Genomic DNA, 57,671 nt, shown 5'->3' with positions numbered 1-57,671 from the left:
GCAAAGACGACCCGATCCTCGCGAAGCGAATCAACGACGGCCTCGAAGCCATGCTGAAAGACGGCAGCTTCGACGCGCTGTTTCGCGCGTATTTCTCGCGCAGCATCGCCGACCTGCATCTCGACCAGCGCGTGCTGATCGACCTGAAGAATCCGTTTTTGCCGGCGTGGGTGCCGTTGGATCGCAAAGCGCTCTGGCTCGATCCATTCATCGGAAATAAGCGCAACTGAAGGATCGGCTGATAACGAATCAGGATTTCCTGACCCCGGAATCAGCAAACCGGCCGCCCAGAGTCCGTGCCGCCTGACGTTCAGCAGCCGGCAACGCGTTTAAAGTGGAGTGTCCCCTTGCCTTGCCGGATGACTGTCATGCCCGATTATTTTTTGCAGCGCAAAAAGACGGTCAATCGCATCGACGCGCTGTGCGCGGCTCTGTTCGAACTGTGGTGTGAGGAGAAGAAACGTGTACCGCTCGCGTATCTTTTGCACTGCTGGCCATTGACCGGGCACGATCCCGTGTCGGTCAAAAAGATCGCCGACGTGATGTCGGATCTGTCGCAGTTTCAGGCCAGTTTGCTCAGCCCCGGCGCGTCGCAGATGATCCGCGAGGTCATCGGCAACGTGCGCGACATCATCGGCGAGCCCGCCCCGCCGGGCGCGCTGGCGGCGAACGGCGCCGGCATCATGTGGACGCGAGTCCGCCTGGGTAGTCCGTCCGCCACGTTGGCGGCCTTCACAAAAGCCGATTTCCTCGACGGCCCCTTATAGACCGCGATTTGCCTGCAAGTGCAAAATACAAACACAAGAATCACAGCACCTGCGGGGAATCATGGTGGTCAATAGCTTGAGTTCTCTCCTGGCCTCGACCGGCCGACTCCGGCATAGCGTGGTGCTGCGGCTGCTCGCGATCGTGCTGCTGTTCAGTTGCGCGGTCACCCTGTTGCTGACCGCACTCCAGCTTTACCGCGACTACGGCCGCGGCGTCGAGGCGATCGAGACCCGTCTGGCCGATATCGATCGAAGCAATCGCGACAGTCTGGGCGAAGCGCTGTGGCAACTGAACCGCACCGAGCTTCAGTTGCAGCTGAACGGAATTTTGCGGCTCGCCGACATGCGCGCCGCCGAAGTGCGCGAGACCGGTTCGAGCGCCGCGCCGCTGGTGGTGAAGGCCGGCACGCCGGCAAGCGGCGCCGTGATAGCCCGCGAGTTTCCGATCTTCTATCGGATTCACGGCGTGCAGCAGAAAATCGGCAGCCTGTATGTGCAGGCGACGCTCGACAATCTGTATCGCGCGCTCACGCAAACCGCGCTGGTGATTCTGGTGAGCCAGGCGGCCTACACGTTTGTCGTCGCGCTGTTCACCATCTACATCATTTCGCGCCTCGTCACCCGGCATCTCGCGACGATCGCGCGGCAGGTCGGTCGATACGATTTCCGCTCGGCGCACCAGCCGTTCACGTTGCCGCGGCCGCCGCCGCGCTGGCCCGACGAACTCGACCGCGTGGTCGCCGCGTTCAACAACATGGGACCGCGGTTGCACGAGGCGTATCTGGTGGAGCGCGACGCCGCCGCGCAGCGCGAGGCGCGGCATCTGGCCGAAGCGGCCAATCGGGCCAAAAGCGCCTTTCTCGCGAACATGAGCCACGAACTGCGTACGCCGTTGAACGGCATCCTCGGCTATACGCAGATTTTGCTGCGCGACGGCAGCCAGAGCGAACGCCAACGCGGCGCGGTCGAGGCCATTCACCGGAGTGGCGAACATTTGCTGGCGCTGATCGACGACACGCTCGACTTCGCGCGCATCGAGGCCGGCAAGCTGCGCATTGAAATGACCGACGTGCCGTTGCCGAGAGTACTCGACACGATCCGCGAAATCATCGGCGTGAAGGCGGAACAGAAGCGCCTGCAGTTCACCTGCGAGATCGCCCCCGGTCTGGCCTGCGCGGTTCGCGCCGACGAACAGCGCTTGCGGCAGGTGCTGCTGAACCTGCTCGCGAACGCGCTCCGCTTCACGGACACGGGACAGATCAGCCTGAACGTGGAGCGGGCAACCTCCGGCGCGGTGCGTTTCTGCGTGCTCGATACCGGCATCGGCATTTCGGCGGCCAAGCTCAGCAGCATTTTCGAACCGTTCGAACAGGCGGGCAGCGCCGCCCGGCGTGCGGGCGGCGTCGGCCTTGGCCTTGCGATCAGCCAGCAACTGGTGCGCGCGATGGGCGGCGAAATCCGCGCCGAAAGCGAGCCCGGCCACGGCAGCACGTTCTGGTTCGATCTGGCGGCCTCCACGGTCAACTCCGTCGAGCCGCCCATCGCCGCACCCGGCACATCGGCGCGGCGTGTGATCGGCTACGCGGGCCCGCGCCGCTCCGTGCTCGTGATCGACGACGAACCCATCAATCGCGCGTTCGTGAGCGAGTTTCTGCAGCAGTTGGGATTCGACGTGCAGAAAGCCGCGGGCGGTCGCGAAGGCATTGCGATGGCCCGTCAGCAGACGCCGTCGCTCGTCATGACGGACATTTTGATGCCCGATATGGACGGCCTCGAAACGACGCGCCGCTTGCGGCGTCTGCCCGGCTGCCATGACATTCCCATCATCGCGATGTCGGCGAATCCGTCGTGGAGCGGCGAGAAACGCTGTCTCCATGCGGGCGCGAATGCGTTTCTACCCAAGCCGGTCGAGTTCGACCGGCTGCAAGCGCATCTTGCCGACCTGCTCGCGCTGGAATGGTGCTGCGCGCCGCCGACGGGCTCCGCGCCGGTCGAGCCGCCGCCTGAACCGTCGCCCGCGTTGCCGACCGCCGAGATGGAAAATCTGCACCGGCTGGCCCGTCTCGGCGACATGCGCGCGATCGCCGCGTGGGCCGACCGGATGACGGCGCTCGACGCGCGCAACCTGCCGTTCGCGGCGCAACTGCGCGGGCTGGTGAAGGACTATCAGTCGAAAGCGATTCTGCTGCTCGTCGAAGCGCATCTCGACCGGAGGCGCACGTCATGAACGCCAACGCCAGCCCGACGCAGCCGGCCACCATCCTGGTCGTGGACGACGCGCCGATCAACATCGGCGTGGTGGTGGACAGTCTCGAAGACGAGGGCTTTCGCGTGCTGATCGCGCTCGACGGCGAGGAAGCGCTCGAACGCGCGCATTTTTCGCAGCCCGATCTGATTCTGCTCGACGTGAAAATGCCGGGCATCGACGGCTTCGAAACCTGCCGCCGTCTCAAGCGTGAAGAACAAACCCGCGAGATTCCCGTGATCTTCATGACCTCGCTGGGCGAACCCGACGATCTCGTGGAGGGCTTCTCGGCCGGCGGCATCGACTACGTGACCAAGCCGTTCCAGCTCGCCGAAATGCTGGCGCGGATCCGCACCCACCTCGCGCTGCGTGCGCTGCACAAGCAGCTGCGGACGCAGAACACGCGACTCTCGAACGAAGTCGCGGCGCATCGCGAGGAACAGGCCGCGTTATCGCGCGTGCGCGACGAGCTTGAAATCCGGGTCGCGGACCGGACCAGCCAGTTGGCCCGCGCGAACGCCAACCTGCTGATCGAAATCGACGAACGCAAGCGGACCGAAACCAAGCTCGTGTCGAGCGAAGCGCGTTTTCGCACCATTGTCGAAACCAGCCCGGTGCCGCTGTGCATCACGTCCATGCACGACGGCCGCGTGCTGTACATGAACGCGCCGTTTCGCTGGCTGTTCGCACTCGACAAGGAATTGCGCGGCGTCACCTACATTGCCGACTTTTACGTCGACCCGACCGAACGCGACCGCACGATTGCCTTGATGCGCGCCGAAGGCGGCTTCACCAACGCCGAAATCCAGTTCAAGGATTCGACCGGCGCAAGCTTCTGGGCGGTCGCCACCGCCCGCATCGCGACCTTCGACGACGCGCCGGCAATCTACGTCGGCTTCAACGACGTCACCGCGCGCAAACTGGCGGAAGAAATGCTGCGCGCGAGCGAAGCGAGCCTCGCGAACGCGCAACGGCTCGCCAAACTCGGCGACTGGGAATGGAACGTCAGCGACGGCGTGACGCACTGGTCGTATGAGATGTACCGGATTCTCGGTCTCGATCCGAACGGCGTACGCCCGAACCTGCGCACGCTGCGCGCCGCGCTGCATCCCGACGACCGCGCCGCCGTGCGGCACGCGGTGCATGCGGTGATCGCGAGCCGGCAGCCGCAGTTTCTCGATTGCCGGCTGAGCAGCAGCGGCGGCGAGCCGCGGATCGTACAACTGCACGTGGAATGTTCGAGCGGCGGCCTCGGCCAACCGCTCACGCTGGTCGGTACGATGCAGGACATCACGGAACGCAAGCGTGTCGAACAGGAACTGCTCGAATCGCGCGAACGGTTGCGGGAATTGTCGGCGTATATGGAAGCGGTGCGCGAGGAAGAACGCAAACGCATCGCCATGGAAATTCACGACGAACTCGGCCAGTTGCTGACCGCGCTGAAAATGGATGTGTCGTTACTGCGCATGCGCCTCGTCAGCGATTCGGAAGCGGCGCGCAAAACCGACGACATGCGCGAGCTCGTCGAAAAGACCATCTGGATGGTGCGCAATGTCGCCAGCCACCTCCGACCCGCCGCGCTCAACTTCGGCGTCGTGTCGGCGCTCGAATGGCTGGTCGACGACTTCGTCCGGCGCAATCAACTGCCGTGCAAGCTGGCCATTCACGGCGGCGAACCGGTGCTGCCGGACGCCCATGCCACGGCCGTGTTCCGTATCGTGCAGGCCTCGCTGACCAATATCGCGCGCCATGCGCGGGCCTCGCGCGTCGACGTGACCCTCACCGGCCGCGACGACGCCTTGATCCTTCACATCCGCGACGACGGCTGCGGTTTCGACCCGGCCGCCGCGCGCCGCCGCTACTCCTACGGACTGCTGGGCATGAGCGAGCGCGCGCGGCTGATCGGCGCCACGTTGCAGATCGAGAGCGCGCCGGGCGCGGGCACGACCGTCTCGATTCATATCCCGCTCACGACCCGGAATCACCCATGATAAGAATTCTCATTGCAGACGACCACGCGATCGTGCGAGGCGGTTTGAAGCAGATTATCGCGACCACCGCCGACATGATCGTCGCGGACGAAGCGGCCGAGGGCTCAGAGGTACTCGACAAACTGCGCGCCGGCTGCCCCGATCTGCTGCTACTCGACATGACGATGCCGGGCATCAGCGGCATCGATCTGATCCGGCGCGTGCGGGCCGAATACGCCAGCCTGCCGGTGCTCGTGCTGAGCATCCACAACGAGGCGCAGGTCGTGTCGCGCGCGCTGCGGGCCGGCGCCACCGGCTATCTGACGAAAGACAGCGACCCCGAGGTGCTGTTGACCGCGATTCGCAAGCTCGCCGAAGGCGGCCGCTTTATCGATCCGAAACTGGTGGACTCGATGATATTCGGCACGCACACTGGCGAAACACCGCCGCATGCCATTCTGTCCGACCGCGAATTCCAGGTGCTGCAAGCACTGGCCGCCGGAAAAAGCATTAATGACATTGCCGAAACGTTCGCACTCAGCGCCAAAACCATCAGCACTCACAAGATGCGCCTGATGCAAAAGCTCGGCCTCAGCAATAATTCAGAGCTGATTCGCTACGCGATCCGGCATCACCTGAGTACGGAATGAGTGGACTCAGGAAATCCTTACATTTTTATCAGGATTTACTGACACTCAATTGCGGGTGCTCTGACCGACAAAATTTATGATCGGCTTTATGCTTGAATCACTAAGTTTTGGTTTAATATCTCGCCTACCACGGCGGTCCGGTTGGAAGCCTGCTTGTTACGAACTGTCGCAAACGCCTATCCGGCTTGAGATAGCGCAACAAATACTGCATTGCACTGCGTCAATCGCAAAATTGACCGACAAACGTCTCTCAGGTTCTGGCATGCAATCCTCGGACGCCAGAGTCTTTAGGCCGACACGCTGTGTCGGCCTTTTTTATTCCCGCGTCGCTTTTGCGGCCAATGCCAATCGCCATCGGGCGTCCGCGCATTTAAGAGATGTTCGCGCGATAGGCAAACTAAATGCCCAGCATAGCCTCACGTAATTTAACAATCTCGTGAAATTAAACCGCTATTCGCGCAGAAGGCGGCCATTGCCACGGGCGAAGGGCCGGTAGACCGGGTTGCCGCAATGGGGAAAGCGGGAATGGGTTATCCATAACGACTATTCAGTGTCTTTGTCACGAATAGCGAGCGGGATAAGCATCAGCGGCCGAAAGCCGCGTCAGCGCTGCCCGACCTTAGCGGATGCCGAACTTATGATCCAGCGAGAACACGCCCGCACCGCGTCCGATGATCACCAGCAGCAAGCCGGCCCACGACAGATGCGTCGGCCATGCGTCCGGATAGACGAAGACCTCGATCACCGTCGTCATGCCGAGCAGCGCGAACGCCGAGAAGCGCGAGAACAGACCCAGCACCAGCAGCAACGGAAACAGATGCTCCGAATACGCGGCAATATGCGCGGCGATTTCCGGCGGCACGAGCGGCAGTTTGTATTCGGTGCGAAACAGTTCGTACGTGCTCGGCGTCAACGTGAGGATGCCGCTTACTTTCGTGCGTCCCGACATGAAGAAAATCGCGGCAATCGCGAAACGCGCCACCAGCGACAACAGCGAGTCGTTGATCAACATTTGCAGCTTCGCGGCTAGCGCGTTCCAGCGTCCGCGCAACGTGGTGTGCGCGCCGGGCGCCGTGTTCTGGATCGCTTCCATATGAATCTCCGTGTCGGTTAACGTGTTCAGTGAGTGGCAACGTCGATGGCAGCGAATGCGCCCGCCGCGATCAGGTCGCCGAGAAGTTGCATGAAATCGAGTGAGGGTTGCGCGTCGAGCGCGTTTTGTGCGGCGACGTCGAGTGTTTGCGAGGCGGCGCATGCGTCGAGAAAGGCGCAGCCGCCCGCGCCGAGCGGTCGCCACAGCACGGCGCCTTCCGGGCGCGTCAGCAACGCGCCTTCGCCTGACCAGTCGAGATGTGACGGCAGGTCGATCGCTTCGCGATTGCAATGCCAGATCGTGTAGGCCGGCTGGTTGACGAACCATTGCCAACGCACGGCGGCGCGTAGCGGCAGCGTCAGCCGTCCGAGTGCTTCCGGTGTCAGGCAGGCCAGCGCGAGAACGTCGATGCCGGGGTTGTCCGCCGCCGCGTGCGTCTCGGTCCACAAGCGATCGAGTCGCGCGACGTTCGCCAGATAAGGCAGTTCGCGAGCCGGCTCGAAGCCGTCCAGAAACGCGGGGAAATCGTGACCGTAGTACAGCAGCCTTGCGTCCGAAGGCGCTTGTCGGCGCACATAGATCGCGGCGGCGGCGCGAAACCAGTCGCGGCCGACCAGCCGCTCCACGCTCGGAAAGTTCGCTTGCAACGCGTCGATGCAAGCCTTCACGACGTTGTTGCGATACACCGCGAAGCCCGGTTGCGCGAGCAACGAAGCGAGCACGGGCGGCGCCGCATCGGCGTCGTAAAGCGCGCCCGCGAAGGCATCCTGGAAGTGGCTGAGGGAGCGGTTCATACGATTGCCTCCGAGTTCGCCAATAACCGTTGAGCCATGGCGCGTTCCGTTAGCAAATCGTCGAACGGCGGAAGGTGATCGTCGCGCTCTATCAGCGTGGGCCTCGCACCGATCCGTTCGATCACGCGGCCATACAGCGACCAGACGTCGTCGGCGATCGGTGCGTCGTGCGAATCGATCAGCAGCGTGGTGGCGGCGTGAGCGTCGCGGCTATGGCCGGCAAGATGAATTTCCATCACCGCGTCGGCCGGCACCGCGTCGAGATACGACGCCGCGTCGAAGCCCAGGTTGTGCGCGCTGATAAAAACGTTGTTCACGTCGAGCAGCAAACCGCACCCAGTCGTGCGGCACAGGTCGCCGAGAAACGTCAGCTCGTCCATGTCATGACCGTCGAGCTGAAGATAATGCGTGGGGTTTTCAATCGCGATGCGCCGCGCGAGCGCATCCTGAGTCCGGGCGATGTTGTCCGCGATGCGCACGAGCGCTTCGCGAGTACGTGGAAACGGCAGCAGATCGGGGTGATACGCGCCGCGCCACGTGGACCAGGCGAGATGCTCCGACACCAGCGCCGGTTCGACGCGATCCGCCAGGGCCCTCAGTCTTTGCAGATGCACCGCGTCGGGCGCACTATCCGCCGCCAGCGACAACGACACACCATGCAGCGACAGCGCATGACGGCTGCGAATCGCGTCCAGCCATGCGAGGCGAGGGCCGCCGTCGACCATGTAGTTCTCGGGATGAACCTCGAACCACAGACCTTCCGCGTTGCAGTCGTGAGCCTGCGCGTAGTGGTCGGGCTTGAGGCCCAAACCGGCGCCCATGTGGGTTAGCGTCTTCATGATCGACGGGCGGCGCGGCGAATTACGATGCCATCGGCGAGAGCGAACCCGTGCCGTGCGGCGTCTTGATCGTCGTGCAGGTACCGACCGGCACGTTCTTCCACGAGTTGCCCTGATAGTCCGTCTTCGAGGTGCCCGCGCACGTCGTGCCCGCGCCGGCCTTGCAATCGTTGTGGCCGGCCATCGCCACGCCGTAGCACTTCTCCATCGCGCCGCCAGCGGCCGGTTGGGTTTGAGCGAAAGCACCGCTAGCGAGCGAAGCGAGGGCGAGAGCGGCGGCGGCGAGTTTAAGGTTGTTCATGATGGATTCCTCAAGAGACTTCGTTTCAGGGTTCAGGTTGGTTAGCAGCGCAGGCGGTTCAGGCAGTGGGCCGGATTTGCTTGCGTTTGCTGGAAGGTAATTCGACGACTTTCGACAACCGGTTACAGCAACGAAAAAAAATTTTGCGGCTTCTTGCGACCCGGCTGGAATCACGGTGCGGCGTCTTCATGGGACCCCAGCGTTCGGTCTGTGAGCTAATTCGCCGCGACACGTCGTGCGGTTACACGGCGTCGAAAAAATTTTTCGCGCCTACCGCACCGAATGCGGTTCGCGGTGGTTTGGGTCCGCGCGCGCGGCAGCGTAAAATCTGCGCAAAATAAATTTCACTCTTTGTGTAACCAGAGCGACCGATGGATCGAACTAACGATGACGCGACGTTGCAAATCAAGGAGAGGCACTTGCAGGCGCTGCTTCTCAAAGGCATGGATGGTGACGAAGCGGCGTATCGGCGGTTCCTGTCGGAGTTGAGCACGCACTTGCGCGGTTTTCTGAGGAGGCGTTTGCACAGCCAGCCGGGCGATATCGAAGATCTCGTGCAGGAAGTGCTGCTGGCCGTCCACAACGGGCGGCACACCTACCGGCCCGAGGAACCGCTGACCGCTTGGGTCCACGCGATCGCACGCTACAAGCTGACGGATTACTTTCGGGCGCGCTCGCGTTACGACGCGCTGAACGATCCGCTCGACGACGCCTCCGAATTGCTGGCCGCGCCCGATCTGGAGCCGGCGCAGGCCAGGCGCGATCTCGGCAAGCTGCTCGATCAATTGCCGGACCGCCAGCGGCTGCCGATCGTGCACGTCAAGCTGGAAGGGCTCTCCGTGTCGGAGACCGCGCAAATGACGGGCTTGTCGGAATCGGCGGTGAAGATCGGCGTACACCGTGGGCTCAAGGCGCTGGCGGCAAAGATTCGAGGAACGCGATGAAAACGGACGACTTGATTTCCCTGCTTGCAACGGGCGCCGCGCCGGTCGACCGGCACCTGCTCGCCAAGCGCTTCAGCCTCGCCGTGCTGGTCGGCGCGGTCGGCGCGACGCTGATGGTCGCGGTGCTGCTCGGCGTGCGCCGCGATCTGGCGGAAGTCGCGGCCACGCCGATCTTCTGGGCGAAAATCGCGTTGCCGCTGTGCCTGATGCTTGGCGCGCTGCAACTGTCCACGCGGCTCGCCCGGCCCGGCGCGGCGCTGAGCGCGAGCGGCCGTCTGCTGGTCGCCGTGCCGGTGGCCGTGGTCTGGCTGGCGGGGCTGTATGTGCTGATGTCCGCGCCGTCCGACCTGCGGCTCGCGCTCGTGCTCGGCAAAACATGGCGCGTCTGCCCGTTCAATATCACGATGCTGTCGGTGCCGGGCTTCATCGCCATTTTCTGGGCGCTGAAGGGACTCGCGCCGACCCGCCTCGCGCTGGCCGGCGCGGCGGGCGGGCTGCTGGCCGGCTCGACGGCCACGCTCGCCTATTGCCTGCATTGCCCTGAGATGGGGATCCCGTTCTGGGGCGTGTGGTACGTGCTAGGCATGCTGGTGCCGACTATCGTCGGTGCATTGCTGGGACCGCGCCTGTTGCGTTGGTGAGGCGCCCGATATGTCGTGGAGACCGTCATGTCATCGATTCAAGCCACGCAGTCCGATCTGCCCGCAAGCGCGGCGCGAGCACCGCTAACCGCGTTCGTGTTCGCGGGCGGCGGTAGTCTCGGCGCAATCGAGGTCGGCATGCTGCGGGAACTGCTGAATCGCGGCGAGCGTCCCGGTTGCGTCGTCGGCGCTTCGGCGGGTGCGATCAATGCCGCCTATTTCGCCGGTACGCCCAATGGCGAAGGCGTCGCGGAACTGGAAGCACTCTGGTGCCGCATCCGCCGGCAGGACATCATGCCGTTTTCGATGCTCGGGCTGCTCGACATTCTGTTGCGGCGCCGTCCGCATCTCGTGGAAGCCAAAGCACTGCGCGCGCTGCTGGAAAAAAACCTGCGCTACGCGCGCATCGAGCAGGCGGCCTTGCCGCTGCATATCGTCGCGACCGAGGTGCTGTCGGGCAACGAAGTCGTTCTCTCGTCCGGCCCGGTGGTGGAGGCGGTGCTTGCCAGCGCGGCGATTCCCGGCGTGTTTCCGCCGGTGCGGATCGACGGCGTGGATCTGGTCGATGGCGGCGTCGCCAACAACACGCCCATTTCAGTCGCGATCGGTCTCGGCGCCACACGCATCGTCGTGCTGCCGGCCGGCTTTGCGTGCGCACTGCACGCGCCGCCTTCCAGCGCGATCGGCCAGGCCATGCACGCGCTGACGCTGGTCATTGCGCGTCAGCTGGTTCGCGATCTGGAGTTTTACTCGACGCGCGCCGACATCTTCGTCGTACCGCCGCTCTGCCCGCTCGAAATCTCGCCCTACGATTACACGCAATGCGATCGTCTGATCGATCGGGCCGCCGGAAAAACGCGCGAGTGGCTGGATGGCGGCGGCCTGGAGCATGTGTTCATCCCCGGTGAATTGCGACAACACGCGCATTGAGTGCGCGGTGCGGCGAAACCGGCAATAGCGCGCTCCCGATGCGGCGCCGCTTAGAACCGCTGCACGAGGCCAAGCTGTACGCCTTTGACCGGCGCACCGGGATACGCAACCGGCAAGCCCGTCACGTTGACGCCACGCAGCGTGAAGCCGGCATCGTCGTGATTCGCGAGATAGGCGGCGGTGAAATAAAACAGCAGCGTGCGCGACAGGTTGTATTCGAACGATGCGCTGAACTGATCGGCGCTTGCGCCTTCGCCCGTGAAATCCCGCACGTGCGCATAGCCCAGCGAGGCGCGCGTGTCGGCGGAAAAGCTGTATTGCGCCGACAGCGAGCCGCCCGCGCCGTGATACCGCGGCGAGCCGCCGTCGCCGTTGAAGAACGACAGCCACACGCGGACCTTATCCATGGCATAACTCGCGCCGCCGAGATTGGCGCGCAGCGCAGCGGCACCGTGGGTCTGCTGACGCGCGAACAACAGCTTGAAGTTGTCGATCTGATAACGGGCCGTCACGTAGTAACCGTCGACGCCGTTACCGTCGTTCTCCGACGCATCGCGCAGGGCCATCATGACCGTCGCGTCAAAGCCGCCGACTTGCGGCGACAGATACGTGATCGCGTTATTCGTGTACGGCGTGATTTTCGACAGGTTGTTGAGCCCGGACCCGATCGTACCTGCGCCGAACGCGTCGAGATCGCCTTTGAACGGAATATAGATCGGCGAATACTGGCGGCCGAAACGCACTTCGCCCCAATGACCTCGCGAACCGATCCATGCCTGGCGGTTGAATATCACACCCGGCGTTTGCAAGGTGCCGTCCGTGGTGCTGAAACCGTTTTCCAGCGCGAACACCACATAGGTATCGGCGCCGATCGGCTCGGCGCCGCGCAATCCGATTCGCGAGCCGCGATAGGCGCCCGAGTCGAGACGGGCGGTCCATCCGGAGCCCGGGTTGGTGATTTCAACGCTGGTGTCGAGCACGCCGTATAGCGTGACGGTGCCGTCGTCCGCCGCCATGGCACGATGCAGGCCCAACACCAGGCCAACCACGCCGACGCTTGCGCGCACAACCACGTGACGAAACCACGCGATATGCCGCGTCACCGGACTGGGCTTACGTGGCGCTGTCTTGACTGGAGATGTCGAAATGCGATGCACATGAGATCCTCCCAAGGCTGACCGATTATATTCGGCTCATCCGTTGAAAGAGGCAGACATGTCCAGCGCTTTAATGCCGATTCATAGCGCGGTAGCGAGACCCCGCGCATCGCGGCGCGCGGCTCGTGGATTCAGGGGCGGCGATGCGGACGCATTCGTCGAACCGTCCCGCAACTGAAACGTGGAGATCGACACCTGCAGCAGTTTCGCCTGCTCGGTGAGCGTCTGCGCAACGGCCGCCGCCTGCTCGACCAGCGCCGCATTTTGCTGCGTCACGCTATCCATCTGCGTGACGGCGTCGCCGACCTGATCGATGCCCGCGCTCTGTTCGGCGGCCGCGGCGGCGATATCGCGCATGACGCCTGACACTTTCGCGATCGCCTCGCGCGCGTCGTGGATCGTCGCGCCGGTTTTACCGACGAGCGCCGCCCCGTTCTCGACCTTTTCCGCCGCACGGCTGATTAACGTGCGGATCTCTTTCGCGGCCGAGGCACTGCGCTGCGCCAGGGTTCGCACTTCGCCGGCCACCACCGCGAAACCGCGCCCTTCGTCGCCGGCCCGAGCGGCTTCGACCGCCGCGTTAAGCGCGAGAATATTCGTCTGAAATGCAATGCCTTCGATCACGGCGATGATTTCCACCATGCGCTGCGACTCCGCCGACATTTCCTGCATGGTCGACACCGCCTCGGCCGCCATCTCGCCGCCGCGATTGACGATCTGCTCCGCACTCGACGTGAGCCGGCTGGCGGTCTGCGCGTTCTCCGCCGTCTGCCTGACCATCGCCGTCATCTGTTCCATGCTCGCGGCGGTTTCCTGCAGCGAGGCCGCCTGACTCTCCGTGCGTGCCGACAGGTCCGCGTTGCCGCCCGCGATCTCGCGCGCGCCGATCGCTACTTTGTCGGCCGCGCCCTTGATCTGTTCGATCGTATGTGCGAGCGCGTCGCGCATACGCTGCATGGTGAGCAGCAGACTCGACTCGTCGCCGTGACGGGTCTGGATCGGCACGACGAGATCGCCGTTGCTGATCGCACCGGCCACTTCCGCCACGTAGACCGGATCGCCGCCAATGGCGCGCTGAATGCTGCGATTGGTGAGACTCGCCAGCGCGGACAGTAACAGCGCAACGGCCGCGAACACGCCGCCGACAAAGTACAGCGACTCCCTGAACGCGGCGTCGATATCGTCCACGTACGCACCGGTCGCGATGATCCAGTCCCACGGCGCGTAACGCACCACGTAGCCGATCTTGCCGACCGCGGCGGACGGCGGATCTTGCGGATGCGGGAACACGTAATCCACGAAGCCGCCTTGCGGCGACTGCGCGACCGTGGCGAACGTCACGTAGTGATGGCGGCCGTCGGCATCGGCGGTGGCGGCGAGATCTTTGCCGTTCAGCGCGGGCTTCATCGCATGCATGACCATGCGCGGCGTCGAATCGATCACGAGGAAGTAGCCGTCTTCGCCGTAGCGAACGCCCCGCAGGCGCTCGAGCGCCTGTTTGCGCGCGTCGGCCTCGCTGAGCGCGCCGCTTTGCGCCAGCGCCGCATATTCATTGACGATGCTGAGGCCTACGTGCGCCACGTTCACCAGATCGTGTTTGCGTTCCTCGATGCGCGTCTGCCGCGATAGCCACGCCGCCGACACGGACACGGCAAGGAGTGCGACCAGGCTGACGACGAGCGGCAGCCAGAGTTTCTGCGTGAAACTGAATCGATGCATGCCCACGCCTCAGATCGGTGTCGACGGATTGAACGAAGTCTTGTTCGAGTTATCGTTATTTTTAGGGCTGCGCTGAATGCGGCCACTCAATCCGTTTATCGGCAACTGTGACGGCGATATGACTAGAGACAAACCCTCTGTCAACATGCATCGACATCGCGACCGTGCGGGCTAGGTCGACCCGCTCCCCTGATAATCGCGCGGCACGAAGGCTTCGATGCGATTTCGTCCGGCGTCTTTCGCGCGATAGAGCGCCTGGTCCGCCGCTTCGACAATCTGATGCGCCGAGCCCACACCCGCCGATTCCGACACCGCCACGCCGATGCTGACCGTCGCGAAATCGCCCAGCGGTGTCTCGTTGCGGATCCGCAGCGCGTGGATGGCGCTCAGCATTTTCGCGGCCACGCGTCGCGCGCCGTCTTCGTCGGTGGCCGGCAGGATCGCGGCGAACTCTTCGCCGCCATAACGCGCCAGCAGATCGCCGCCGCGCGGCAGCGCCCCCTGCAACGCGGCCGCCACCGCCACGAGGCATTTGTCGCCGGCCGGATGACCGTAGCGGTCGTTGAGCTTCTTGAAGTGATCGATATCGATCAGCAGCACGCCGAGCGGACGCTGTGTACGCGCCGCACGATTCCATTCGAGCGTCAGCGTCTGATCGAAACAACGGCGGTTGGCCGTGTTGGTCAACGCATCCGTCAGTGCGATTTTTTCAAGGCGGTCGCGCGCGTCGCGCAATTCCTGCTGGGTTCGAACCAGCCGGCTCTGCAAGGTCGTGGTACGGATCGTGTACACCACCAATGCGGTAAAAATGCCCACCGTGCCGACGTAAAAGTGTTCACGCATCAGAACGATGCTCAACGCAAGCAGCGCCAACGTATAGAAGATCGGACTGACGTTTTCGATAATGACCGCGAGCGGCCTCTTCCATTCGGCCGTGTCGGTGTCGGCGGCGTTCCGCGGACGCGTCAGACACGTTGCGCTCAACAGCAGGAACGGAATGTCGACGATCACGTCCATTGTTGCGTGGCCGTCGGAAACCGAGGCCCAGTGGTTGTACAACCCTGCGACGATTGCATAGACCCATAAATAACCGCACAGAATTTCGTAGAACCGGCGGCCCGCGTTGCGCGGTTGAACCAGCAGGCGCAACGTCGCCGCGACGGCCAGCAGGCCGTTCTCGACGTTGTAAGTCAGCACCAGCACCGACGCCGAGATCGGCGCGAGGGCGTGACCTGAAAACGGCACGACGGAGAAAATCGTGATGTACGCAAGGTAAGCGGTCACGACCGCCTGAATGCCGTCCATCCACACGAAAAACGGAATCCGCTGGTGGTTCGACACCGACGCGATCGCAAGGAGGATCGGCACGGCGTACAGAAAATAGCTGAAGTCGGAGAACCACGCGATGCTCTCCGGAATCTGCTGGAAGATATCTTCCCAGGCGCTGAGCGCGATGCCGAGAATCCACAGAAACAGGCCGGCGCCGAGCAGAACCCACGGCATGCGCAACGCGCGGACCTCGGCGCGGGCGCGCCAGAAGCAGGCTCCCAATGCGAGCGAAGGCGCGACGATCAGAAAAGGATAGCTAACCAGGGCGGAGCGCGACGGCAACATCAGCAGGCACAGTGCGTGTGCGCCGATGAAGCACAAAGCAAACGGTGCGAAACGTATCGACGTTGGCAAGTAGCGCAAAACGTGACCCCCTAAACCGAGGATGCGCGATGAAACCCATCGTGCCCCTATGGCGATTCAGCTTCTCTAGTGTCTTTCGGCCCTGTGATTCATCTTAACTGATGCGATGCGGGCCGAACACCTGGGCGCGATCGAAGGCATGCCCGGCATCGCGCTGACCCCAACTCCGTTCAAGCGGCCGTTCGAGACTAGATCGGCAACGGCATCGGCGTGGCCGTGTGCGCCGGGTAGTCCGGCGGTTTGCGCCACTGGGTGGCCTGTTCGTAGGCATAGCCGAGCGCCAGCAAACGCGCCTCGCTCCACGCGGGTCCGACGAACGACAATCCGACCGGCAAACCGCGCACCTGGCCGGCCGGCACCGTGAGGTGCGGATAACCCGCCACGGCGGCCGGCGTCGAAAATCCGCCGCCGTCGCTGTCGCCGTTGATGAAATCGGTCAGCCACGCCGTGCCGCCGGTCGGCGCGACGATCGCATCCAGCCCGTGCCGACGCAGTACACGATCGAGCCCTTCGTCGCGCGATTGCCTGGCACAGGTGGCCAGCGCGGCGCGATACGCGTCGCTATCCAGATCGCCGAGCGCCTGCGCCTGGTCGAACAATTCCTGGCCGAAGTAAGCCATCTCGTCACGACCATGCGCGTTGTCGAAAGCAATCAGATCGGCCAGCGTATGAATCGGCGCGTGCGGCGCGAACGTGTCGAGCCACAGCGGCAGATCGTGTTTGAATTCGTGCAGCAGAACAGCCAGTTCCTCCTTGCCGTAATCGACCTTCGGCAGATCGATCGGGTCGACGATTTCCGCGCCGAGGCGCTTCAACTGCGCGATGGCCAACTCGATCCGCTGGTCGACTTCGTCATGTCCCGTGAAGAACTCCCGCGCCACGCCGAGGCGTGCGCCTTTGAGCGCGTCTTTGTGCAGGGCTCGCAGATAATCGTCCGGGGCCGGGGCCGGCAGCGTTCGCGGATCGCGCGGATCGCCGCCGCCTGCGATTGCCGAAAGCAGCAGCGCCGCGTCGCGAACCGTCGCCGTGATCGGACCGGGTGTGTCCTGACTGTGTGAGATCGGGATGATGCCGTCACGGCTCACGCGACCCACCGTCGGCTTGAGGCCCACCACGCCGCACATCGACGCGGGCGACACGATCGAGCCGTCGGTCTCCGTGCCGATCGCCAGGGTCGTCATGCCCGCCGCGACTGCCGCCGCCGACCCGGAACTCGAACCGCTGGTGGTGCGATCCAATCCGTAGGGATTGCGCGTCAGACCGCCGCGTCCGCTCCAGCCGCTGGTCGAACGGGTGGAGCGAATGTTCGCCCACTCGCTCAGATTCGTTTTACCGACAATCACCGCGCCCGCCTCGCGCAAGCGGCGCACAAGCTCGGCGTCGCGCGTCGCGCGAATGCCGTCGAGTGCGAGTGAGCCTGCGGTGGTCGACATGCGGTCGCCGGTCGCGATGTTGTCCTTGATGACGATCGGCATGCCATGCAGCGGACCGCGCGGCTTGCCCGCGCGGCGTTCGCGATCCAGCGCAGCGGCGATCCGCAGCGCGTCGGGATTCAGTTCGATGATGCTGCGCAGGCGCGGACCACGGCGGTCGAGCGCGTCGATGCGGCTGAGCGCGAGGCGCGTGGCCTGAGTGGCGTTGGCCGCGAGGTCGCCCGATACCGGCGCGAGTGGACTCATGTCTGCCGCATGCGTAGCGTGGGTCGAGAACAGCCCGGAGGCGAGGAAACCGAATGACTTGATGAATCCGCGTCGTTGCATGGAGAGATTGGAATTGGCGTTTGTTGTACGTTCCAGGGCGAATCACACCTGGGTAAGGTGGCTCGAAGCGCGGCTCGAAGCGTGGTTCGAAGCGCGGCTCGAAACTCGCGAGCGTATCCGGCCAAAATTCATTGCAAGTTCAACGTTGAAAGCGGGTCGCGTCAGCCGGATTTTTGCTCCCGGCCCGGCAAGTCTTGCAGCAGGTTCATGAACGCTCGCACCTTGGCGCTCAACAGACGCCGCGAATGATAGAGCGCCCAGACCTCGACGGGCGGGCCGTCATCGATTCCCCAGCAGACGAGCCGTCCTGACAGCACGTCGGGCTCCACCAGCAGACGCGGCAGAAGCGCCGTGCCCACGCCGCTCAGCACCGCGTCGCGCACCATCAATAACGACGACAGCCGCAGCACCGGCGTAGGCGCAAACGTTCGCACCTCGCCGCCATCCACCCGCACGCGCCAGCGCACAACCCGCGCCGCCGCGGCAAACATCACGGCGGGCACCGGTAACGCGTCGGCGTCGCTCGCGGAGGCGGATGCCGATGCCGATGCCGATGCCGATGCCGACGGAATCGACACCGTCGGCGCCGCGACCATCCACAGTTGATCGCCGAGAATGCGGCGCCCCACCAGTTGCTCGTCGCTCGGCGGATTAATGCGGATCACGAGGTCATAGCCGTCTTCCACCGGATCGACGACGCGGTCTTCCGCCACCACTTCAAGCTCGACCTGCGGATAGGCCAGCGCGAATCGCGTTGCGATCGGGCCGAGCACCACATGCGCGAACACTATCGGCGCACTGATACGCAAGCGCCCACGCGGCACCGGCGCGCGCGACGCAACGTTTTCACCCGCCTCCTGAATCTCCGTCATCAGCCCGCGCGTGCGCTCGTGCAACACCAGGCCTTCCTCGGTGAGCCGCAACCTGCGCGAGCCGCGTTCGATCAGGCGCACGCCGAGCTGTTCCTCCAGTTCCGCCACGCGCCGCGACAGCGTGGCCTTGGGGCGGTCGAGCGCCCGGCTGGCCGGTCCAAACCCACCGTGCAGCGCCACCGCGTTGAAATCGGCCAGCGAGGTCAAGTCCATGATCGTTCCAAATATGAGACGAGGTGTCTGTATTCTTGCACTTTCGGCGATCAGATGGAACGACTATTGTTCGTCTCACGGGCTGACGGCAGCCCATCCAACCCAAGGAGTACATCATGGCAATCCTCGTAACCGGTAGCACAGGCGTGATCGGCAAGCAGGTTCTCGCCCATCTGAACGGCAGCGGCATCGACATCCGCGCGCTGACCCGATCGCCGGAAAAAGCACAATTCCCCGCAGGCGTCAGTGCGATACAAGGCGACCTGTCCGACGTGGACGGCTTGCGCCGCGCGATGCAAGGCGTCAGCACGCTGTTCCTGCTGGCGCCGAATGCGCCGGACGAATTGACGCAAGCGCTGCAAGCGCTCAGCGTGGCGCGCGAAGCCGGCGTGAAGGGCGTGGTGTATCTGTCGGTGTTCAAGGGGGCGGAATATGTGGATGTGCCGCACTTCACCGGCAAGCACACGGTCGAGCGCATGATCGAACACCTCGATATACCGGCGACGGTGCTGCGTCCCGCCTACTTCATCCAGAACGACGTGCGTCAGAAAGAGCCGTTGCTCACGCACGGCGTGTACGGCATGCCGATCGGCGCGAAGGGGATTTCGATGGTCGACGTGCGCGACATCGGCGAAGCGGCTGCGTTGGAACTGTTGCGTCGTGAGCGGGCGGCGAACCGTCTGCCGCGCGAGACGTATGAACTCGTCGGCCCCGATGTGATCGACGCGGAAACCGTGACGTCGATCTGGGCCGATGCGTTGGGGCGTAGCGTGCGTTACGGCGGCGACGATCTCGATGTGCTCGAACAACGCATGAAGGCAGCCACACCGGCATGGCTTGCTTACGACATGCGCCTGATGATGAGCCGCTATCAGCAGGACGGCGCGGCCGCCTCGAAGACGGAGGTCGAACGGCTTGCGGCATTGCTGGGGCGTCAGCCGAGGTCGTATCGGGACTTTGCGGTCGAGACGGCGGCTGCATGGGCGAAGGGTTAAAGCGTCATGCAGCGGTTGGTGGTTGATACCTGATGCTTGCGTCGAGCGATCCGTTGAAGGCATAGGGTCGCTCGACGTTTTAAGTCTGGCTTCGGCTACCATCAGGGCTCGCCGCAAAGGCTCCTCCTCTTTATTCCCTATGCCATTTACCGAGCGCATTACGCTAATCACACCGCGTCTCATGCTGCGAGCACCGCGTCTCGACGACGCCGAAGCGCAATGCCGCCGCGCGGAGATCGGCTTCAGTCTCAAGCGCCGGCATTGGGGAAGCGGCTTCATGAGCGAGGCCGCAACAGCGGTGATCGAGCATGCGTTCGGCGCGCTGAATTTGCGGCGGCTCGAAGCGGATATCGATCCCCGCAATACCGCCTCGGCGCGTTTGCTCGAACGGCTCGGCTTTGTCCACGAAGGTCTGTTGCGCGAACGCTGGATCGTGGGCGATGAAGTGTCGGACAGCGCGCTTTATGGATTGCTGGAGGGCGATCGCCGCACCTGAACCGGACTATCGCTTGGGGGTTGCCGACCGCCATGCCGCGGCGCGCCGTATCGTCAGATGCGGCTTTTTTTGCCCCCGCCGTCGGCGGCGAATAGTTTCAGGTAAGGGATAACCCGTATAATCGTCATTCCAGAGGTCAGACATCTAGAGGACGTACGTCCTCCACCCTCTGCCGTGACGTGCGTTCCGCCGCGCCGCGTCGACCTGACAAGCTCCTTTCGCCCCCACCCGTGAATCCGACCGCCGCCGCCCTGCCCTTCCGAAACGCCTTATTCGCGATGCTCGGCATCGGCCTCGTCAACATGCTGGTCGCGCTCGACCAGACCGTCGTCAGCACCGCGCTACCGTCCATCGTCGCTGAACTGCATGGCTTCGAGTACTACGCGTGGATCGCGAGCGCTTATCTGCTGGCGTCGGTGGTCACGGTGCCGGTGTTCGGGCGGCTCGGCGACTACTTCGGCCGCAAGCGCTTCGTGATCGCCGCGGTCATCACCTTCACGGTGGCGTCCGTGCTGTGCGGCGTCGCGAACGACATGCTGTTTCTCGTGATCGCGCGCGGTCTGCAAGGCATTGGCGGCGGGATGATGGTCGGCACGGCCTTCGCGTCGATTCCCGATCTGTTCCCCGATCCGCGCGCAAGGGTTCGCTGGCAAGTCGTGATGGCGGCCGCGTACGGCATCGGCACCGCGGCGGGGCCGTCGCTCGGCGGCTGGATGAGCGAACACTGGGGCTGGCGCTCCACCTTCCTGATCAACCTGCCGGTGGGCGCGGCGGCGCTTTACTTCATCTGGGCGCATCTGCCCAGTTTTAAGCGCCCGCACGAAGGCGAAGTGAAGATCGACTGGCTCGGCGCGGCGCTGGTCGCCGCGGTGCTCGGCGGTCTGCAGGCCTTGATCGAAGCGGTGCCGAAACACGGCCTCACCGCCGGCAATCTGGTGCTGGCCGTCTGCGTGATCGTGGGCGCGATCGCCTTGCTGGTGTGCGAAAAACGCGCCACGCATCCGATCATTCCGCTCGATCTGTTCAAGGACCCGCAACTCGTCACGCTGTTCACACTCGGCATGCTGTCGGGCTTCGTGATGTTCTCGCTGATCTTCTTCGCGCCGTTGCTGCTGCAAGGCGGCTTCGGTTTGTCGCCGCAACAGGCCGGGCTGCTCGCCACGCCGATCGCCGCGTGTATCGCCCTCGGCAGCGTGCTGAACACGCGGATTGTGATTCACATGAAAAAGCCCACGCGAATTCTGTCGATCGGCTTTGCGCTGCTGCTGTTTGCGTCGATCGGGCTGGCGTTCGCCAATCCGGATACGCCGACCCTCTGGATCGAATTGCCGATGGCGGCGGTCGGTATCGGCCTCGGCTTCATCCTCAACAATCTGAACGTGTTCGGCCAGGAGATTGCCGGACGCGAACGCTTCGGCATTACGACCGCATTGCTGCAATCCACCCGCATGGTGGGCGGCATGCTCGGCACGAGTATCGTCGCGACCGTCGTGCAGCACCATTACCGCGACGTCGTCACGCGCACGCTCAGCGTGCTCGGCGAGCCGGCCGCGTCGCAATGGCAGCCGCGTTTCGTCGATCTGCGCATTCTGATCGACGACGCTTCGCGCCTGAAACTGATCGCGGATATGAAGCCCTCGGGGCTCAATACGCTCGCGCTGATCGACACCGCGCGCGATGCGCTCGTGCAGTCGATTCATATCGGCGTCTGGCTCACGGCCGTCGCGGCGCTGGCGGCCGCCTTGCTGGTGCAACGCATTTCGCACGTGGTATTCCGCAAGAGCTGATCCGCAGCCGGCACGAAGCGCGGCACGATTGCTGCTGGCGCGCCCGGTGCGTATTGCGTGCCGCCAAGGTTTAACAGTCGGGCCCCCGAAACGCACCTATAGTAGAAGCTCTTTCAAATCCTCGGAAGGAGCCCACGATGAAAGCACGCACGTATCGGGCCGCACGCGCAGGGATTCTGTTCGCCGCGCTGCTGCCACTTTCGGCGGCCAACGCGCAACTCGGCAACTTACTCCAGCAGGGCAACTCGGGCGGATCGTCCGGCGGCGGACTCGGCAGCCTCGGCGGACTGGGCGGCGCGCTGTCGGGACAATCCGTGACCTCCGGCAGCACCGGCAACGTCGCCGGCGTGCTGCAGTTCTGTATCAAGAACAACTATCTCAGCGGCGACGGCGCGTCGTCGGTGAAAGACTCGCTGATGAGCAAACTACCGGGCGGCTCGTCCACCTCGGACAGCGGCTATACCCAGGGCGCCAAAGGCATCCTCAGCAGCGGCAGCGGCCAGCAGGTGGATCTGAGCGGCGGCGGCCTGAAGGAACAGGTCACCAAACAGGTTTGCGACAAGATTCTCGCCCAGGGGAAATCCCTGCTTTGAGCCGGTCGCACCACAGCGTCCCGGGCTCGCGTTGCCCGCCTGGCGGCCGTTACAGGCGCCGGGCATAGCCTCGCAACTCAATTGTCAAATACCCTCAAGCGGTCGAATGGCGGTCAACGTAATCGGTACGGCTAACGTTTCTGGAGAACGCACGTAACCTTCGTGCTTATCCTGGGGAGCTACGAAATGAATAAGCCGTTCCTGATTCTCGCGCTGAGCGCCGCCTTCGCATCCTCTGCCGCGTTCGCGCAAGCCAGCGCGCCGATGGCGGCATCCGCCATGTCGTCGGGCGCCGTGAGCGCCACCTGTAAAGACGGAACCTCGTACTCCGGCGCCACGATGAAGGGCGCCTGCCGTGGTCACGGCGGCGTCGACAAGAAAGCGGCTTCCAAGATGAGCGCGCCGGCAGCGGCCACCTCCGCTTCGTCGACCGCGGCAGCACCGAAGCCGATGGCCGCGATGTCGTCCAGCGCACCGGCAGCAGGCGGCGGCCCCGGCAAGGTGTGGGTCAATACCAGCACCAAGGTGTATCACTGCTCCGGCGACAAGTACTACGGTAAGACGAAGCAAGGCTCTTACATGTCCGAAGCCGACGCCAAGGCGCAGGGCTATCACGCGGATCACGGCAAGGCTTGCCAGTAATCGCCGCCAGTTAGCAACGCGAGCACCACGAAAAAAACGCCGCCGGTTTTTGAACCGGCGGCGTTTTTCGTTGCATCGTCATTGAATCCGCCGACGCACGCAAAAGCCGCCCCGACGACGACGGCGGCCTTTCTCGATCAGCGCACGAGGCACGGGCGCTTGTTGTCGAACTTCCAGTTCGGAATCAGATACTGCATCGCGACGCCGTCGTCGCGCGCGCCGAGACCATGCTGCTGATACAGCGCGTGCGCCTTCTCGAGTTCATCCATATCCAGCTCGACGCCGAGACCCGGCGTCTGCGGCACCTTCACCTTACCGCCGACGATCTGCAGCGGGTCGCGCGTCAGACGCTGACCGTCCTGCCAGATCCAGTGCGTGTCGATCGCGGTGATCTTGCCGGGCGCCGCGGCCGCCACCTGCGTGAACATAGCCAGCGAAATATCGAAGTGATTGTTCGAATGCGAGCCCCACGTGAGGCCCCATTCGTTGCACATCTGCGCGACGCGCACCGAACCCTGCATGGTCCAGAAGTGCGGATCGGCCAGCGGAATATCCACGGACTGCAATTGAATCGCGTGGCCCATTTGACGCCAGTCGGTGGCGATCATGTTGGTCGCCGTCGGCAAGCCGGTCGCGCGACGAAACTCGGCCATCACCTCGCGGCCCGAATAACCGTTTTCCGCGCCGCACGGATCTTCCGCGTAAGCCAGCACGTCGTGCTGATCGCGGCACAGGCGCACCGCCTCCGCCAGCGACCACGCGCCGTTCGGATCGAGCGTCACGCGCGCGTTCGGAAAGCGTTCGGCAAGCGCCGTGACCGCTTCGATTTCGGCGTCGCCGGGCAGCACGCCGCCTTTCAGCTTGAAGTCGTTGAAACCGTAACGCGCCTGCGCGGCTTCGGCGAGCCGCACCACGGCTTCGGGTGTCATTGCCTGTTCGGTGCGCACGCGCTCCCAGTCGTCGTGTCCGTCGGCGCCGCTTGCATACGGCAGATCGGTCTTATTGCGGTCGCCGATATAGAACAGATAGCCGAGCATTTCCACTTCGTCGCGTTGCTGGCCTTCGCCGAGCAGCGCCGCGACCGGCACGCCGAGATGCTGGCCGAGCAGATCGAGCAACGCGGCTTCGAGCGCGGTGACCGCGTGAATGGTGGTACGCAGATCGAAGGTCTGCAGGCCGCGGCCGCCCGCGTCGCGATCGGCGAATTGCGTGCGCGCTTTATTCAGGATCGCTTGCAAATTTCCGATCGACTGACCGACGACGAACGGCCGCGCGTCGTCGATGGTCTTGCGGATGCTCTCGCCGCCCGGCACTTCGCCGACGCCCATATGCCCCGCGCTATCGCGCAGAATCACGATGTTGCGCGTAAAGAACGGGCCATGCGCGCCGCTCAAATTCATCAGCATGCTGTCGCGTCCGGCGACGGGCACGACGCGCAGTTCGGTGACGGTCGGCGTCGCGTTCGATTGAGTGGGTTGCGTGGACATGATGTTGAGCCTGCGTAAGTGAGTGAGTTAGTGAGCCGGCAAGTGAACAGCGTGGCGCTCCGTAGCGCTCGCGTTCGACACAGCCGGCGGACGAAAAGTAGAAATGGCTTAACCCATGATGAACACCGCTAGCGATCCGTGGAATCAGTGCGCGCTGCGATGCACCGGCTCCGGCTGCGCGTCGCGATTCACGCGCCGGTCGCGGGTCAGGAAGCCGGCGGCTGCGGCGATCAGCGACGCCACGCCTAGGCCGTACAGGCCGCCGGTAATCGAACCGGTGTGCTGCTGCAGATAGCCGAACGTGGCCGGCGCAAAGAAGCCGCCGAGGTTGCCCACCGAGTTGATCAAGGCGATCACCGCCGCCGCTACGCGAGCATCCAGATAGCCTTGCGGAATCGGCCAGAACAGGGAAGCCGCCGCCTTGAAGCCGATCGCCGAGAAACAGATTGCCACGAACGACAGCACCGGATTGCCTGATGTCGATGCAAACAGCCCACACGCCGCGATCACCAGCGCCACCGCGAGCCACGCTTGCTGATAGCGCCACTTCGACGACAGCACTGCGAAACAGTACATCGCAACCATGGCGATCAGCCACGGAATCGCGTTGAGCATGCCGACCTGGAAATCGGACAGACCGCCCATCTTGCGGATGATGGTCGGCAGCCAGAAGGTCGCGGCGTAGATGGTCAACTGAATCGCGAAGTAGAGAAAGCAGAACAGCAGAATCTGCGGATCTTTCAGCAGTTTCATGGCGGGCAGATGCGCGCCGCCGTGCGCCTCGCGCTCGGCCTGTTCCGTCGCGATCGACGTTTCGAGCACCGTGCGTTCTTCGGCGGTGAGCCATGACGCGTCGCGAATGCGCGACTTCAGCAGCACCCAGCTCACGCCGCACAGCACGATCGAAAAGCCGCCTTCGACGAGGAACATCCACTGCCAGCCGTGCAGGCCGAAGCCGCGAATGGACAGCAGGCTACCGGTGATCGGGCCGGACAGCACCGAGGCCAGCGCGGAACCGGCGAGAAAAACCGCTACCGCTTTGCCGCGATCTTTCTGCGGCAGCCACTGGGTGAAGTAAAACACCACGCCGGGAAAGAAGCCCGCTTCGGCGACACCGAGCAGAAAACGCAGCACATAGAACGACGTATCGTTCCAGACAAACGCCATGGCCGCCGCGACGAGCCCCCACGTACCCATGATGCGGGTGAGCCACGCGCGCGCGCCGTACTTTTGCATCAGTACGTTCGAAGGCACTTCGAACAGCGCATAGCCGATGAAGAACAAACCGCTGCCCAGACCATACGCCGCCGCGCCGATGCCCAGGTCCGTCTGCATGTGCGAATTGACGAAACCGATGTTCACGCGGTCGATGTAGTTCGCGATGAACATGATCAGGAACAGCGGCAATACGTGTCGTTTGACTTTGGAGACCGCCGATTCGAGCGGATCGGCGGCCGGGGCAAGAGCAGAGGTCAAGGTTGTCTCCAGTATCGACCACTTGGGTAGCCTGATCGAACACAACGCGACGCATTCGGGCAGAAGTGCAAAGATGCGGGAAGCGCGTGATACGTTGTCTGACGACAGTCTACATGCAGAGCTTGAATGATTCCAATGCGGTGTTTACCCTTCCTCGCTTAAATCGCCGTCCCACATGGATTGTGCGCGGATTTCACCGACGTGGCCGCGCGGCGCACAGCAAAAAACCAAGACGTCTGATGACAATAATATGAAGTATCTCGTACGCCCGGCAGATTAAGATCTCGGTCGCGGGATCGTCCGTGCCGCCGAGCGGCGCTATGATGGCCGGGCCGTCCCGTTGTACGACCTCTCGCGCACGCAACGCGCGCATTTTTAGCCGATTAGCCGACAAACCACAGAAATGAGCAGCCTAACTGAGAAGGTGGTGGCCACCCTTTCCGACGAAATCCGCCGCGGCGCGTTGCGGCCGGGCGACCGCATTCCCACCGAAGTCGCGATGATGAAGCAGCTCTCCGTGAGCCGCTCCGTGGTCCGCGAGGCGATCTCGCGCCTGCAGGCGGCGAGAGTGGTCGAGACCCGGCACGGCATCGGCACCTTCGTGCTCGCGCCCGCTTCGGAAGAACCGCTGCAATTGCCCGCCGCCGATCTCTCCAGCATGCTGGACGTGATGGCGATCATCGAATTTCGTATCGACGTCGAAGCCGCGTCGGCCGCGCTCGCCGCCGCGCGGCGCACGGACCAGCATCTGAAGCAGATGCGCGCCGCGCTGACACGCTTCGAGTCGGAACTCGAACGCGGCAGCACCGACACCGTCGCGCACGACATCGAGTTTCATTTGCAGATCGCGCGGGCGAGCGGCAACCGTTATTTCTTCGACGTGCTCAGTCAGTTAGGTCGCTCGGTAAGTCCGCGGACTCGACTCGGCACCGCCGAGATCGCGGAGCTCGACCATATCGAGCATCTGCGCAACGTGCTGGCCGAGCATCAGATGATCCATCGCGCGATCGAACGCCAGGACGCGGACGACGCGCGCGCCGCCATGCGCATGCATCTGAGCAACAGCCGCGAACGGCTGCGTCGCGCGCATGCCTTGAGTCAGGCGGAAAGCCGCGATTGACCCTCCGGCGAGTTCAATGCTTCAATCCTAGCGCCGGGAAGCGGTGACGGACATCGTCCCGAACGCCGGATCGACCGGCCTCTCCGGGAGCCACACACGTGTCGAAAAGACAGGTTGTCACCTCGCGGTACAGGTTGGCGCGGCGGCTCGTCGAGATACGCCTCTGCATTTTGCGTGCGATCGGCCGGCATCCTTTTCTCGCGGGCCTCTCCGGCATGCTCACCGCCACGGTGATGGCCGCCCTCACGTTCCTCGCGCTCTACAACAGCCGCGAGGAAGAATTCCGCCACGCCGTCGAGAGCTCGCGCAACCTCGTCACGATCATCAGCCGCGATCTCTCGCGCAACTTCCATCTGTATGACACCTCCCTGCTCGGGGTTGCAAAGGACGCGGGCGAGGCAGAAACGTGGCGCTTGCCGCCCGACCTCCGGCAGCGCGTGCTGTTCGATCGCACGCTGGGTTCCCCTCTAGCCGGCGACGCCTACGTGCTCGACGCGCAAGGCCGCGTGAAAGCGTCGATGAGCGGCAAGTTGTATCCGGGGCTGTCGTTCGCGCAGCGGGATTACTTCACCGTTCAACAGAACACGCCGCACGCGGGCCTCTACCTGTCGAATCCGTATGCGTCGCAAGTGCGCGGCGGCGCGCTGGCCGTCGCATTGTCACGACGCGTCGAGACGCCCGACGGCGCCTTCGACGGCATTGCAATGGCCAGCGTGCGAATCGAATACTTCGAGCATCTGCTCGACAACATCTCGCTCGGCCCCAACGGCGGCGGCTTTATCGTGCTGAACAACGGCACGCTGCTCGCGAGCCAGCCCGCGGCGCGCCTCGGCATCGGCTCGAACTATGCGAAGACCGCGAACTTCGCCGGCATTGCCGGCAACGAGACCGGCAGCTTCGTCTCGGACGGTTCGCTGGATGGCGTCTCGCGGCTTTACACGTTTGCGCATGTGCCGGACACGCCGATCATCGTCGGTATCGCGCCGGCCGTGGAAGACGTGCTGGCGGGCTGGCGGCGTCGCAATCTGCTGGCGGGCGCGATGACGGTGCTATTCGGCGGCGCCTACGTGGTGGTGGTGTGGCTGTTCGCTTTCGCGCTGCGCGACAAGGTGCGCGCCGAGGCCGCGTTGCAGCGCGTCGCCGCCACCGACGCGTTGACCGGACTCAGCAACCGCCGCGCCTTCGACCATCGGCTCGCGCAGGAGTGGCGGCGCGCGCAGCGCGAGCAAACGTCGCTGGCGCTGCTGTTCATCGACATCGATCATTTCAAGCGCTTCAACGATACCTACGGACACGCCACCGGCGACGAAGTGTTGACCGTGGTCGCCGAACGCATTCTGTCGGGCACGCGACGCGCATTGGACCTTGCCGCCCGCTACGGTGGCGAGGAATTCGCCGTGGTGCTGCCCAATACGTCGCTCGACGGTGCGCTCAAGGTCGCCGAAAAAATCCGCAAACGCGTCGAGTCGGCAGGACTCGCGAACAAAGATACACCGGGCGGCCACGTGACGATCAGCGTCGGCTGCGCGGCTTGCCAACCGCCCGAAGGCGGCAGCGCGGCCGCGCTGCTCGCGGCGGCGGATACCCAGCTGTACGCAGCGAAAGCCGCCGGACGCAACCGCGTGATGGCGCGCGCGATTAGCGCGCAACTGGCCGTCTGAACACGTGACGAAAACCATCACCACCGCGCGCGCGTCGATTCGATAGCCATTACGCATCACTTAGTGCAGCTTGCTTTCTCCGCATGGCCAAGCTTTCAATTTCAAACAGAAGCGGATTCACTTCTCAATTCGTTAAATTTAAAAACGCGACTGCACGCTAAGATTCTTTTCGCGCGAGCGCGAGGGCAAGCTCGCGCGTATTTTTCGAAAACTTCCGCAAAACCAAAAAATGATAACCAGCAAATTTGGAATCGCCGTCGTGGCGGCGGCGTCGCTCGTTGCCGTCGCGCCGGCTTACGCGGCGCTGGGTAGCGCGCCGACGTATCCGGTGACAGCCAGCAGCACCAACGCTGGCGCGGCCAGTCCTGGCGGCGCCGCAGTGGCGCGCTTCGCGGCGAACGCCAGCGCCAATGCAGCGACGCCGGCTTATACCGTCAGCCAGACCACGCTGCCCACCGGCACGGTGGTCAACGAGTACATCACGGCGGGGAACACCGTGTTCGCGTTGAGCTGGCAAGGTCCGGCCATGCCGCCGCTGAAGACGCTTCTCGCCACTTACTTCCCGACATACGTCCAGGCACTCACCGACGCGCACAACACGCAAGGCAGCGGCTACAGCGCCGCCGTCGTGCGTCAGACGGGGCTGGTCGTGGAGACGGGTGGGCACATGGGCTCCTTCGTGGGCCGTGCCTATTTGCCGCAAGCGCTGCCGCAAGGCCTGAGCGCTGACGACATCAAGTAAATCAACAGAAATCAATCGAGAGAATACAAGTGCGCAAAATCGCATGGATTATTGCCGCGGCGCTCGGCCTGAGTCTGGCCGCCTGCGGTGGGGGTGGTGGCGGCAGCAGCAACAGTTCGACAACCAGTTCGTCGGCATCGGGCGGCAATTCGGGCACACCGTCGGGCGGCGCGACGAACGGCACCTCGAGTCCGCCGTTGATCACCTCGACGCCGAACGTGCTCGCAGCCGACGCGTCCGCCGTGCCGACCGCGGTCGGTCCCGGCAACACGATGGCGGTGACGGTCAGCGGCACGAGCATTCACAACCAGCCGATGGTGAGCATCAAGCTCTGCACGCCGGGGACGAACGCCACCACCAACTGCGTGACGATTCCGAACGTGCTGGTCGACACGGGCTCGTACGGGCTGCGCCTCGTGCGTTCCGCGATTCCGGACGCGACCTTTAACACGCTCGGCACCGAAACGGCCAACAGCCTGCCGCTCGCCGAGTGCGCGTTGTTCGGCAGCGGCTATACGTGGGGCACGGTGCATACCGCCGATCTCGCGCTGTCGGGCGAGATTGCGTCGACGCTGCCGATCCAGGTGATCGGCGACCCGGCACTGACGGCCGCCGCGCCGTCCGAATGCCAGGTGGGCCGCCTGATGTCGACCGCCGCCAACGTCGGTGCGAACGGCATCCTCGGTATCGGCGTGAGCCCGACGGACTGCGGTTCGGCGTGCGCCGTCGCGCCGCTCCTGACGCACTACTACACCAACGCGGGCACCGCCACCACGGTGCCGGTCAGCGGCCAGGTCGCCAATCCGGTTGCGTATTTCGCGCAGGACAACAACGGCGTGATTCTGGAGATGGCGCAGGTGTCCGACAGCGGTAGCCCGACGGCCCAGGGCACGCTCGTGTTCGGCATCGACACACAGGCCAACAATACGTTGGCCGGCACCAGCGCGACGTTGATCAGGACGGATATCAACAGCAACTTCACGTCGACTTATAACGGCGCGACGCTGACCAGCACGTTCTTCGATTCCGGTTCGACGGTGATGTTCTTTCCGGATACGACGATCGCTCACGACTTCCTGAGCGGCTACTTCACGCCGACGGCGACGGTGGGTCGCACGGCGACGCTGAACTCGACGAGTCCGGCGAACGTGACGCTGGGCTTCAACATCGCCAACGGGTTGACGTTGAGCGCGTCGGGAAACAACGCGTTCAACAACATCGGCATCTCCATGGCCGGCCAGTTCGACTTCGGTTTGCCGTTCTTTTACGGCCGGCACGTGTTCTACGGCATCTCGGGGCGTTCGTCGACGGGCGGCGGTGCGGGGCCGTATGTGGCGTACACGTCGAGCTGAACGGTGTGACGTTTAGCCTGCAACGCTTGCGAGTCTGAATCGGTCGCGGCGCTCAAATAGACCCGGCCGCGTGCCGGGTTTATTCTTTAGCGCCCCGTATCCGGCCACACTGATCGATCCCGGCGCTCAAGTTATTCATCCTGATGCCGATAGGGTTGATGGCGCGCTAGGCGATCGATCAGAATGCCCGCCTTTTCTTCACCCGAAAATGACAATGAAGACCTCTTTGAACCGGCGCACGAGCACCGTGTTCGCCGCGTTCCGCCCGAACGCGTGTGCGTGGAATCCGACACGCCTGAACGGGCGGCCACGCCATGGCACGAACGAATGGCTGATGGCGCAGCGAGGCGCGGCGTGAAGACGGTCGCGTTGCGTCAGGCGCCGCGGCGCTTCTCCTTTCTGCCGAGACTACCGACACTGCTGACAGCGCTCACGTTGAGCGCGTTAACTGTGCTGGCGGTTGTGCCGCTCGGCGCCGACGCCATGTCCGCTGGCGCGCCCGACGCCGCGCGTCTGCCGCGTCCGTTCGCGGCTTTGCCGCTCTTACCGCTCGGCGACCCGACCACGCCCTGCGCGCTGCGCTTCGGCGCCAGCCAGGAATGGGCGGCGTCGCCGCTGGCCAAGCCGGCGCAACTGCTCGCGTCGTGCGGCGCGGAGGCGGCGGCCGGCAATCTCGACGCGCGCGCGATCTATGGACAGATGATGCTGTTCGGCTACGCGATGCCGCCGTCCGACACCGGCCTTGCGATGCTGCAACAGGCCGCTGCGGACGGCTCGCGCAGCGCGCAACGCGTGGTCGGTTCGCTCTACCGCGACGGCACGCGCGTGCCGAAAAACGACGATACCGCGCGGCGCTGGCTGTCGCTCTCCGCCGACCAGGGCGACGGCCTCGCGGCCGAGATGCTCGGGCTGATGGACTACAACGGCGAAGGCGGCGCGGTCGACTTCGCGTCGGCCTACGCCGAGTTCGTGCGTGCGGCGGACCATGGCTCGTCGCACAGCGCATCCAACGCCGGGCAGATCCTGTTCGACGGTCGGGCGGGCGTGCCGCGCGACGTCAACGGCGGCGTCACCTGGTTCATTCAAGGCGCGACGCGCGGCGATGCCGACGGCGCATTCCTGCTCGGCATGGCACTGTTGCGCGGCACCGGCGTGAAGCGGGATGTTCAGAACGCGGCGGGCTGGATCAATATCGCCGCGGTGCGCGGTCATCGCGAGGCACACGCGGTACTCGCCGATATGTACGTGGCCGGCGTAGGCGTGCCGCGCGACGAGAAAAAGGGCTTTGCATTGATGTCGTACGCGGCGAGCCGCGGCTCGGTCTACGCGCAGCGCCGGCTCGGCGAACTGTACGCGGGCGGCACCGGCACGGCGCGCAACCTGGTGCTGGCGCGGGCATGGCATCGCAAGGCCGCGCTGGAAGGCGACGCGACCGCACGTTTTCAGCTGGCCGTCGAGTACCGGCTGGGCCTTGGCGGCCCCAAGGATCTCGACGCCGCGATCGGCTGGATGCGTGGCGCGGCTCAGGCCGGCCTCGCGGCCGCGCAGAACGATCTCGGCACCATGCTGCAGCGTGGCGAAGGCGAACCTCGCAATCTCGACGAAGCGAAGCAGTGGTATCAGCGAGCCTCCGACCAAGGGCTGGGCATCGCCGCGTTCAATCTGGCGTCGCTGGCGGATGCCGGGCTCGGCATGCCGAAAGACCCGGCGCTCGCGTTCCGGCTTGCTCACGTCGGCGCCGATCGCGGCGATCCGCAAGCCACGCTGATGGTGGGGCGAATGCTGTTCGTCGGCGATGGTGTGCCGGCCGACAAGGCACAGGCGCTGGTCTGGTATCGCAAGGCCGCGGATCTCGGCAACGTCGACGGTGCACGTCAGGCCGGCTGGCAATATATGTACGGCATTGGTGTGCCGCGCGATGCGGTGCTCGGCGAGCGTTATCTGGAATCGGCCGCGCGGGCCGGCAATGCTCAGGCGCAGACCATATTGGGTTTGTATCTGCTGGAGCGTCAAGGGAACGGCAGTAAGAACGCGAGTAAGAATACGAACGACGACGCGACCAAAACCGACGGCAAGGCGTGGCTCGTCAAAGCGGTCGCGCAGAACTTCGCGCCGGCCTATACCGCGATGGGCACGGTCTACTCGAAGGGCCAGGGCATGCCGCCCGATCAGCCGACTGCAATCAAATGGTTCACGCGCGGCGCCGAATCGAACGATCTCGCCTCGCAACGCTTGCTGTGTCTCGCCTACGCGAACGGCACCGGCGTGGCGCGCAATCCCGAGCTGGCGCAGCGCTGGTGCCGCGCCGCCGCGCAGGCCGGCGACCTGTTCGCGATGCGTCGCCTCGCCGTCGGCATTGCGGACGCGACGCCGGAGCGCGTCAGCAGCTACTGGCAGTGGCGTATCGCGAGTCGCGGCGACGCGGTCTATCAGTCGATGCTCGGCGACTCGTACGATCTGGGGCGCGGCGTCCCGGCCGACTTCAGTGCGGCGGTCTACTGGTTCCGTCTCGCGGCGGACCAGGGCAATGTCTCGGCGCAAAGTTCGCTGGCGTGGCATCTGTTCACGGGGCTCGGCGGCGAGCGTAACGAGCGGGAAGCGCTGGGCTGGGCCCAGCGGGCGGCGGATACCGGTTCGGCTGCCGCCATGGCGATGGTCGGCGAGGCCTATTTGCACGGCCGTGGCGTCGCGCAAGATGTCACTGTTGCGCGCGGCTGGCTGGAAAAGGCGGCGGCGGCCGGTTCCGGCGAGGCGGCCAGCGATCTCGCGGCGCTGTATGAGACCGGCAATGGGGTGCCGCGCGACGATGCTTTGGCGCTTGGCTGGCATCGCAAAGCTGCCGCGCTTGGATGCAATGCGGGTGTCATCGCGCTCGCGCTGCGCGCTGAGGCCGCGGGCGACGTGCAAACGCTCGATGGCCCGGCGATGCGGTGGATTTCCCTTGCAGCCGATCCGGGTGCGACGGGTTCGACCAACGGTTCGCGCGCGCCTGTCTCGAACGACGCAACCGAATCCGGCCTGACTTCGTGGGCTGCGCTGTCATCCTTGAATGAAGCCTTGCTGGGCGACCCGCTGCGGCAGTACGAGATCGGCATGCGCTATCTGTCGGGCGACGGTGTGATGCGCGACAGGGCGCTCGGCGACGCATGGCTTCAGCGCGCGCAAGCCGGCTTCGCGGCCGAACCTCATCACGCCATGTATGCGGATGCCGTCCGTGCCGTCGAACAACTCGTCAGCGTGGTACTCAGCGCGGATGAGCGGGAGCGGGCGCATCGGGTAGCCGCCAACCTGCTGGCCACGGTTCCGTCGAGCGCGGCGGCGGCTGCGGCGGGGGCGTAGCGCAGCGGAGAAGGAACGGGGTTGATTTAGGCTTCGACGAGGTGGCAACCTTGCGATTCCATCCCGGCGTAACGCCACGGAGACGCCCATGACCACCGACCCGTTCCTCGACACCCACGACGACGACCTCGCCCATTTCGACGCCCACGGCGCCGCGCGGCTGCCGGTGTCGGACGATCACGGCCATGTCGAGCACGCTGGCGCACGAATCTGGTACGCATCCTATGGCGTCGGCGCGCCGGTGATTCTGCTGCACGGCGGCCTCGGACATAGCGGCAACTGGGGTTACCAGATTCCGGCGCTGCTCGGCGCGGGGTATCGCGTCGTGGCGATCGACAGCCGAGGCCACGGCCGCAGCACGCGCGACACGCGACCGTACCGCTACGAGTTAATGGCGTCCGACGTGCTGGCCGTGATGGACCGCTTGCGACTCGACCGCGTCGCCTTCGCCGGCTGGAGCGACGGCGCTTGCGTCGCGCTGGTGCTGGCCAGCGAGGCGCCCGAACGCGTGGCGGGCGTGTTCTTCTTCGGCTGCAACATGGACCCGGGCGGCACGCTGCCGTTCGTGCCGACCCCGCTGATCGACCGTTGCTTCAGTCGGCATCGCAAGGACTACGCGCAACTCTCGGCGACGCCCGGCGAGTTCGACGCGTTCGTCGGCGCGGTCAGCGAGATGATGCAGACGCAACCCAACTATAGCGTGGACGATCTGGCCCAGATCCGCGTGCCGGTGGCGATCGTGCAGAGCGAACACGACGAGTTCATCAAGCCGGAACACGCCGACTATCTTGCCCGCACGATTCCCGATGCGGTGCTGATCGCGCTGCCCGGCGTAAGCCATTTCGCGCCGCTGCAAAGACCGGGGCAATTCAATCGCGTGCTGCTGGATTTTCTGCGCCGAGTGCTGCCCTGAACTCGCCGGCGATGCCTCGAAATTAAGCATCGCGATCAATCAGCCCGTATTCGTGTCGCACCCAAGCCCAAAAATTTCACGATGTGGCATGAACGCTTGCTTCGTAAAAAATCGTGGTGCGTGGCACAAATTCGCCATTTCGCAATGTCGCCCCGCATTGCACATCGCAAAATGAATTACATAAGCCATTATTTTTAAACGATATTTTTTGTTATATCGCCCCATCTAAGAACGGCTTGCGCCGCAACCCGCTGACGTAGACTCTTTTACAAGAGCCGGCGCTTCATGCAGTCGAGGCAAGTTGGACGGGACGATCAGGCGGTACGACGCTCCCCAGCCTCGCGCACGAAACCGCACCGGCACAGCGGTTTTTAAATGGCAATTGGGAGACTGAAAATGAAAGGCTTTCGCTTTGGCTCGACCCAGGGAGCGTTCTACATTTTGCCGGGACAGGATGGTTGGGAAGCGACGTACGGCAACGAGACGCTCGGTGAATTCAATAGCCCGCAACAGGCGGCCGACGACCTCGCGCGTGGTCTGATCTGCCCGCATCTGTCCGAAGGCGACGACACTTCGTCGCTTGAAATTCCAGAGAAGCTCAGCGATTGGGAAATCGTTCACGTGTGAGGGCCGGTATGACGGCTGCCCACGTAGAAGTGAGAACGACGATGGCGCTCGAGAGCGCCATCGTCGTGCTTACTGCTGACTTCCGTGCGGTTTGCGCAGGTTTTGCGGCTACCCTGGCTAGCACATCGGCTTCTTTATGCCACCGCGTCCACGATCTTGTTCAGCGTGGCGCTCGGGCGCATGGCCTTGCTCGTCAGCTCGACGTTCGGACGGTAGTAACCGCCGATTTCCACGGCCTTGCCTTGCGCAGCGGCCAGTTCTTCGATGATCTTCGCTTCGTTGTCGGCCATGGCCTTCGCCACGCCGGCGAACTGCGCCTGCAAAGCCGCGTCTTCGGTTTGCGCAGCGAGCGCTTCCGCCCAGTACATGGCCAGGTAGAAGTGGCTGCCGCGGTTGTCGATACCGCCGACCTTGCGCGCCGGCGACTTGTCGTTGTCGAGGAACTTGCCGGTTGCCTGATCCAGCGTCTTGGCCAGTACTTGCGCCTTCGGGTTGTGATACGCATTGCTCAGGTGCTCGAGCGACGCCGCCAACGCCAGGAACTCACCCAGCGAATCCCAACGCAAGAAGCCTTCTTCGACCAGTTGCTGGACGTGCTTCGGCGCCGAACCGCCCGCGCCCGTTTCGAACAGACCGCCGCCTTCCATCAGCGGGACGATCGACAACATCTTCGCGCTGGTGCCCAGTTCCATGATCGGGAACAGGTCGGTCAGGTAGTCGCGCAGCACGTTGCCGGTGACCGAGATCGTGTCCTTGCCGGCGCGGATGCGGTCCAGCGAGAACTGCGTTGCCTCGACCGGCGTCATGACGCGAATGTCCAGACCGGTGGTGTCGTGGTCTTTCAGGTATTGCTCGACCTTCTTGACGATCTGGGCGTCGTGCGCGCGCGCCGCGTCCAGCCAGAAGATCGCCGGCGTGCCGGTTGCGCGGGCGCGGTTCACCGCGAGCTTGACCCAGTCCTGCACCGGTGCGTCTTTGGTCTGGCACATACGCCAGATGTCGCCGGCTTCCACCGGTTGTTCGATCAGCACCGTGCCGGCCGCGTCGGTCACGCGGACCACGCCGTTCGCCGGGATCTGGAACGTCTTGTCGTGTGAACCGTATTCTTCAGCGGCTTGCGCCATCAGGCCGACGTTCGGCACCGTACCCATGGTGACCGGATCGAACGCGCCGTGCTTCTTGCAATCTTCGATCACCGCCTGATACACGCCCGCGTAGCAGCGGTCCGGAATCACGGCCTTGGCGTCGTGCAGCTTGCCGTCGGTGCCCCACATCTTGCCCGACTCGCGAATCATGGCCGGCATGGACGCGTCGACGATCACGTCGCTCGGCACGTGCAGGCTGGTGATGCCTTTGTCCGAGTTGACCATGGCCAGTTGCGGGCGCGCGGCGTATTGCGCCTTCATGTCGGCTTCGATCGCTTCGACCGTGGCCGCCGGCAGGTCTTTGAGGCGCGCGTACAGGTCGCCGATACCGTTGTTCGGGTTGAAGCCGGCTTGCGCCAGCGCCTCGGCATGCTTGGTCAGCACGTCGTTGTAGAACACCGACACCACCTGACCGAAGATGATCGGATCCGACACCTTCATCATGGTGGCTTTCAGGTGCACCGAAAACAGCACGCCCTTGGCTTTCGCGTCGGCGATTTCCGCTTCGATGAAGCTGCGCAGCGCGTTCTTGCTCAACACCGACGCGTCGATGATCTCGCCCGCCTGCACGTTGGTCTTTTCTTTCAGGACCGTCTTCGCGCCGTCCGCGGCCGTCAGTTCGATCTTCACGGCGCCGGCCGCTGCGATCAGCGCCGATTTTTCGCTGCCGTAGAAATCGCCGCCGCTCATGTGCGCGACGTGCGACTTCGAGTCGGCCGTCCACGCGCCCATCTTGTGCGGATGCTTGCGAGCGTAGTTCTTGACCGACAACGGCGCGCGGCGGTCCGAATTGCCTTCGCGCAGCACCGGGTTGACGGCGCTGCCCTTGATCTTGTCGTAGCGCGCCTTGACGTCTTTTTCAGCCTCGGTCGTGGCGACGTCGGGGTAAGCCGGCAGCTTGAAGCCTTGATCGCGCAGCTCGGTGATCGCGGCCTTCAGTTGCGGCACCGATGCGCTGATGTTCGGCAGCTTGACGATGTTCGCTTCCGGACGCGTGGTAAGTCCACCCAGTTCGGCCAGATCGTCGGAACCCTTCTGTTCCGCGCTCAGGTAGTCCGGAAAGGCAGCAATGATCCGGCCGGCAAGCGAGATATCGCGCGTTTCAACGATCACGTCGGACGAGCGCGTGAACGCCTTGACGATCGGCAGCAGCGAGTAGGTCGCCAGTGCAGGCGCTTCGTCGGTCAGGGTGTAGATGATCTTCGGCGGTGTGGACATGTTCGAGGCTTTGCTAGGTGAAGTGATAGACAGAGCGTTTGGTAGCGCTGAGCCGGCGAGGTTGCGACGAAGCTGCAAAAACGCCGCGCGATGCACGGCACTACTTTTTACGGCCCGACCGTGAGTATATGCGTGTTTTCCTCTATTCGCTGTTAAACAAACATGTCGCGGAACCGGGCTCGATGGGGTCGAGCCCCGCCAGATAAGGCTTTGAGGCGAATGCCCTAGGTCTTACGACAGATGTCTTATAGATGACTTGTTAGCTTTCAAAAAGATTGTTAATGCGAATCAGATGCATTAACATTCGTGCGCTCGTTTTTCACCATCCGTTTAACCGTCACTCGCTCGCAAGATGCCGTTCGCATCATTTTGGTGCGCGGCGGTGTCAGCCTGTCCAACTCGAACAATATGCAGAATCTTTCTATCGCCGGCCGTCCGGCGTTTGCGCGCGGCCCGCGCCGCGCTCCGTCGCTGCTTAGCGCCGGACTCCTGGTTAGCGTGGGTTTGACGCTGTCCACCCTGTCGTCGAACGGATGGGCGCAAGCCGCCCCGGCCAGCGACGCCGCCGCCACCTTGCCGGCCGTGAAGGTTTCGGCATCGAAGGACGCCACCGTGGCGCAGGCCGATACCGTTAGCGCCGGCGCGCTGGGATCGCGCAAGCAGGTCGACACGCCGTTCTCGACCCACGTCGTGACGAGCGACGAAGCGCAGGATCTGTTCGCAACCACCGCCAACGACCTGTTCAAGTACGACCCGGCCGTGTCGATCAGCAGCGATAACGCGCTCGCCGAAAACTCCATGTTCAACGTGCGCGGCATGCCGATCGACACGCTGAACAGCGTCAAGGTGGACGGCCAGTCGTTCCCCTCGTGGGACACCGACCTGTCGCTCGAACCGTTCGAGCAGGTCGAACTGCTCAAGGGTCTGTCGGGCTTCATGTATGGCTTCGGCTCGCCGGGCGGCATCGTCAACTACGTGCTGAAGCGGCCGACCGACACGCCGTACCGCAGCTTCACCCTCGGCTATAAGTCGGCCGGCGTATTCACCGAGGCGCTCGACCTGGGCGGCCGCTTCGGCAACGACAACCGTTTCGGCTACCGGCTGAACCTCGTCAACGAAGACGGCAACACGGCGGAACCGAACGGCCACGTGCGCCGCCAGGTGGCGTCGCTGGCACTGGACTTCCGCATCACGCCGGACCTGACCTGGACCGCCGACGCGTTCTACCAGAAGCGCAAGACCAACGGCACGCTGTTCGGTCTCGGCATCGGCGCCGGCGGCATTCCGGACGCGAGCAAGATCGACATTGCCGGTTTGACCCAGCCGCAGAACTACTACCAGACCGAAATGGCTTCGTTCGGCACGGGGCTCGATTACCGTCTGTCGGAGAACTGGCATGCGAGCCTGAAGTACCGCTTCGCCAAGGAGAACCGCACCAATTCGGATAGCTTCCTGTACGTCACCGACACGGCGGGCAACTACACGAACACGCTCTATGCGGCCATGACGCGCTACTTCTATCAGAACGTCGACGCGATGGTGCAAGGCCAGTTCAACACCGGCAGCATCAAGCATGACGTGGTGGTCGGCGCGGGCTTCCAGACGCAGACCAGCGAGTACAGCAACAGCACCGGCTGGAACATGGGCTACGCGCTCGGCACCGGCAATCTGTACAACACCACGCTGCTGACCAATAGCGAAGTCAGCATGGGCTCGGACCTGTATCGTCAGCAGCGCATCACGCAGGCCGCCGTGTACGCAAGTGATACGGTGCAATTCACGTCGCGCCTGTCGGCGCTGCTTGGCGTGCGGTACACGCAGTATCGCCAGAACGTCTACGACACGACGGCCGCCGTGACGTCGCAATACAGCGCGAGCCCGGTCACGCCGACCTTGGCGCTGATGTTCAAAACCGATCCGTACTCGACGCTGTACACCAGCTACGTCGAATCGCTGGAACAGGGTGGCGCGGCCAGCAACACGAACCTGAACTACCCCGCAACGTATGGCCCGATGCGCAGCAAGCAGTATGAAATCGGCTTCAAGACGGATCACGCCAAGTGGGGCGCCAACGTCGCGCTATTCCGCGTCGACCAGGGCTACAACTACACGAACGTCAGCAACTACTTCGTGCAGAACGGCACCAAGCGCTACACGGGCGTCGACGCCAGCGGCTGGCTCGCGCTGACGAACGAATGGCGCGTGATGGGCGGCGTGATGTGGCTCGATGCGAAGGCCGTGGACGTGGACGATCCGAACATCGACGGCAAGCGGGTGTATGGTGCGCCGCGCTTCACCGTGACCGGCCGTATCGAGTACAACCCGGCGTATCTGCGTCCGCTGACGCTGGCGTTCGGCGGCAAATATGTGGGCAACCAGGCTGTCAATGCCGCCAACTCGCTGTTCGTGCCGTCGTATGTCACCTACGATCTGAGCGGCCGCTACGAAACGAAAATTGCTGGCGAGGACGTGACGTTCCGCGCGGGGATCAACAATCTGCTGAACCGTCGCTACTGGACCACGGCATGGGGGTCGTTCGTATCGCCTTCGCCGACGCGCACCGCCGTGGCTAGCGCGACGTTGCTGTTCTGAAGCGACGCACTCGATCGGGACGCCTGGCCTGGTTTGACCTGACCAGCCGCAGGCGCCCCGAGCATCGGCGGAATCCCGGCGACCAGCGCGTCGATCGCGTAGCGCGTCTTCAGCGCCAGATACCGGCTCTTCGGCCACACCGCGTGAATCTCCTGCGCGGGCCGGAAACAATTTTCCGTCACCGTCACCAATTCGCCCTTGCCGGCATGACGCGCCAGCAGCCAACTCGGCAACCACGCCAGCCCGAAGCCCGCGACCGCCGCGTCGACAATCCCCTGCATATCGTCGAAACACAACTGCGGATGCACCTGCGCGCGACGCACCTGGCCATCGACGTCGACCACATCCCACGGCATGGGCATGCCGCCGCGCACATACGCGATCACCGAGTGCCCGCGTAGTTCGTCCACATTGCGCGGCGTGCCGTGCCGCGCCAGATAGGCCGGCGCCGCGCCGATACTCGCGTATTGCGTGCCGAGTTTGCGCGCCGCGAGACTCACGCTGTCGGCGAGCGGCCCGATCCGCACGACCAGATCGAAACCCTCTTCCACGACATCGACGAAGCGATCGCTAATCGACATGTCGATCGTCAATTGCGGATGACGGCGCGCCAGCTCAAGCAGCACCGGCGCCGCGCAATGATGGCCGAAGCACTGCGGCACGCTGACCCGCAGACGCCCTTTCGGCTCGCGCCGCCCGGAGTCGAGATCGGCTTCGGCGGCCTCGAGTTCGGCGAGTGCGCGCACGCAGCGATCGTAGTAGGCCTGACCGTCTTCGGTGAGGCTTTGACTGCGCGTGGTCCGATTGATCAGCCGCACGCCGAGCCGTTTTTCGAGCCGCACGATCACTTTGCCCACCGCCGAACGCGTGAGGTCCAGGCGTTCCGCCGCCAGCGCGAAACTGCCCGTTTCGACGACACGCACGAATGTCGTCACACCATCGAGAATGTCGCTCATTTTTTGCCTTATTGGGTCCTTATGCGACGCAGTTCTGGGATTTAAACGTGTCAATCGGGACATGAATTCCCCCTATATTACCGATTCCACGGTGGCCACGCCCGCCGACTATCGAGGTGAAATTTCATGTCCACACATTCCAACGCGCCGCCACGACCCGACGAACCAACGCTCGAATCTGGCGAATTCGCCGAACCCGCCGCCGTGCGGTCCCTCGGCTTTTTTTCGGTCCGCAAGAACACGCTGGCGCTCGGCGCGGTTTGTCTTGCGTCGCTGATGTTCGGCCTGGAAATCTCCAGCGTGCCGGTGATCCTGCCGACGCTCGAACGGGTACTGCACGGCGACTTCAAAGGCATGCAGTGGATCATGAATGCCTACACGCTCGCCGTCACGACCGTGCTGATGGCGACCGGCACGTTGGCGGACCGCTTCGGACGGCGCCGGATTTTCGTCGTCGGCATCGCGCTGTTTGGCGTCACCTCGCTGATCTGCGGACTCGCGGAAAGCGTGCCGACGTTGATCGTCGCGCGTCTGCTGCAAGGCGCGAGCGGCGGCGCCATGCTGATCTGTCAGGTGGCCGTGCTGTCGCATCAGTTCAGCGACGGTCCCGAGCGCGCTCGCGCATTCAGCGCGTGGGGCATCATCTTCGGCATCGGGCTCGGCTTCGGGCCGATCATCGGCGGCATGATCGTGGCGGTGTCGAGTTGGCAATGGGTCTTCTGGGTGCACGCGGTGCTCGCCGTCGTTACGTTGATGCTAGTGTTCGGCGGCGTGCGGGAATCGCGCGATCCGCACGCGCATACGCTCGATGTCGCCGGCATCGTCACGCTGTCGCTCGCGGTGTTCGGTCTGGTGTACTTCATCACGCAGGTGTCGGAGCTCGGACTCACGAGTCCGCGCGCGATCTTCGTTCTCGCGGCGACGGCGCTCGCCTTCGTGGCGTTTCTTTGCGCGGAGCGCTTCAGCGCGCGGCCCATGTTCGACTTTTCGGTGTTCCGGATCCCGCGGTTTTCCGGCGCGCTGATGGGCTCGGCGGGCATGAACTTCAGCTTCTGGCCGTTCATGATCTACCTGCCGATCTACTTCCAGATCGGTCTCGGCTACGACAGCGTGAGCGCCGGTCTGGCATTGCTCGCCTATACGCTGCCCACGCTGCTGTTTCCGCCGCTCGGCGAGCGCCTTGCGTTGCGCTACGGTTCGGGTATTGCAATCCCGGCGGGTCTGCTGACTATCGGCGTCGGCTTCATGCTGATGAAACTCGGCAGCGGCGTCGCGCATCCTGGCGTGTGGACCCTGTTGCCAGGCTGCGTGCTGGCCGGCGCGGGCCTCGGCCTCACCAATACCCCCGTCACCAACACGACGACCGCCGCGGTCCCGCCCGAGCGCGCGGGGATGGCGTCCGGCATCGACATGAGCGCGCGCATGATTACGCTCGCGATCAACATCGCGTTGATGGGTGCGATCCTGGTGAGCGGCATTCTGTTCGAACTGAAAACGCGGCTGCCCGGCGCGCTCGATATGGCGTCGCTTGGCAGCCTCGCGGAAAAAATCGCAGCGGGCAATGTCGATGCGGTCAGAGCCGGTATCCCGGGATTGGCGCGAACCGACCCGGCCGGCGGCATCGTGCATGACGCGTTGATGCAGGGGTTCGGCTGGGTGATGTTGTATGGGGGCGTCGGCGTGGCGATACTCGCCGTGCTGAGTTTTGTGATCTCGGGAAGCGCGTCGAGGAAGTTGGGCCGTGACGAGAAGTGCCCCGCACGACGAAGCGCTCGGTGCGACTCGTGTTAGGACAGGTGAAGTTCGCGTGACGCGTTTCTAGCGCCGACGCCCGCGCCCGCTGCAAAACGCGGGACCGGTCACGCCGCGATTGCAGGCGTCGAGACTGTCGGCGCAATGTCGTTCGGCGTCACGCACCATGAGGTGAACCCGTGTCTGCGAGACATCGAGTGCGCGGGCCGTGTTCTGCAGCGTTTCCTCGTGCAGGCGCACCATTTCGAATGCCGTGCGGCTACGCGGCGGCAATTGTTCTAGCGCGTTATAGACGTGCCGCAGCGTGTCGCGCACGAGCAGTGTCGCTTCGGGCGAGGGCTCGGGCGACGCCACGTGCCGACCATCGTCGTGGTCGGCGTGATAACTCTCTTCCAGACTCTGGCGACGAAAGGCGTCGATCGACGCATTGCGCACCATACGGGTCACGTAAGCCAGCGGCTGGCGCACGGCGCCCTGATCGCGGAAGTCGATGAGCTTGATGAAGACGTCATGCACCACGTCTTCGGCAACACACGCGCAGCCCACGACACCGAGCGCGAGATCGACGAGCATCGGCCGGTGGTCGATCAGTACGTCGAGCAGCGCGCCCTTCTCCCAATCGACCGGGCGGTTGCGGTTACGCGTGCGCTGCGGCCCCGACGGACAAGCGACGCCGGCGCTTCCCGCCGACAAAGGTATCGCTGTCGAAGACTCCCGCCTGACGAGCACCTCAGCCATACATTCGCTCCGCTTTCTAAAAGGAAGGGCGCCAATTTATCGCAAACGCGAATGATTCTCAATATACATTTTGAATGCGCTTCAAGGTGCGATCGTTCGCCGCAGGGCCGAGTCGAGGTTCGTCGCGATGCGCGACGGCGGCCCCGTCGCGTCGAGCCTCGTGAGCAAAACGATCCGAATCTGGTAAAACGGATGCGTATGCCCAAGCTCGCGCCGCGCCCGGCGCGCGTTGACCTACCACCTTGCTGGAGTCGTTCGATGGCCCATGCTTATCTGCAGGTGATCGCCCATTATTTCGCCAGACCCGGCAACGGCGATGCGCTGATCGCGCCGCTGACGGAACTCGCCGCAGCCACCCGCGCCGAGCCCAAAAATCTCTACTACGAATTTTTCCGCTCGCCGCTGAATCCGGACCACTTCGTGATCCTGGAGCAGTACAGCGACGCCGATGGTCTCGCTATCCATCGCGAAACCGAACACTTTCAGCGCCTTGGCTTCGGCACCATCATTCCGCTGCTCGATCGGCGCGAGGTGTCGAGTCACATGGTGCCAGGAGACACGGCATGACGAACGCCTTCCGTTTTCAAACCGTGCCGACGCTCGTCGTCGAGTACGGTGCGGCGCGCCGCCTCGGCGCTTTGTTGCGCGCGCAATTTCCTGCGCTGACGCGCGTGTGCGTGGTGACGGACGGGTTTCTTCACGCGAGCGGGTTGCTGGATCCGGCGCTGGCCGATCTCGCCGCGCACGGCTGGGACGCCACCGTGATCCACGACGTGATCGCCGATCCACCCGAACACATCGTGCTCGAAGCGACGTCGCGGGCCCGGATGGCCGGCGCCGAACTCGTGCTGGGGCTCGGCGGTGGATCGTCGATGGACGTGGCGAAACTGATCGCCGTGCTGGCGCCGCAACGGCAGCAGGAGCTCAGCGAGATGTACGGCGTCAACAAGGTCACCGCGTCGCGCCTGCCGCTCGTTCAGATGCCGACGACCGCAGGCACCGGATCGGAGGTCACCGCCGTGTCGATCGTGACGGTCGGCGAGGCGAAAAAAATGGGCGTGGTCGCGCCGCAACTGATCGCGGATCTGGCGATTCTCGACGCGGAACTCACGCTCGGGCTGCCCGTCGCGGCGACGGCGGCCACCGGTGTCGATGCGATGGTGCATGCCATCGAGGCATACACGTCCGCGCATCTGAAGAATCCGGTTTCCGATCTGCTCGCGGTAAAAGCGCTGGATCTGCTGTCGCGTAATCTGCTGCCCGCCTGCGAGGACGGCCACAACCGACAGGCCCGCGAGGCGATGCTGCTGGGTGCGACCTTCGCGGGTCAGGCGTTCGCCAACGCGCCGGTCGCCGCGGTGCATGCGCTGGCTTATCCGATTGGCGGTATTTATCACGTGCCGCATGGGCTTTCGAATGCGCTCGTGTTGCCGCACGTGTTGCGCTTCAATGCCGCGGCTGCGGCGCCGCTGTATGCGGAGCTTGCCGATGTCGTCGTGCCCGGCGTGACGGGTAGTGACGAGAGCAAAACTCAGGCGCTGATCCAGCGGCTCGAACAGATGATCGCGGCGACTGCGATTCCGGCGCGACTGCGCGACGTCGGCATCGAGATCAGCGGGTTGGAGCGGATGGCGAGCGATGCGATGTTGCAGACGCGGCTGCTGGTGAACAACCCGCGGCCGGTCAGCGAGGCCGATGCGCTGGCGATTTATGCGGCTGCGTTTTAAGCGGGTGGTTGCGGCGTGGTTGACGGTGCGGCGATGGAGCTACTCGGTTGACGGCCAGGTGGTGTGAGTCCGCTTCGGTCGTTTGGGTGGCTTCGCTCCGTTACGGCGGCTCGGGACGTTACGTAGCACGCATCGGAACATGGCCTTGCCAACAAGGGTGAAATTGCGTTTTTGTCGAAGTAAATTCTGATTTTTGGTGGCACTGACGATCATTTTTTATTGAATTCGACCGATCGAGCCATAAGCCACAATTGGCGTGCAACTTGCATTGATGACTCCACCATTAGTAGCTCAACGGGGACATCATGCGCAAATTCGCCGGTCGGACAGCCATCGCTGTCGCGACGTCAACATTACTCGCCCTCTATGGTTGTGGATCGACGATTAGCCCCGGCGGTACTAGCGGGCTAGGCGGCGGTGGGTTGGGGGGGACTTCAGGAAGTGGGACTTCCGGAGGCGGGACTTCGGGGACGTCAGGGGGGAGCTCGGGTACTTCGGGTACTTCGGGTACTTCGGGTACTTCGGGTACTTCGGGTACTTCGGGTACTTCGGGTACTTCGGGTACTTCGGGTACTTCGGGTACTTCGGGTACTTCGGGTACTTCGGGTACTTCGGGTACTTCGGGCACTTCGGGTACTTCGGGTACTTCGGGCACCTCGGGTACTTCGGGCACCTCGGGTACTTCGGGCACCTCGGGTACTTCGGGTACTTCGGGCACTTCGGGCACCTCGGGTACTTCGGGCACCTCGGGTACTTCGGGCACCTCGGGCACCTCGGGTACTTCGGGTACTTCGGGTACTTCGGGCACTTCGGGCACTTCGGGCACTTCGGGCACTTCGGGCACTTCGGGCACTTCGGGCACCTCAGGCACCTCAGGCACCTCAGGCACCTCAGGCACTTCGGGTACTTCGGGCACTTCGGGCACTTCGGGCACTTCGGGCACTTCGGGCACCTCGGGTACATCGGGCACCTCGGGTACATCGGGCACTTCGGGTACATCAGGCACATCGGGTACTTCGGGCACCTCGGGCACCTCGGGCACCTCGGGCACCTCGGGTACTTCGGGCACCTCGGGTACTTCCGGCACCTCGGGTACTTCCGGCACCTCGGGTACTTCCGGCACCTCGGGTACTTCCGGCACTTCGGGTACTTCGGGTACTTCCGGCACCTCGGGTACTTCCGGCACCTCGGGTACTTCCGGCACCTCGGGTACTTCCGGCACCTCGGGTACTTCCGGCACCTCGGGTACTTCGGGTACTTCGGGTACTTCGGGTACTTCGGGTACTTCGGGTACTTCGGGCACCTCGGGTACTTCCGGCACCTCGGGTACTTCGGGTACTTCGGGTACTTCGGGTACTTCGGGTACTTCGGGTACTTCGGGTACTTCGGGTACTTCGGGCACCTCGGGCACCTCGGGCACCTCCTCCACCCCGCTCGGCAACATCATCACCCAAGGCGGCAACCTGATCACCGCCGTGGGCACGACCGTCGCCGATACAGGCAGCAAGGTCACCGGCACATCGATCCCCGGTGTCGACAGCGGAACCACAACCAATCTCGGCAACGCCCTCACCGATCTCGGCAACGGCGTGAAGGTGCTCGGCAACGGCACAGCCGCAGGTCTCGGCACGGTAGGCAGCGCCGCCAATCCGCTCGGCCCGACGCTCACCTCTACCTCCGGCGTGGTCTCCAACACCGGCGCTGCGGTGACCGCGGTCGGCGGCGTGGTGTCGAGTCTCGGCAGCGGTCCACTGTCGCCGCTCGCTCCGGTGACGTCCGCGCTTGGCGGCGTCGTCGGCGATGTGGGCAAAGGCGTCACATCCGTCGGCTCGGGATTGAACACCGCGCTTTCCAGCGCGCCCGTTCAGCAACTCGAGACGCAACTCAGCTCCGCGATCAATCCGATCACGCTGACCGTCTCGAACACGACGCAGACGCTCGGCAACGCCACCGGTCTCGGCTCTCCGCTCAACAACCTGCTCAGCACGCTAGGCAACGGACTCGACGCAGCCGGCATCAAGGTGTCGGGCGCGACTGGCGATCAGGTCGGGAAGGACATCGGCGGCGTAGTGAGCCAACTGGGCAAAACCGTCACGAGCACGGGCGGCCTGTTCACCGGCGCGACCACCAATCCGCTCGCACCGATCACGGGTCTGCTCGGGCCGCTCGGTGGACTCGGCGGTGCGGGCGGTGGATCGATCTCGATTCCGCCGTTGACGGGGTTGATCGGCAACCTGGGATCACTTGGCGGTGTCGGCGGTTCAGGCGGCGCGGGCGGTGCCGGCGGTCTGTTGGCGCCGATCACGGGTCTGCTCGGCAAGGTCGGATCGCTCGGCGGCAGTGCCGGCGCGGGTGGTCCGCTCACGCCGGTCGTTAGCCTCGTCGGCTCGTTGACGGTCAGCGTGACGGGCGGCGTCAGCGCGTCGCAAGGCGGTGCCGCTACCAATCCCGTGACGGGACTGCTCGGCGGCCTCACAGGCGGTTCGGCCAGCGGTTCGGGCGGCAGCGGTTCGGCCAGCAAGAACCCGCTTGCGCCAGTGACCAACCTGGTCGGCGGATTGCTCGGCGGCGTCGCGGCAGGCAAGTAGATCACCGCTTAAGGCGTGGCGGCCGGGCCTCAAAAAACCAACAACCCGGCCGCCCTTGTTGTCATGACTACGAGGATGACATGAACTCAACCTTCGATACCGTAGCGCACGTCCGCGACACCCGGCCGCAAACCGCGACGCCCTTCTCCGTCGGCCTGCTAGGCATCGCCGCCGGCCTGGGCACGCTCTGGCTCCTGCGCGACAGCACCGCGCTCGACGGCGCGGCTCGCAGCACCGTCGCCTGTCTGGCGATCATCGCGACCATTGCCACCTACGAACTGTTCGTCGCCCGCGTCTATCTACGCCCGAGCGCCGGCCTGACGAGCCGAGCGGTGCGGCCGCTGAGTCTCGCGCGAGTGACGGCGCGTCTGGCCGCGCTCACCTCGGTCTACGCGGGCATCGGCATGCTCTACTGGCTGCTGCCCGAATATCACGGCGCGTTCTACAACCCGTTCTGGTCGCTGATCCGCACACTCGCGCCGTATGTTGTCGTCGTCGCGCCGTTTTACTTCGCGTGGATGGACCGCCATCAGCGCGATACCGACGACGCTTATCTGCTGTGGGCGCGTCTGTTGTTTCGCGGCGAGCGTCCGGCGAATTGGCGCCCGGTGCGCGAAATGCTGGCCGGCTGGATGGTGAAGGCATTCTTCCTGCCGCTGATGATCGTCTACCTGTCCACCAACGCGGACAACCTCAACGCATCGCTGACGATCGCGCTGAACGCGCCCTTCTCGCTGGCGACATTCCGCTTTATGTACGACCTGTCGTTCGCGATGGATCTGATGTTCGGCACGGTGGGCTACCTGTGCACGCTGCGCATACTCGACAGTCACGTGCGCAGCGCGGAACCGACCGCGCTCGGCTGGCTCGTCGCATTGATCTGCTATCAGCCGTTCTGGTCGCTGATCTCGAACCAGTACCTCCATTACGAAGGCTCGATGTTCTGGGACAACTGGCTCATTTCAGTGCCGGTACTGCGAGTGATCTGGGGCACCGTCATCATTGCGTTGCTGACGTGCTACGCGCTCGCCACGATCTCATTCGGCTTGCGGTTTTCGAACCTGACCAACCGCGGCATCGTGACATCCGGGCCTTACCGGTTCACCAAACATCCTGCCTACATTGCGAAGAATCTGTCGTACTGGATGGTCGCGGTGCCGTTCATCGAACCGTTGGGCTGGCGGGTCGCGCTTACGCATTGCTTCGCGCTCGCAGCGGTCAACATGCTGTATTTCCTGCGCGCGAAGACCGAAGAGCGACACCTGATGAACGATCCCGACTACCGGGCTTACGCCGAATGGATCGCCAGGAATGGATTGTTCGCGAGACTGTCCCGTGCGTTCCACTAGGAACGGGATATCGGCACGCAGCGCGACGCACCGCGAACGCCGGTCGATATCGACCGGCGCACTATTTCACAACCGTCGCGTTAGCACACTGGCCAAACCCGCTTGCGGCCGCGAGAACAGCGACCCTTGCAACAAGGCTTGCGGCCAGCGCTTCAACCACTGCAGTTGCGCGTCGGTATCGACGCCGTTCACGACCACCTGTACGTCGAGTGCATGGAGCAGATCCATCAGCGCGGTCATCACCACGTTCGCGCGTGAATCGCGCGGCACGGTGGCCATCAAATCGCGTGCAAGGGTAATGGTGTCGACGTCGAGCGTACCGAGCAGCGCCAACGACGACGCGCCGTTGCCCCACTTGCCCAGCGAAATGCCGGCGCCCGCGTCGCGCAGACCGGCGGTCAGCGTGCGCAACGACAGGAGTTTTGCGGCCTCGGCGCTATCGGCCACTTCGATATCGAGCAGATGCGCGGGCACGTCATATAACGCCGCGACACGCACGAGATCTTCCGCGAACGAACCGAGTATCGCCACTTGTGCGGGCACCGTGATCGCAACCGGCCTCAGCGGCAGCCGCGCGGCGAGACAGTCGCGCAATTCACGGCATACGCCGTCCACCACGAAGCGCGCCATGTCTAGCGCGAGCTGCGGATGGTCGAGCGGCATCATGAAGATGCCCGGAAGCAGCAAACCGTAATCGGGATGTGTCCAACGCACCTGCGCTTCGAGACGCGCCGGCGTGCCGCTCGTGGCACTCGCGACACCCGGCGCACGATAAGCCCCCTGATACACGAGATGAAACTCGCCCGCGCGGAGTCCATCGCGAACGCGGCTTTCGAGTTCACTCAGACCCGACGACGCATCACGCGAATCGTCCGCGTCGTTCTGCGCAGCACACGCAGCACGCGCGATCAATGTAGTTGCAGGTGAGAAGGGTTGGAGGTAGTCGAGCGTGTGCATGGCGGATACGAAATTGATTGAACCTCGCTAACGTACGCACAGCTTATGCCAAGCGCCATCACAACAGTGGTATGAAACACGGGTGGTAGCGCGAAATCACGGAGGGCAATGCTTCACGGCCGCGATATAAAACCTCGCCATGCGCCTCTCCCACTTCGAAAACGTGCGTTCTGGTTCGCTTGTTACGTAGCGTCACGCATCGCGTTACGCGAACCCGCCCATCACAATGGTTGCGCGAGACGACAGTGATAAATCGCCTGCAGTCAGTGAAACAGCACGCCGTGCAACATCACGGAAAGGAGTGAAAGCAGAAACGTTTTCATTGCGATATATCAGCGCAAGATCGTTTGACCGAGCCAAAAAGATTAACTAGTATCGGTTTCAGCGCAGCATGCGACGACCGCGACTCCTCCACATAGTCATTCAGGCAGCCGATGCTACACATCCCTCTCTCCGACGCCGATTGGGCTCGCGTCCAGAGTCTGTTTCCCGAACTTCCCTCTGCGCGCGGGCGGCCCCGCCGTAGCGATCGGGAAATTCTCAATGCCATACTCTGGCTACATCAGCATAAGGAAAAATGGCACAGGCTTCCCGCCACTTTTCCTCCTCAACAGACCTGCTATCTCCGGTATATGACGTGGCGAAAATCGGGCGTGCTGGAGCAGGTTTACGAACGTCTTCCCGTTTGCGATCCGGAGCTTTCCATGTCGTGAATCAGGCGGAAGATTGATTCGGATAACGTAGTTGATTAATGCCTGAAATTTATCGCAATCCATCCGCCGCCCTGTCATGGCGAAGACAGCCTGACGCTCTGAGTGTCGCCGAACAATAACGTCTCGGCGCCTGATCTCCCCGCTGCTAAACGAAGTTCTTCGAGACCGCACCTCTCGGATGCGGCCCCGCTCGTCACCTGCGGGAGTGCCGGGAATTTGTCTCAGATTTCACAACAAACATTACCTATTTTGGTGATTACTCTGCCCAGATCGCAAAACTACAATGTAATCACTGACTACGAACAACAACGTTCGTAGCGCTACAAAGACCCGAACTGGAGGTAGTTCATCATGAAATGGCTCATTCAAGCTGTTGTTATCGCCGCTGCGCTGGCTGCTCCCGTTGCTTCGTTTGCCCAATCCAACCAGCCCGTGACTCGCGCCCAGGTGCGCTCGGAATTGATTCAACTCGAACAGGCCGGTTATCAACCGGGTCGCGCCGACCCGTATTACCCGGCTGACATTCAAGCCGCCCAGGCTCGCGTCGCCGAACAGAACGGCACCGCGCAGGCCGCGCAATCGGGTTACGGTGGTGTGGTAAGCGGCTCGTCGCAAGGCGGCCATCCGGTGGCGTTGGATAACGGTCCGAAGTCGACTTACTTCGGCCACTAAGCCCAACACCCAGCGCGCCGTTCAGACGCGCGACGACTCAAACGAACTGGCCCGCGACCGAGTTTCCCCGATCGCGGGCCAGTTGTGTATTCGGTACCTCCGTCATCGGGCTCCCGATGACTTCGCCTGGATCCATGCGGTCTGGGCGCTTTTTCTCCGCGCCCGTTATGTCACACGCCGGTCATTCGCGCGCGATCAGATCGCCCACCTGACCACGGCCGGTGACGAGACAGCTCGACAGGAAATTTTCGCCCTGGCTGCTGGCCCCGACGTCGCCGAAGCCTTTTTTCATTGCGTTGGCTTTGACCATCGCCGCGCCTTGATGGCACGTAATGGTGCCGATCTCTCCGGCTTGCGCGCGCATCAACGCCCTATCCGCCATCAGATAGCCCAGCAGCAACACCACGGCAATGTAGAACGCTTGTCTCATGGGTTCGTCTCCTCTTTGGAAGAGACTAACGCGAACCATGGACGCACGGTCCTAGGGGTTTCCCGATTGATGGGGTTTCAATGACCCAGATTAAATCAACCGATGCCGCCGTGCGATGAACTATGCGGCGCGGGTGAATCAGGTCTAATCCCTAGAAAACGCAGTTGCCGGAGACCGCGTTGCACGCGCCGCGTGTTCTGCTCGAATAGCAGATAAACCGCATACGCGTACGCATAACAGAGCGCCAGCATGCCCGCGAACACGAGCGCGCCGTGTCCGTCGAATGGAATGCGTCGCCCGACAACCACCGCGGCGACAAACAGAATGAACGAGAAGTGCGTCAGATACAGCGAATACGAGAACCCTGAAAAACGAATCGCAATGCGCGATAACAGCGCGGGCCGCAATCTCACGTTTTCCCAGAGTATGCAGCGCAGAAACACGAAACACGGTACGCCGACGATCCAGTCGTTGGCGAGCAGGAATAGACGCGAGCACACCAGCGCGGCGAGCAGCACCGAGCCGCTGGCGAGCGTGAACCACGGCCACCCGGTTCGCGCGCTACGCGCCGGAAAGCGCTGCTCCAGCACCACGAGCAACACGCCGAGCAGCCACAAACCGAAACCGCTCAGCAGCGACGGAAACGCGATCATCGTGCCCACCCCGAACGCCACGGCGGCCCATGCTCGAATGTCCCGGCGCCGCCGCAACAGGACGAAGCAGGCGGGAAACCACAGGTAGTACCAGAATTCGTTGGCGAGGCTCCATAACGGTCCATTGGATCCATAAGTGCCGCATGCGAGAGTTTGCAGAAACACGAGATTGCACGCGAACGTCGCCTGCCCGAGATGCGACGCGACGTTGATCTGCTGATCGAACGTGCCCTCGGTGCCGAGATAAAACGGCCCGCCTGCGAGCGCGATGCCCATGCGATCCCAAAACAGCGTCAGCAGCAGCGCGGGGATCAACACGACCCAGAGTCGCGACAGTCGCTCGGTGAGATAGCGCGGCCAGCTCCACGTCCCCGCAGCGGTCTGCCGCAGCACGGAACCGCCGACAAAGTAGCCGCTCAGCAGAAAGAACACGATCACCGCGGTGTGGCCGTAGTTGCTGACGAAATAGAAAGCCTTGGCCGCCAGGCCGATGCCGGCATTCGCGCGGTAATCGGCAAACATCAGATTGCGCAGATGACTGACGCACACCGTGCCTGCCGCCAGGGCGCGAATCAGGTCGAGCGTGTCGCAATGAGGTTTGCCGGAGGGCGCCATATGAGCCGGAAGCGGACGAAAGGTTGTCCGCCAAACTAAGGCTCATGGGCTTTTGATTCAGTACGTTCGCCCACACTGAACGTGAAGCGTGGGCCGTCGATGCAGGCGGACGCCGTTCATGTCATCCGCGTGCATTTCGCATCGACGCCCTACAGAGGTGCTATAGAGGCGCTACCAACGCTCTACAAACGCGCTTCGATCTGCGCGATGCGTGTTTCGATCGCGTTGCGCACCAGACCGTTCGACGGCACCATCAACAGCGAAGAGCCGATGATCTGATACACCCGGTTGCGCCGTACTTTGGACACGTTCTGCGGATCGAGCCACACGTCGTTATCCACTAGCAGCAACAGCGTCTCCAGTCCGATCAGAATCGGCCACAGACACGCGAGCCGCAAACGCACGGAAAACGCGGGAATCGCCAGCGTGTAGTCGAGCGCTTCGCGGAAATGCTCGAGCGACTTGCGCAGCAACTCGACCAGCAGCGGCTTCGCGCGCGCGGAATTGGCCGGCAGCAGCAGGTCGTGTGGGCTTAGGCCGTGTCGATCCAGCAGCGTCTGCGGCAGATAGCAACGGCCGATCCGCAAATCCTTGCCGCAATCGCGCAGCACGTTGGTCAACTGCAGCGCCTTGCCGAAACGCACGCCGCGGCGCTCCATGGTGTCGGGCGCCTCTTTCAGGGTGCCCGGCATATGCGCGTATGTCATCGTGGTCCAGAATTCGCCGACGCAGCCCGCCACCAGATACGTGTAGCGATCGAGGTCGTCGTAGTCGCGCAGCGCCGCGAGTTGGCCGGAGCGTTCGTCGGGGAAGGTGCGCAGATCGAATTCCATGCCCTCGGTGAGCGTCGAGACGATCCCACGCACGGCCTTACGATCGGACTCGCTCAATTGCGACAACACGTCGAGCGCGGGGCTCAGCGATTCGAGCAGGACTTTTTCATCCGACTGGGTCTGCTGACCCGCGACCTCGGCGGCCATGCGATGGAACAGCGTGCCGTCGACCGGCGTGCCGTTCACCTGGGCACGCAGCGATAGCAGCAGTGCGAGGCGTTGTTCGGGCGAGATCAGCGAGGTGTCCGCGATCGTATCGGCGGCGCGCGCCAGCAGGTACGCGAGGCCGATCGGATCGCGCATGCCGGTGGGCAGCACGCGGAGCGTGAGATAGAAGGAGCGTGAAACGCCTTTCAGCAACGGACCAAGAAGAAAGGCCCGGGTCGGATTCGACATGGATGGGATCAGGTCAGGATTGGCAACGAGCGAGCAAAAGCCGGTAAAAAAACGGCCGCTGCGGGATTGTATACGGCGCGCCGCCAGCGCCGCGCCGTGTCCCGCCCCACCTGCCGTTCGCCAACCGCGTCGGGGCCGGATAGAATCCCCACCATCCAACGCCGACGCGCGCCAGCGCCGCCTATCAGCAGGAACGCGGATTGCTATCAAGCTAGGTTCGAGCAACGGCCGCGTCACGCAATAGCCGTCGCTTCTCCGCACTTTGAACGACACATCGACATGACTATCCACGAATCCCAGACGTCTTCCTCGCCGGAGCCCAGCGGCTCGAGCGCGGCCCGGAATGACGCGGCCCGCGCCAATGTGGAAACGGGTGTGCCGGGGCTCGACGAGATCCTGGGCGGCGGGCTGGTCCGCGGCGGCGTCTATCTGCTGGAAGGCATGGCCGGCGCGGGCAAGACGATCCTGTCGAGCCAGATCGGCTTTCATCGCGTAAGCCGGGGCGAAAAGGTGCTGTACATGACCTTGATCGCCGAATCGCACGACAAACTGCTGAGCCACCTCAAAGGCCTGAGTTTCTTCGACGAGAACGCGGTCGCGCAGCAAATGCTATTCGTGTCCGGCTACCACGAATTGATGCAGGACGGCCTCGACGGCTTCCTGAAACTGATCGCGTCGAGCATCTACGACTACCGGCCGAGCCTGATGATCATCGACGGGTTTCGCAGCGCGCGCGAATTCAGCGAAACCGAACTGTCGCTGTCGAAGTTCATCCACGAGCTGAACGCGCTGGTCGCGGCCATGGACTGCACCACCTTGCTACTCGCGCCGCTCTCGGGCAACGAGCCGCATCCGGAGCACACGCTGGTCGACGGCCTGATCGAGCTGAACCGCTATAACGACGGCATGCGCCGCGCCCGCGAAATCGAAGTGCACAAGATGCGCGCGCGCAATCACTTGATGGGCAAGCACTTCTTCCGCATCGCCGAAAGCGGCCTGCTGATGTTCCCGCGCATGGAGGCGCAGTGCGCCGCGCCGCCCGGGCCGGTGGATCTGAAATCGCGCCTCGGCTTCGGTCTGCCGCATCTCGACGCCCTGCTCGGCGGCGGCTTCGCACAAGGCTCCACGACCACGCTGATCGGGCCGTCGGGCGTCGGCAAGACGCTCCTCTGCCTGCAATTCCTCGCGGCCGGCGTGGCGCGCGGCGAACGCTGCGTGTACCTGGGCTTTTACGAAGGGCCTCAGCGGTTGATCGGCAAGGCCGAGGCCGTATCGATCGCGCTGGCCGACGCGCACGCGGACGGCCGCCTGATGATTCAATGGCAGCCGGCTATTGAACTTGCCGTCGACGAACTCGCGGCCACCGCGCTCGCAACGGTCAAACGAATCGGCGCCACGCGTATCGTGATCGACGGCGTGGAGGGATTCCGCGACTCGGCGCTGCGCACCGAGCGCTTCGGCCTGTTCCTCAATGCCTTTCTGCACCAGCTTCGCGAAGCCTGCGTCACCACGCTGCTCACGGAGGAGTTACCGCTGTACGCCGACCCCGGCCACGCGAAGAGCGTGCGCGTGTCGGCCTTGACCGAAAACCTCGTGCTGTTGCGCTACGCCGAAACCGACGCTGGTTTGCGCCGGATGATTTCCGTGGTCAAGCAACGCGAAAGCGCGCACGACACGTCGTTGCGCGAGCTGGTGATTTCGTCCGACGGTCTCGACGTGATCGCGAGCGCGGTCGGTCCCGCCAGTGTGGTGTCGGCGCCCGGCTTGTCGGCCACGCTGCAACCGCGACGAAATCCCTAGCCGCCCATGAAAACCATTCTGGTCGTGGACGACGAGTTCGACATTCTCACGGTCTGGCGACTGCTGCTGGAGCGGCATGGCTATACGGTGCTGACGGCGTCGAACGGAGCCGCCGCGCTCGAACAGATACGCAAGACCCGGCCCGACATCATCGTGTCGGATTGCATGATGCCGATCATGTCCGGGCAGCAACTGTGCGCGGTGCTGAACGCCGACGCCGATCTACGCGATATTCCGATCCTGCTCTGCAGTGCGGCGGCGGACATCGCCGTCCAGCCAAATCCTCATATCGAATACGCGCGCAAGCCGCTTTCGTTCGACACCCTGCTGCAGACGCTGCAACGCCTCGCCCCGTAATCAGGCAGCGGACGGCCAGCGGCCGTTCCGGTGCCGGCCACCCTGTGGCTGGCTAACTCCGCCGGCCCGCCTGTTCTCCCTTCCCGTTCCGCGCTCTAGGTAAAACCCCCGATTCCTCGCGCCCCTCAGTCGGACTACTCTCGGCCAATCCATTTAATAGAACATCGTTCTGTCTAATAGAACGATTGGAAGCCGAGACCGCCAAAGGAGGATTCCATGGCCAGCCTGCCGATCGATGCGCGACGCGCGTCGTCCGATTCAACCGCCGGGACGCCGGGGCTCACGCCCGGCATCAACGCGCGCATCGACCGTCTGCCCGCCACGCGCGCGGTGTGGATGCTGGTATTCCTGCTGTCGATCGGC

At 63.7% G+C, this 57,671-nt stretch carries 49 protein-coding genes and 3 pseudogenes (2 of these 52 only partly in view); 32 read left to right on the top strand and 20 right to left on the bottom strand.

The features are described 5' to 3' along the window. The 5 genes from B0G83_RS01820 to B0G83_RS01800 all read left to right on the top strand — a co-directional run. Window positions 1-230, top strand: the 3' end of a protein-coding gene (locus B0G83_RS01820) for an amino acid ABC transporter substrate-binding protein (RefSeq protein ID WP_105505718.1). It extends 748 nt beyond the left edge of the window; the window shows 230 of its 978 coding nt (coding positions 749-978); its start codon lies beyond the left edge, outside the window; its stop codon occupies window positions 228-230. Window positions 231-368: 138 nt separating this feature from the next. Beyond that, a complete protein-coding gene (locus B0G83_RS01815; protein WP_105505717.1) occupies window positions 369-767 on the top strand; it encodes a hypothetical protein in 399 nt (132 codons plus the stop codon). Window positions 768-843: 76 nt separating this feature from the next. Then, window positions 844-2,994 carry an ATP-binding protein gene (locus tag B0G83_RS01810; protein ID WP_258167641.1) on the top strand — a complete coding sequence of 717 codons (2,151 nt, stop codon included), beginning with the start codon at window positions 844-846 and terminating at the stop codon, window positions 2,992-2,994. Beyond that, window positions 2,991-5,003 carry a response regulator gene (locus tag B0G83_RS01805; protein WP_105505715.1) on the top strand — a complete coding sequence of 671 codons (2,013 nt, stop codon included), beginning with the start codon at window positions 2,991-2,993 and terminating at the stop codon, window positions 5,001-5,003. Before B0G83_RS01810 ends, B0G83_RS01805 begins: the two co-directional genes overlap by 4 nt. Then, window positions 5,000-5,632 carry a response regulator transcription factor gene (locus B0G83_RS01800; protein ID WP_105505714.1) on the top strand — a complete coding sequence of 211 codons (633 nt, stop codon included), beginning with the start codon at window positions 5,000-5,002 and terminating at the stop codon, window positions 5,630-5,632. The genes B0G83_RS01805 and B0G83_RS01800 overlap by 4 nt, the downstream gene beginning before the upstream one ends. A 619-nt stretch (window positions 5,633-6,251) precedes the next feature. Here the strand turns inward: B0G83_RS01800 and B0G83_RS01795 are convergent. From B0G83_RS01795 to B0G83_RS01780, 4 genes are read right to left on the bottom strand one after another with little or no spacing between them, the layout of a single operon-like run. Then, window positions 6,252-6,725, bottom strand: a complete 474-nt coding sequence (locus B0G83_RS01795) for a DoxX family protein (RefSeq protein ID WP_105505713.1) — start codon at window positions 6,723-6,725, stop codon at window positions 6,252-6,254. A 26-nt stretch (window positions 6,726-6,751) separates the two neighbouring features. Further along, a complete protein-coding gene (locus B0G83_RS01790) occupies window positions 6,752-7,519 on the bottom strand; it encodes a DNA-binding domain-containing protein (RefSeq protein WP_105505712.1) in 768 nt (255 codons plus the stop codon). Further along, window positions 7,516-8,358: a DUF692 domain-containing protein gene (locus tag B0G83_RS01785; protein ID WP_105505711.1), complete on the bottom strand. Its 843-nt coding sequence runs from the start codon at window positions 8,356-8,358 to the stop codon at window positions 7,516-7,518. The genes B0G83_RS01790 and B0G83_RS01785 overlap by 4 nt, the downstream gene beginning before the upstream one ends. A gap of 22 nt (window positions 8,359-8,380) precedes the next feature. Beyond that, a complete protein-coding gene (locus B0G83_RS01780; protein WP_105505710.1) occupies window positions 8,381-8,659 on the bottom strand; it encodes a DUF2282 domain-containing protein in 279 nt (92 codons plus the stop codon). Window positions 8,660-9,030: 371 nt separating this feature from the next. On the opposite strand from B0G83_RS01780, the gene B0G83_RS01775 reads away from it, so the two are divergent. From B0G83_RS01775 to B0G83_RS01765, 3 genes are read left to right on the top strand one after another with little or no spacing between them, the layout of a single operon-like run. Then, window positions 9,031-9,603, top strand: a complete 573-nt coding sequence (locus tag B0G83_RS01775) for a sigma-70 family RNA polymerase sigma factor (protein ID WP_105505709.1) — start codon at window positions 9,031-9,033, stop codon at window positions 9,601-9,603. Then, window positions 9,600-10,244: a DUF1109 domain-containing protein gene (locus B0G83_RS01770; RefSeq protein WP_105505708.1), complete on the top strand. Its 645-nt coding sequence runs from the start codon at window positions 9,600-9,602 to the stop codon at window positions 10,242-10,244. The genes B0G83_RS01775 and B0G83_RS01770 overlap by 4 nt, the downstream gene beginning before the upstream one ends. Before the next feature lie 27 nt (window positions 10,245-10,271). Further along, complete coding sequence (locus B0G83_RS01765) at window positions 10,272-11,174, top strand: patatin-like phospholipase family protein (RefSeq protein WP_105505707.1); 903 nt, start codon at window positions 10,272-10,274, stop codon at window positions 11,172-11,174. 50 nt (window positions 11,175-11,224) lie between these two features. Here B0G83_RS01765 and B0G83_RS01760 read toward each other — a convergent pair whose 3' ends face one another. The 5 genes from B0G83_RS01760 to B0G83_RS01740 form a co-directional block, all read right to left on the bottom strand. After that, window positions 11,225-12,190 carry a porin gene (locus B0G83_RS01760; RefSeq protein WP_105506532.1) on the bottom strand — a complete coding sequence of 322 codons (966 nt, stop codon included), beginning with the start codon at window positions 12,188-12,190 and terminating at the stop codon, window positions 11,225-11,227. A gap of 222 nt (window positions 12,191-12,412) precedes the next feature. Continuing rightward, entirely contained in the window at window positions 12,413-14,050 is a 1,638-nt protein-coding gene (locus B0G83_RS01755; RefSeq protein WP_105505706.1) for a methyl-accepting chemotaxis protein, read from the bottom strand. A 171-nt stretch (window positions 14,051-14,221) separates the two neighbouring features. Next, entirely contained in the window at window positions 14,222-15,733 is a 1,512-nt protein-coding gene (locus B0G83_RS01750) for a GGDEF domain-containing protein (protein WP_146120140.1), read from the bottom strand. Window positions 15,734-15,930: 197 nt separating this feature from the next. Beyond that, a complete protein-coding gene (locus tag B0G83_RS01745; RefSeq protein WP_105505704.1) occupies window positions 15,931-17,502 on the bottom strand; it encodes an amidase in 1,572 nt (523 codons plus the stop codon). Between the two features lie 161 nt (window positions 17,503-17,663). Next, window positions 17,664-18,587 (bottom strand): LysR family transcriptional regulator, encoded by a 924-nt coding sequence (locus B0G83_RS01740; RefSeq protein WP_105505703.1) that lies wholly within the window; start codon window positions 18,585-18,587, stop codon window positions 17,664-17,666. Window positions 18,588-18,703: 116 nt separating this feature from the next. Here B0G83_RS01740 and B0G83_RS01735 point away from each other — a divergent pair, with 116 nt between their 5' ends. The 5 genes and pseudogenes from B0G83_RS01735 to B0G83_RS01715 all read left to right on the top strand — a co-directional run bounded on the left by B0G83_RS01735 (window position 18,704) and on the right by B0G83_RS01715 (window position 23,100). After that, window positions 18,704-19,582: an SDR family oxidoreductase gene (locus tag B0G83_RS01735; RefSeq protein ID WP_105505702.1), complete on the top strand. Its 879-nt coding sequence runs from the start codon at window positions 18,704-18,706 to the stop codon at window positions 19,580-19,582. A gap of 208 nt (window positions 19,583-19,790) precedes the next feature. Further along, window positions 19,791-20,078: pseudogene (locus B0G83_RS01730) on the top strand (GNAT family N-acetyltransferase); the annotation flags it as partial. A gap of 278 nt (window positions 20,079-20,356) precedes the next feature. Continuing rightward, the gene (locus tag B0G83_RS01725; RefSeq protein ID WP_105505701.1) at window positions 20,357-21,865 is read left to right on the top strand and encodes an MFS transporter; all 1,509 of its coding nucleotides are present in this window, start codon (window positions 20,357-20,359) and stop codon (window positions 21,863-21,865) included. A 137-nt stretch (window positions 21,866-22,002) separates the two neighbouring features. Further along, complete coding sequence (locus B0G83_RS01720; RefSeq protein ID WP_105505700.1) at window positions 22,003-22,458, top strand: DUF2501 domain-containing protein; 456 nt, start codon at window positions 22,003-22,005, stop codon at window positions 22,456-22,458. Between the two features lie 186 nt (window positions 22,459-22,644). Further along, window positions 22,645-23,100 (top strand): hypothetical protein, encoded by a 456-nt coding sequence (locus B0G83_RS01715; RefSeq protein ID WP_105505699.1) that lies wholly within the window; start codon window positions 22,645-22,647, stop codon window positions 23,098-23,100. Between the two features lie 137 nt (window positions 23,101-23,237). Here the strand turns inward: B0G83_RS01715 and gudD are convergent, their stop codons facing one another. Together gudD and B0G83_RS01705 are read right to left on the bottom strand one after the other, a co-directional pair. Beyond that, entirely contained in the window at window positions 23,238-24,587 is a 1,350-nt protein-coding gene (gene gudD, locus B0G83_RS01710) for a glucarate dehydratase (RefSeq protein ID WP_105505698.1), read from the bottom strand. Between the two features lie 144 nt (window positions 24,588-24,731). Then, window positions 24,732-26,063, bottom strand: coding sequence for an MFS transporter (locus B0G83_RS01705; protein WP_105505697.1), 1,332 nt, complete (start codon window positions 26,061-26,063; stop codon window positions 24,732-24,734). A 403-nt stretch (window positions 26,064-26,466) separates the two neighbouring features. Here B0G83_RS01705 and B0G83_RS01695 point away from each other — a divergent pair, with 403 nt between their 5' ends. From B0G83_RS01695 to B0G83_RS01665, 8 genes are all read left to right on the top strand, one after another. After that, on the top strand, window positions 26,467-27,183 hold the full coding sequence (locus B0G83_RS01695; protein ID WP_105505695.1) for a FadR/GntR family transcriptional regulator: 717 nt from the start codon (window positions 26,467-26,469) through the stop codon (window positions 27,181-27,183). Between the two features lie 98 nt (window positions 27,184-27,281). Continuing rightward, window positions 27,282-28,844 carry a diguanylate cyclase gene (locus B0G83_RS01690; RefSeq protein ID WP_258167640.1) on the top strand — a complete coding sequence of 521 codons (1,563 nt, stop codon included), beginning with the start codon at window positions 27,282-27,284 and terminating at the stop codon, window positions 28,842-28,844. A gap of 229 nt (window positions 28,845-29,073) precedes the next feature. Next, window positions 29,074-29,586, top strand: coding sequence for a DUF2844 domain-containing protein (locus tag B0G83_RS01685; RefSeq protein ID WP_181156660.1), 513 nt, complete (start codon window positions 29,074-29,076; stop codon window positions 29,584-29,586). Between the two features lie 29 nt (window positions 29,587-29,615). Further along, window positions 29,616-30,938: a DUF3443 domain-containing protein gene (locus tag B0G83_RS01680; RefSeq protein WP_105505694.1), complete on the top strand. Its 1,323-nt coding sequence runs from the start codon at window positions 29,616-29,618 to the stop codon at window positions 30,936-30,938. Window positions 30,939-31,152: 214 nt separating this feature from the next. Further along, a complete protein-coding gene (locus tag B0G83_RS38455) occupies window positions 31,153-31,296 on the top strand; it encodes a hypothetical protein (RefSeq protein WP_181156659.1) in 144 nt (47 codons plus the stop codon). Beyond that, window positions 31,266-34,277, top strand: coding sequence for a tetratricopeptide repeat protein (locus B0G83_RS01675; RefSeq protein ID WP_105506529.1), 3,012 nt, complete (start codon window positions 31,266-31,268; stop codon window positions 34,275-34,277). Before B0G83_RS38455 ends, B0G83_RS01675 begins: the two co-directional genes overlap by 31 nt. 88 nt (window positions 34,278-34,365) lie before the next feature. Continuing rightward, entirely contained in the window at window positions 34,366-35,190 is an 825-nt protein-coding gene (locus tag B0G83_RS01670; RefSeq protein WP_105505693.1) for an alpha/beta fold hydrolase, read from the top strand. A gap of 396 nt (window positions 35,191-35,586) precedes the next feature. Next, window positions 35,587-35,817 carry a hypothetical protein gene (locus tag B0G83_RS01665; protein ID WP_105505692.1) on the top strand — a complete coding sequence of 77 codons (231 nt, stop codon included), beginning with the start codon at window positions 35,587-35,589 and terminating at the stop codon, window positions 35,815-35,817. 134 nt (window positions 35,818-35,951) lie between these two features. On the opposite strand, the gene B0G83_RS01660 is transcribed toward B0G83_RS01665, so the two are convergent. Further along, window positions 35,952-38,180 (bottom strand): NADP-dependent isocitrate dehydrogenase, encoded by a 2,229-nt coding sequence (locus B0G83_RS01660; protein ID WP_105505691.1) that lies wholly within the window; start codon window positions 38,178-38,180, stop codon window positions 35,952-35,954. A gap of 408 nt (window positions 38,181-38,588) precedes the next feature. On the opposite strand from B0G83_RS01660, the gene B0G83_RS01655 reads away from it, so the two are divergent. Further along, on the top strand, window positions 38,589-40,772 hold the full coding sequence (locus B0G83_RS01655; protein ID WP_105506528.1) for a TonB-dependent siderophore receptor: 2,184 nt from the start codon (window positions 38,589-38,591) through the stop codon (window positions 40,770-40,772). Here the strand turns inward: B0G83_RS01655 and B0G83_RS01650 are convergent. Further along, window positions 40,691-41,728, bottom strand: a complete 1,038-nt coding sequence (locus B0G83_RS01650) for a LysR family transcriptional regulator (protein ID WP_105505690.1) — start codon at window positions 41,726-41,728, stop codon at window positions 40,691-40,693. The genes B0G83_RS01655 and B0G83_RS01650 overlap by 82 nt on opposite strands. Window positions 41,729-41,854: 126 nt before the next feature. Between B0G83_RS01650 and B0G83_RS01645 the strand changes: the two genes are divergently transcribed. After that, the gene (locus B0G83_RS01645) at window positions 41,855-43,519 is read left to right on the top strand and encodes an MFS transporter (RefSeq protein WP_105505689.1); all 1,665 of its coding nucleotides are present in this window, start codon (window positions 41,855-41,857) and stop codon (window positions 43,517-43,519) included. A gap of 27 nt (window positions 43,520-43,546) precedes the next feature. On the opposite strand, the gene B0G83_RS01640 is transcribed toward B0G83_RS01645, so the two are convergent. Further along, window positions 43,547-44,218 carry an RNA polymerase factor sigma-70 gene (locus B0G83_RS01640; RefSeq protein ID WP_105505688.1) on the bottom strand — a complete coding sequence of 224 codons (672 nt, stop codon included), beginning with the start codon at window positions 44,216-44,218 and terminating at the stop codon, window positions 43,547-43,549. Window positions 44,219-44,476: 258 nt separating this feature from the next. Here B0G83_RS01640 and B0G83_RS01635 point away from each other — a divergent pair, with 258 nt between their 5' ends. Together B0G83_RS01635 and B0G83_RS01630 are read left to right on the top strand one after the other, a co-directional pair. Continuing rightward, on the top strand, window positions 44,477-44,785 hold the full coding sequence (locus B0G83_RS01635; RefSeq protein ID WP_105505687.1) for a putative quinol monooxygenase: 309 nt from the start codon (window positions 44,477-44,479) through the stop codon (window positions 44,783-44,785). Then, entirely contained in the window at window positions 44,782-45,945 is a 1,164-nt protein-coding gene (locus B0G83_RS01630; RefSeq protein ID WP_105505686.1) for an iron-containing alcohol dehydrogenase, read from the top strand. Before B0G83_RS01635 ends, B0G83_RS01630 begins: the two co-directional genes overlap by 4 nt. Window positions 45,946-46,336: 391 nt before the next feature. Here B0G83_RS01630 and B0G83_RS39530 read toward each other — a convergent pair. Continuing rightward, window positions 46,337-46,816: pseudogene (locus B0G83_RS39530) on the bottom strand (hypothetical protein); the annotation flags it as partial. Window positions 46,817-46,858: 42 nt separating this feature from the next. Then, window positions 46,859-47,509 (bottom strand): annotated as a pseudogene (locus tag B0G83_RS39525) (hypothetical protein); the annotation flags it as partial. On the opposite strand from B0G83_RS39525, the gene B0G83_RS01625 reads away from it, so the two are divergent. After that, complete coding sequence (locus B0G83_RS01625; protein ID WP_308701373.1) at window positions 47,421-48,533, top strand: collagen-like triple helix repeat-containing protein; 1,113 nt, start codon at window positions 47,421-47,423, stop codon at window positions 48,531-48,533. The pseudogene B0G83_RS39525 and the gene B0G83_RS01625 overlap by 89 nt on opposite strands. 80 nt (window positions 48,534-48,613) lie before the next feature. After that, window positions 48,614-49,882, top strand: coding sequence for an isoprenylcysteine carboxylmethyltransferase family protein (locus B0G83_RS01620; RefSeq protein ID WP_105505684.1), 1,269 nt, complete (start codon window positions 48,614-48,616; stop codon window positions 49,880-49,882). Window positions 49,883-49,948: 66 nt separating this feature from the next. Here the strand turns inward: B0G83_RS01620 and B0G83_RS01615 are convergent, their stop codons facing one another. Continuing rightward, window positions 49,949-50,839, bottom strand: coding sequence for an EAL domain-containing protein (locus B0G83_RS01615; protein WP_105505683.1), 891 nt, complete (start codon window positions 50,837-50,839; stop codon window positions 49,949-49,951). 434 nt (window positions 50,840-51,273) lie between these two features. On the opposite strand from B0G83_RS01615, the gene B0G83_RS39520 reads away from it, so the two are divergent. Together B0G83_RS39520 and B0G83_RS01605 are read left to right on the top strand one after the other, a co-directional pair. Then, window positions 51,274-51,552, top strand: coding sequence for a transposase (locus B0G83_RS39520; RefSeq protein WP_081936286.1), 279 nt, complete (start codon window positions 51,274-51,276; stop codon window positions 51,550-51,552). Between the two features lie 351 nt (window positions 51,553-51,903). Beyond that, a complete protein-coding gene (locus B0G83_RS01605) occupies window positions 51,904-52,224 on the top strand; it encodes a DUF4148 domain-containing protein (protein ID WP_105505682.1) in 321 nt (106 codons plus the stop codon). A gap of 181 nt (window positions 52,225-52,405) precedes the next feature. On the opposite strand, the gene B0G83_RS01600 is transcribed toward B0G83_RS01605, so the two are convergent. From B0G83_RS01600 to B0G83_RS01590, 3 genes are all read right to left on the bottom strand, one after another. After that, window positions 52,406-52,654, bottom strand: a complete 249-nt coding sequence (locus B0G83_RS01600) for a hypothetical protein (protein ID WP_105505681.1) — start codon at window positions 52,652-52,654, stop codon at window positions 52,406-52,408. Window positions 52,655-52,749: 95 nt separating this feature from the next. Continuing rightward, window positions 52,750-53,922 (bottom strand): acyltransferase, encoded by a 1,173-nt coding sequence (locus tag B0G83_RS01595; RefSeq protein WP_105505680.1) that lies wholly within the window; start codon window positions 53,920-53,922, stop codon window positions 52,750-52,752. Window positions 53,923-54,104: 182 nt separating this feature from the next. Next, on the bottom strand, window positions 54,105-55,151 hold the full coding sequence (locus tag B0G83_RS01590; protein WP_105505679.1) for a phytoene/squalene synthase family protein: 1,047 nt from the start codon (window positions 55,149-55,151) through the stop codon (window positions 54,105-54,107). Window positions 55,152-55,430: 279 nt separating this feature from the next. Here B0G83_RS01590 and B0G83_RS01585 point away from each other — a divergent pair, with 279 nt between their 5' ends. The 3 genes from B0G83_RS01585 to B0G83_RS01575 form a co-directional block, all read left to right on the top strand. Continuing rightward, complete coding sequence (locus tag B0G83_RS01585; protein ID WP_258167639.1) at window positions 55,431-56,951, top strand: ATPase domain-containing protein; 1,521 nt, start codon at window positions 55,431-55,433, stop codon at window positions 56,949-56,951. Between the two features lie 6 nt (window positions 56,952-56,957). Continuing rightward, complete coding sequence (locus B0G83_RS01580) at window positions 56,958-57,308, top strand: response regulator (RefSeq protein ID WP_105505678.1); 351 nt, start codon at window positions 56,958-56,960, stop codon at window positions 57,306-57,308. A gap of 216 nt (window positions 57,309-57,524) precedes the next feature. Continuing rightward, window positions 57,525-57,671, top strand: partial view of an MFS transporter gene (locus B0G83_RS01575; RefSeq protein ID WP_105505677.1) — the beginning only. Its footprint extends 1,287 nt past the window's final position; 147 of the gene's 1,434 nt are visible here — the first part of the coding sequence; the start codon lies at window positions 57,525-57,527; its stop codon lies beyond the right edge, outside the window.

Source organism: Paraburkholderia sp. BL21I4N1 (assembly GCF_002973525.1).
Taxonomy (GTDB): domain Bacteria; phylum Pseudomonadota; class Gammaproteobacteria; order Burkholderiales; family Burkholderiaceae; genus Paraburkholderia.
Note: the sequence above shows the minus strand (reverse complement) of the source record. Positions and strands in the feature narration are given on the sequence as shown.

What these genes read in the sequence shown, in the direction of transcription:
- B0G83_RS01660 (WP_105505691.1), bottom strand. Translation starts at nt 38,180, where the DNA reads ATGTCCACACCGCCGAAGATCATCTACACCCTGACCGACGAAGCGCCT.
- B0G83_RS01780 (WP_105505710.1), bottom strand. Translation starts at nt 8,659, where the DNA reads ATGAACAACCTTAAACTCGCCGCCGCCGCTCTCGCCCTCGCTTCGCTC.
- B0G83_RS01585 (WP_258167639.1), top strand. Translation starts at nt 55,431, where the DNA reads ATGACTATCCACGAATCCCAGACGTCTTCCTCGCCGGAGCCCAGCGGC.
- B0G83_RS01605 (WP_105505682.1), top strand. Translation starts at nt 51,904, where the DNA reads ATGAAATGGCTCATTCAAGCTGTTGTTATCGCCGCTGCGCTGGCTGCT.
- B0G83_RS01650 (WP_105505690.1), bottom strand. Translation starts at nt 41,728, where the DNA reads ATGAGCGACATTCTCGATGGTGTGACGACATTCGTGCGTGTCGTCGAA.
- B0G83_RS38455 (WP_181156659.1), top strand. Translation starts at nt 31,153, where the DNA reads ATGAAGACCTCTTTGAACCGGCGCACGAGCACCGTGTTCGCCGCGTTC.
- B0G83_RS01630 (WP_105505686.1), top strand. Translation starts at nt 44,782, where the DNA reads ATGACGAACGCCTTCCGTTTTCAAACCGTGCCGACGCTCGTCGTCGAG.
- gudD (WP_105505698.1), bottom strand. Translation starts at nt 24,587, where the DNA reads ATGTCCACGCAACCCACTCAATCGAACGCGACGCCGACCGTCACCGAA.
- B0G83_RS01715 (WP_105505699.1), top strand. Translation starts at nt 22,645, where the DNA reads ATGAATAAGCCGTTCCTGATTCTCGCGCTGAGCGCCGCCTTCGCATCC.
- B0G83_RS01725 (WP_105505701.1), top strand. Translation starts at nt 20,357, where the DNA reads ATGCTCGGCATCGGCCTCGTCAACATGCTGGTCGCGCTCGACCAGACC.
- B0G83_RS01670 (WP_105505693.1), top strand. Translation starts at nt 34,366, where the DNA reads ATGACCACCGACCCGTTCCTCGACACCCACGACGACGACCTCGCCCAT.
- B0G83_RS01665 (WP_105505692.1), top strand. Translation starts at nt 35,587, where the DNA reads ATGAAAGGCTTTCGCTTTGGCTCGACCCAGGGAGCGTTCTACATTTTG.
- B0G83_RS01790 (WP_105505712.1), bottom strand. Translation starts at nt 7,519, where the DNA reads ATGAACCGCTCCCTCAGCCACTTCCAGGATGCCTTCGCGGGCGCGCTT.
- B0G83_RS01745 (WP_105505704.1), bottom strand. Translation starts at nt 17,502, where the DNA reads ATGCAACGACGCGGATTCATCAAGTCATTCGGTTTCCTCGCCTCCGGG.
- B0G83_RS01765 (WP_105505707.1), top strand. Translation starts at nt 10,272, where the DNA reads ATGTCATCGATTCAAGCCACGCAGTCCGATCTGCCCGCAAGCGCGGCG.
- B0G83_RS01595 (WP_105505680.1), bottom strand. Translation starts at nt 53,922, where the DNA reads ATGGCGCCCTCCGGCAAACCTCATTGCGACACGCTCGACCTGATTCGC.
- B0G83_RS01740 (WP_105505703.1), bottom strand. Translation starts at nt 18,587, where the DNA reads ATGGACTTGACCTCGCTGGCCGATTTCAACGCGGTGGCGCTGCACGGT.
- B0G83_RS01615 (WP_105505683.1), bottom strand. Translation starts at nt 50,839, where the DNA reads ATGCACACGCTCGACTACCTCCAACCCTTCTCACCTGCAACTACATTG.
- B0G83_RS01590 (WP_105505679.1), bottom strand. Translation starts at nt 55,151, where the DNA reads ATGTCGAATCCGACCCGGGCCTTTCTTCTTGGTCCGTTGCTGAAAGGC.
- B0G83_RS01645 (WP_105505689.1), top strand. Translation starts at nt 41,855, where the DNA reads ATGTCCACACATTCCAACGCGCCGCCACGACCCGACGAACCAACGCTC.
- B0G83_RS01685 (WP_181156660.1), top strand. Translation starts at nt 29,074, where the DNA reads ATGATAACCAGCAAATTTGGAATCGCCGTCGTGGCGGCGGCGTCGCTC.
- B0G83_RS01795 (WP_105505713.1), bottom strand. Translation starts at nt 6,725, where the DNA reads ATGGAAGCGATCCAGAACACGGCGCCCGGCGCGCACACCACGTTGCGC.
- B0G83_RS01800 (WP_105505714.1), top strand. Translation starts at nt 5,000, where the DNA reads ATGATAAGAATTCTCATTGCAGACGACCACGCGATCGTGCGAGGCGGT.
- B0G83_RS01620 (WP_105505684.1), top strand. Translation starts at nt 48,614, where the DNA reads ATGAACTCAACCTTCGATACCGTAGCGCACGTCCGCGACACCCGGCCG.
- B0G83_RS01775 (WP_105505709.1), top strand. Translation starts at nt 9,031, where the DNA reads ATGGATCGAACTAACGATGACGCGACGTTGCAAATCAAGGAGAGGCAC.
- B0G83_RS01720 (WP_105505700.1), top strand. Translation starts at nt 22,003, where the DNA reads ATGAAAGCACGCACGTATCGGGCCGCACGCGCAGGGATTCTGTTCGCC.
- B0G83_RS01755 (WP_105505706.1), bottom strand. Translation starts at nt 14,050, where the DNA reads ATGCATCGATTCAGTTTCACGCAGAAACTCTGGCTGCCGCTCGTCGTC.
- B0G83_RS01735 (WP_105505702.1), top strand. Translation starts at nt 18,704, where the DNA reads ATGGCAATCCTCGTAACCGGTAGCACAGGCGTGATCGGCAAGCAGGTT.
- B0G83_RS01635 (WP_105505687.1), top strand. Translation starts at nt 44,477, where the DNA reads ATGGCCCATGCTTATCTGCAGGTGATCGCCCATTATTTCGCCAGACCC.
- B0G83_RS01785 (WP_105505711.1), bottom strand. Translation starts at nt 8,358, where the DNA reads ATGAAGACGCTAACCCACATGGGCGCCGGTTTGGGCCTCAAGCCCGAC.
- B0G83_RS01805 (WP_105505715.1), top strand. Translation starts at nt 2,991, where the DNA reads ATGAACGCCAACGCCAGCCCGACGCAGCCGGCCACCATCCTGGTCGTG.
- B0G83_RS01815 (WP_105505717.1), top strand. Translation starts at nt 369, where the DNA reads ATGCCCGATTATTTTTTGCAGCGCAAAAAGACGGTCAATCGCATCGAC.
- B0G83_RS01600 (WP_105505681.1), bottom strand. Translation starts at nt 52,654, where the DNA reads ATGAGACAAGCGTTCTACATTGCCGTGGTGTTGCTGCTGGGCTATCTG.
- B0G83_RS39520 (WP_081936286.1), top strand. Translation starts at nt 51,274, where the DNA reads ATGCTACACATCCCTCTCTCCGACGCCGATTGGGCTCGCGTCCAGAGT.
- B0G83_RS01580 (WP_105505678.1), top strand. Translation starts at nt 56,958, where the DNA reads ATGAAAACCATTCTGGTCGTGGACGACGAGTTCGACATTCTCACGGTC.
- B0G83_RS01695 (WP_105505695.1), top strand. Translation starts at nt 26,467, where the DNA reads ATGAGCAGCCTAACTGAGAAGGTGGTGGCCACCCTTTCCGACGAAATC.
- B0G83_RS01760 (WP_105506532.1), bottom strand. Translation starts at nt 12,190, where the DNA reads ATGGCGGCGGACGACGGCACCGTCACGCTATACGGCGTGCTCGACACC.
- B0G83_RS01770 (WP_105505708.1), top strand. Translation starts at nt 9,600, where the DNA reads ATGAAAACGGACGACTTGATTTCCCTGCTTGCAACGGGCGCCGCGCCG.
- B0G83_RS01640 (WP_105505688.1), bottom strand. Translation starts at nt 44,218, where the DNA reads ATGGCTGAGGTGCTCGTCAGGCGGGAGTCTTCGACAGCGATACCTTTG.
- B0G83_RS01655 (WP_105506528.1), top strand. Translation starts at nt 38,589, where the DNA reads ATGCAGAATCTTTCTATCGCCGGCCGTCCGGCGTTTGCGCGCGGCCCG.
- B0G83_RS01675 (WP_105506529.1), top strand. Translation starts at nt 31,266, where the DNA reads ATGGCTGATGGCGCAGCGAGGCGCGGCGTGAAGACGGTCGCGTTGCGT.